The organism is Chlorobaculum tepidum TLS (assembly GCF_000006985.1).
Taxonomy (GTDB): Bacteria; Bacteroidota; Chlorobiia; order Chlorobiales; family Chlorobiaceae; genus Chlorobaculum; species Chlorobaculum tepidum.
Genome location: NC_002932.3, coordinates 1,641,840 through 1,697,506 on the forward strand (window position 1 = coordinate 1,641,840; position 55,667 = coordinate 1,697,506).

The window sequence follows — 55,667 nt, forward strand, 5'->3', positions numbered from 1 at the left end:
TTCCAAGCGACGGCGGAGATTTCGTCCGCCAGTGCTGCAAGATGGCCACCGGCTCGGGCAAGACCATCGTGATGGCGATGACGATCGCCTGGCACATCCTCAACAAGGTCGCCAACCCGCAGGACGCACGCTTTTCCAAGAACGTGCTGGTGATTGCGCCCGGGCTGACGGTGAAGAGCCGGCTGGCGGTGCTGGAGCCGGCGGGCGCTGGCAACTACTACGAAGCCTTCAACATTGTGCCATCGAGCATGCTCGACAAGCTGCGGCAGGGTAAGGTGCTGGTGCGCAATTGGCACGCGCTGGCCTGGGAGAGCGAAGAGCAGCTCAAGAAGCGCAAGAGCGTGGACAAACGCGGGGCAAAGAGCGACGAAGCCTATACGCGGGAGGTGCTCGGTGAGATGGCCAATGCCCGGAACATCCTGATTATCAACGACGAGGCGCACCATGCCTGGCGCGTCAACTGGGAGGCCGAGGGCAAGTACCTGCGCGCCCGCGACCTGAAAGACAGCGCCGAAGAGGCGACCGTCTGGATCGGTGGCCTCGACCGGCTCAACCGCTCGCGCGGCATCCTTACTTGCTACGACTTCTCCGCCACGCCCTTCACGCCGTCGGGCAAGAAGAGCAGCGAAGAGGCGCTCTTCGGCTGGATTGTGAGCGACTTCGGCCTGAACGACGCCATCGAATCGGGCCTGGTCAAGACCCCACGTGTGGTGGTGCGCGACGACGCCGTGCCCGACGCGAAAACCTACAAGTCGAGGCTGTACCACATCTACAACGATCCGGACGTGAAGGACGACCTCAACCGGCGGGCGCAGCCGGAAGAGCCGCTGCCCGACCTGGTGCTCAATGCCTTCTACCTGCTCGGCTACGACTGGCGCGAAACGTGGAAGACATGGCAGAAGGCGGGGCTTGCCACCCCGCCGGTGATGATCACGGTCTGCAACCGCACCGAGACCGCGGCGCGCGTGAAGCACGCCTTCGATACCAGGCGAATCCACATCGACGAGCTGTGCGATCCGGAGCGGGTACTGCACATCGACTCGAAGGTGCTCGACGACGCGGAGGCGCAGGAAGAGCCGGCCGCCGCCGTGGTGGCGCCCGAAGACGACGGCGACGCGGAGGAGGAAGCCGCTGCTCCAGTTGCCAGAAAACTGACCAAGGCCCAGCAAGCGGAACTGCTGCGGCGCACCGTGGACACGGTCGGCAAGGCTGGCCAGCCCGGCGAGAAGATTCAAAAGGTCATCTCGGTCGGCATGTTGAGCGAGGGCTGGGACGCGAAGACGGTGACCCACATCATGGGGCTGCGCGCCTTCACGTCGCAGCTTCTGTGCGAGCAGGTGGTGGGGCGGGGCCTGCGGCGCACCTCCTACGAGGTGAACCCGGAGACGGGGCTGTTCGAGCCGGAGTACGTCAACATCTTCGGCGTGCCGTTCACCTTCCTGCCACACGAGGGGGGCGAAGACGGCCCGCCGCCGCCCCCGACACCCAAGACGGCGGTCGAACCGGACCCGTCCAAGGCGCAGTTCGAGATCCGTTGGCCGAACGTGGTGCGCATCGAGCGCGTGTTCCAGCCCACGCTGACGCTGGACTGGTCGAAGGCACGGGTTTTGGAACTGGACGCGGCGCAGACCGCCCAGGTGGCCGAGCTGGCGCCGGTGCTCGAAGGCAAGCCGGATGTGACCAAGATCGAGCGCATCGAGCTGGAAAGCCTGGCGCGGCAGTTTCGCACCCAGCGCATCATCTTCGAGACGGCGCGCGACGTGTTCGACCAGATGAAGCACACCTGGCAGGGCAGCCGCGAGGTGCTGCTGGCGCAGTTGGTGCGGATCGTCGAGGAGTTCATCCGCTCCGACAAGATTGCGATCTCTCCCCCGCTTTTCTACCAGGACGAGCTCCGTCGCCGGCTGATCATCACGCTCAACATGTCGCGAGTAGTGCAGCACGTCTGGGAGGCGGTGCGGCAGGAGAACACCGAGCGTCTGACGCCAGTCTTCGACCGCGACCATCCGATCCGTTCCACTGACGAGATGCGCACCTGGTACACCGGCAAGCCGTGCGAACGAACGCGCAAGTCGCACATCAACGTCTGCGTCTACGACAGCACCTGGGAGGCGGCGGACGCCTTCGCGCTCGACAACAGCGATGCGGTGGCGACCTGGGTGAAGAACGACCACCTGGGCTTCGAGATCCTGTATGTCTATCGCGGCGTCGTGCGCAAGTACCGGCCCGACTTTCTGGTGCGGCTGGCCGACGGTGAGATGCTCGTGCTGGAAACGAAGGGGCAAGACACCGAGCAGGACCGCGTGAAACGCCGCTATCTGGACGAATGGACGCAGGCTGTCACCGCCCACGGCGGTTTCGGCCGTTGGCGGTGGGCGGTGGCGCAGCATCCCGGCGAGATACGGGACATCCTGATGCAAGGCGAGGGAGCGCGAGCGGGAGGCTAACAACCGTTTGCGGCGGACAACATTCCGCTGCGCGGCCCGCCGCTGATGCTGGGCGTTAGGCGCCATCCATGAATCAATGAGAAGTTTTTTCATGGATGGCGCCTAACGATTGGGTTCAGGGGCGTAGCGGAGCGCGTCGGCTGCAAGCTGTTGTTAGGCAACCCATATCCTGATGCACGTTTGCATGACGGCACGTCACTTGCCTGAAACTGCATTCGCCAACATAGCAATGGCGGCTACGATCGTAAGAACACCGGAAATGATTTTCAGACTTTTCGGCTTTGTTTTTAGCGCGATTTTGCTACCAATCAGCCCTCCTACTACTGCCGCTGCCCCACATGGAATCGCCAGTTCCGGGTCAAAACCTCCGTGCAATGCGTTGCCGGCAAATCCCGTCAATGCTGTTGCCGCCAGCATGGCTGTGGCGGTACCGACAGCCGTGCGCACCGGTACGCCACATCCAACAACCATTAATGGGATCAGAAATGATCCCCCTGAAATTCCCACCATTCCAGAGAAAAAACCGGTAGCCATGGTCAATGGCACTGCCACCCACAAATTGATGACATACAGGTTGTCGCCTTCTTGGATATTCCAATACCCGAAGCGAGAAATGGCCACCTTGCGGGCCTGTTTTTCGGGAAACAGCATTGCAACGCCAGCAACAAACAACAGTAAGGATAAAATAAACTTCAACAGCGTGCCCGTGAACGAGTGCGCCATGAATCCTCCGACGAAGGCCATCGTCGCATTCAGACTGCCAAAGAAAATGGCTAGCGGCCATGACATCACTCTTGCTTTACCGAAGACGATTGCCCCCACTAACGCACTAGCCAGCAAAATGAACTGGCTGGTTGTGGAAGCCGTATGCATCTGAACGCCCAAAAGAACAAGCGTCGCAACATAAAAGTTGCCGCCGCCACGTCCGCTCATGATCATGACTACCGTGAGAGCAAAAATGATGGCGACAATCAAGAAGGTGTTCATCGTGTTTTGTCTCCCGATTGATGAGAGTTCTGTGATTGCTGAATTGCCTTGTGCAATTTTCCCGGCATAAGCTGACTGGTAATTGCATCGTAATTGCTGGGGGCAATTCGCACATGTTCGTAACCGAGGGAGCGTAGATATACAGATATACGATGGTAGATCTTGTGCCAGCAGAGCAAAAAATGCCGATAGTCTTGTCACGGGGTATCTCAGCATAACGATCCGGAATCTCATTAATCGGAATCCACAGCACCCGAATGTGATGTTCCAACCTAATCTGAAGCGACTCCACTTCTTGGCGCGATCTCACATCCAGAAAGATTGCATCTTTCGTCGCGAGTAGCGCCTCCATTTCGATCTTGTGTTTTCCACTTCCAAAGAAATCAAATGTCATACTCTTTAGGCCACCTCTAAAAAGTCGGCAATAATATAAAGCGTTGAAATATATTGACGTAGCTGCGATATAAGTCTTGAAATATCCGTATGTTGACGTAGTACCTATCAACCCGACTGCGCTGCTATGAAAAACATCAACCCGCCTGGCTTTTTTGATGAGCATTTTCTGCTCGAACGCCTCACCAAACTCAAGGATCCGCTCGTCAAACTTGAAGCGCATATCGACTGGCAACTTTTTGCTCCCATTCTCGAAGTAGCTTTCAGCAAGCCAGCCAATCGCAAGAACATGGGTCGCCCACCGTTCGACCGGTTGATGATGTTCAAACTCCTCATTCTCCAGAGCCTGTACAACCTTTCCGACGACCAGATGGAGTACCAGATCACCGACCGTTTGAGCTTCAAGCGATTCCTTGGCCTGAAAGCGAGCGACAAGGTTCCGGACAGCAAAACCATCTGGAAATTCCGGGAAACCCTTATTCAGGAAGAACTTATCGAGGCGTTGTTTTTCCGCTTCAATCAGGCGCTCGATGAGCAGTGTATCTTTGCTCGAAACGGACAACTGGTCGATGCCAGCATTGTCGAGGTGCCGCGCCAGCGCAACAGCCGCGACCAAAACGCTCAGATCAAGCAGGGCCAGACGCCGGAAGCCTGGAAACAGAAGCCCAACAAGCTGCGCCAGAAAGATGTCGATGCCCGGTGGTTGAAGAAAACCATGTCAAGGTCGATAAAGGCACCAAACTCATCAACAACTGGATGGTAACGCCCGCCTGCAAGCACGATTCCCAAGAGCTGGAAGCGCTGCTCGAAAAACAAGATATGGGCCAGCCGCTGTACGGCGACAGCGCCTATGTCGGACAGCAAGCTATTATCGACGAGTGTGAAATGACCAATGAAGTCCACGAAAAAGGAACGAAAGGCCATCCGCTGACCGAAGAGCAAAAAGCCTCGAATCGGGTGAAATCAAAGAGCCGTGCGCGAGTCGAGCATGTGTTTGGATTCATGACCAACTCGATGAAAGCGATGTATGTCAGAACGATCGGCTCTGTGCGGGCCGTTGCGAAGATCGGTCTGACAAACCTGACCTACAACCTGATGCGCTGCACGCAGCTCAACAAAAAAGTGCACAACGTCTTTCTCTGGGGATAACTACGCCCTGTCGCGGCTGAAAAGCTGTTTACAGGGACAATACTGTCAATAAACAACTGCTTTGCAGGGCAGAATGGCCCTGTTTCGTTGAAATACAAAACCGGGAATATTTCAGATCACCCTTTTTAGAGGTGCCCTTATATTGTGACTACATCGATGTAGAAACCATTGCGGCACCACTTCACGCCGTGATCTTGAGCACCCTGGTACTTGGCCTTATCCCTGTAGACCAACTTACCCTCCACTATGATTTCTATGACTGGATCGCGGCTCATGCGGCGAAAGCACTTCGGAAACGATGCACGCTCAGCCAAATAGACCTTTCCATCATCGGCAACGATGGCGTTGAGGTGATAGCTGGCTATAGCTGGAACATTATCTTGCCAATTTCTTTCCTCGGGAAACGAGCTAATCGTCGCTAATATTGGTCTTCCGCCAGGCGGTAGCGCTAGATTCTTGGACAAGACTCTGAAGCCCTTGGCGTTTTTTCCGAATTCGCCCTCAACAATCGTGAAGCCCATTGCTTCCCAAAACGGAATAGAGGAAGAAGGTTTACACTCGACTTGCAAAACCATCTCATCCTGTTGCAAAGCAAGCTCGACACAATGTTCAACAACGAGCCGCCCAAGACCGTTGCCCCTCCAACCATTACGAACTTGGAGGATGCCCGAACTCAGCAACTGGCCCCACTGATAAGCGACCGGAATGCCTTTAATTTCATCAATCAGAACCAGCAGCCTGCCTTCTTCATGGCACTGTCGGGTTAGGTTCCAATTGCAGAGGAAATTACCGTGAACTTCCAACGCTTCCTCTTCTTGTAACCAATCGTGAATTTGTTGCACATCATGGCTGTTAGACCAACGGATCATGAATGGTCGCTCAATGTCATTGATGATATGAATTACCTTTTTGGTCAATGGAATATCCTTGAAGCCTAACATTGTTTATACTGACCCGCCTAAACCGCGGATTTTTGAATTTCAGCCCATAGAAGACGCAATTTGAGAAACCATTTTAAATACTGCTAATAACACAATGTTTAATCACTTAAGCCTCACATGACATTTTATTTCAGCGTTTTATACGGATCGGCATAAGAACACTGCTTGCAGCCCATCGACAAAGCCTTCCCCACCCCAAAACCGAGACCAAGAAAACACCCATAGCTCAGCGCAGTTTGGTCAGCCGTTACTCCGCTAAATCAACAGCTTGAGATATTAGCGCAAAATCCGTGACAAACCAAAGCAGCGCTGAACCGGCGTGGATTCAGCGCTGTCGATGAGCCGCAGGCTCGAATGGAGGTCGAAAAAGCAGATTACTTTGCGGGGCAGTCCGGGGGCTGGAACTTTGGGTCGTAGCTATCCCACAACCACTCCGAAACCGTCCGCAAGTCCCGCGCGTCGAGTTCGACGGCGGGCATCAGGCCGAAGCGCGAAATGGCGGGCGGCCTCAGCTTCGATTTTTCCACCGCCGGTTTTGCGACGAACTCCATGATGTGGCGAACGCCCTGTTCGCGATCCGCGAATGCTTTGTGATAAAAGTAGGACAGCCCGGCGACCGGCGGAGCAGATTTGGGCGGCGGCAGCATTGAGTGACACGCGCTGCAATGGCGCTCGTACAGCTCCTGGCCGCCGGTCACCTGCGCGAAGGCATTGGTGGAGTATGCCGTGGCAAGCGAAATAGCGGTGCAGCCAATAAGAATGGCAGGCGAGAATCTGAAAGTCATGCTTTTATCGTTATTATTTTTCAATACAACGCAATTCAAGAAAAATGACCACGCGCATTTGCACTGATGCATGGCCATCACAAAACATCGAGTCTGTTGGAGAATCGCACAATCCCCTGAGTATAATCAAAACAGGAAAAAACCTTATCTATTTAAGCAAAGTACACTAATCACCTTAATAAAAAAAACTTTCAGGCGCACTTGTGCATTGCCGGATCGGCGATGGCCGCTGACTCGCACTTTTTCAGGTATCGCTCGCACTGCTTGCGGATGTCATAACCAAGCATCGAGCCGAGCACGAAATCCTCCTCAGGGGTGAGAGCCTTGAGTTTCTTGCTGGCGCAGATCGACCGAACAACCGCCACGCACTCCGGCGCTCCGAAGAAAACGTTGATGTGCGACTTGCCGAAGTCGTAGATATGGTAGTCGATGCCGTAATGCCGGAGCTTTCTGGTCGCCTCCTCGCCGAACCGGGCAGGAAGCGTGTGCATGACCAGACTCCGTAACCCTTTGCGATATTCATAGATATGGTGAATCAGCACTTTCATGGTCGTGGTGTTTTTGGATTGTTTAAAAACTCAGCCTCTTTCAGCTCGCGTTCGGAACGTCACGCCTCTCGTCTGTTGGCGGCTTCGGCTCGCCTTTCTGCACCTCTTCGCCATTGACGAACAGCACTCTGGCGGTTTACTTGTCTGTTGTCGATGAGTGGATCAATGTGTGATCGACTCGTCGCTTCGACAACCAAAACAACTACCGCCATGTCACTGAAAATCACCGAAGAGTGCACCTTCTGCGCCGCCTGCGAACCCGAATGCCCGGTCAACGCCATCAGCGCGGGCAGCGACATCTACGTCATCGATGAATCGGCCTGCACCGAGTGCGAGGGCTATGCCGACTCACCGGCATGTGTTGCCGTGTGCCCCGCCGAGTGCATCGTCAAGGCCTGAGCGCCGCGCTCACTGAGCGGCGCTTTGCCGGGCTGGCGGCGCGAACGGTTCCGGGCCGCCGCCAGCCTCGTCGAAACGCTCGTCTGGCTCGGCCTGAACATCGATGATCGACGCGATCTCGAAGGCAATGGCAATGCGCTCCGAACCATCGGCGATGGTCAACGGTCCCTGAAACGGGGCCTTTTGCATAACCGTGCAACTCCTGCCGGGCAAGAGACCCAGCTGGGCGATATATTCGAGCACTTCTGGATCGGCGCTCCGCAACTGCGCGATGCGAACCGTCCGCCCCTCATCGACCGTCGAGAGCGGTTCAAGCAGCTCCGACCTGAGCGCGCCGTCATGCGCCGGAATCGGGTGGCCGTGGGGATCGTGCATCGGGTAGCCAAGCAGCCGGTCAAGCGCGTCCGAGAGCCGATCCGAAATGACATGCTCCAGACGGCACGCCTCCTCGTGCAGCTCGTGAATGCCGTAACCGGCCATTTTGAACAGAAAGGTTTCGACCAGCCGCCGCTTTCTCAGAGTCCGGCAGGCGGCTTGCCGCCCCTTCGGCGTCATCGACACCCCTTCGCGCCACTCGTGACGCAGCAATCCGGCCTCCGTCAGTCGCACGATTTTTTCGGAAACGGTCGAAAGCGAGTGCCCTATCGCTTTGGCGATGTCGCTCACCGACACCTCGCGCTCTCGTTCAGTCAACCGCCAGATGACCTGAAGGTACATCTCGCTCGACTCGCTCAGCTTTTCCGGTTTCCCGCCGACGGCCCCGCTGGTTCGCTCCGTCATCCCGCTCCTTTTGCGCGTCATGACAGATACGGTCTGATTGAGCACACCCAGCGCCGAATCCGCTCCCGCGTCAAATGCTCCTGATTGTCCGCATCGAGCGCGAGGCCGACGAACATCCCGTCGCGCAAGGCTTTCGAGGAGGAGAACTCGTAGGTGTCGCTGGGCCAAGCGCCAACCACCTTCGCGCCACGCGAAACGAAGCGGTCATGCAGAATCCCCATCGCATCGACATACCAATCGCCATAAACGAGCTGGTCGCCAAGCCCGAAAAAAGCGACAGTCTTGCCCGTCAGATCGAGCTGGTCAAGGGCGGAAACAGCTTCCCGCCACCCATGCGGAAGCTCGCCCGCGCCCCAGGTCGAGGTTCCGATGATCAGCATATCGTATTCGGTCAAACGAAGCAGCTCTTCGCGGCTCACCTCGAACAGATCGACATCGGGGCGCCCGATTTCAGTGGCGATCAGCTCGGCGGCCTCTTTGGTATTTCCGGTCTGCGACGCCCAGACCACGGCTGTTTTTTTCATGGCGAATCGATGATTTTCAGTTTTGCGTTCCATCCGCGAGTCCATTGTCGCCCGCCTCGGCTCCGGCAAAGAGCCTGCCGATACCGAGATCCTCGTTCACCGCGTCGCCAACCGCCTTGCTGAACGCGGCAAAATCCAGTGGCAAGATCGCAAGCGTTACCACGCCAAGCGAAAAAACCATCGCCTCCGGCCTCTGGCCTTCTCGCTTCGCGCACTCCTCTTCGTACCGGAAGCACTCCTCCATGATGAGATAGAGCGTCTCGCGGGGGATGGCGACATCAACGTAGCGATAGCGGAGATGATACGCCCCGCACCGGCAACGGCTCACGCCAATCGTCGAAATACAGGCGGGCGCTTTTTGTTCATTGTTTTTGTTCGACTGTTCCTGCATGTGCTTCTCCTGATTGATGTTATACTCGAACTTCGATACTCCGGCATCCGGAAAACGCCCCCGATCACTGTTGATCCGGGGGCGTCCGACAGGCTGACGTTTCAATGCCCGGACCAGTGTGACGAATGCTGATGAGCATGGAGGCCATCGTGGCCATCGTGGTGCTTTGGCGCGGGGCCCACCTGCAGGAACATCGGCTTCTGCTGGTGATGCTCATGGTGAAGCACCGACTTGCGTACCTCCTCGTCGAAGCGGAACAGCGCCCGCCCATCCATCGTGTTGATGATTCGCGCCTTGTGCAGCATCGAGCTGAACAGGTACTCCTCCTCGTGCTGCTCGGCCACGTACCACTGGAGGAACTGGAAGGTCGAGTAGTCCTTCTCCCGCAAGGCTGTATCGACCAGATCGTTGATGCTCTGGGTGATCGCCAGTTCGTGGTTATACGCCGCTTCGAGCAGCTCGATGTGCGACTTCCACTCCGGCGCTGGAGTGGCGACCTCGCCGATCAGCGCCAGCGAGCCGGTTTCGTTGATGTAATCGAACAGTTTCATCATGTGCGCCTTCTCCTCCTCGGCGTGAGCGCGGAAAAAAGCCGCTGTGCTGTCGAGCGACTGCGTCAGGAGCCACGCGCTCATTTGCAGATAGAGATGCGCCGAAGCCGCTTCGAAGTTAACCTGATGGTTGAGCTTATCGAGAATGGTTTTACTAAGCATGGAATGAATTGTTTGGTATTAACTGAATATGGAGTTACGAGAAAAAGAGAAGCTAGAGACAGCGATCACCTCCTCATCTTATTTAGAAATTGTATAGATAAGAAAACAGGCAAAAAAAATGAGTCTGCCGTTGCCCGGACTTACTCGACCCACTCGTAGACCCACTCGTAGTGGATATGCTCCTTCCCGCCGCACTTGCCGCAACAGGCCGCGCCGAACACATCGCGCTGCTTCACCACGACGCGCCCTTTGAGAATCCACTGATCGAGCATCGACTCGACCAGCGACGAATCGGCCTTGAAGTGGCTCGAAATCTGCTTCAGCGAAGCGCTCCGCTCCCGCTGGAGATACTCACGAACATCAGTTAAGCTCATGATTATAAATAGTTTATGGTTTTTTGAAAATGGTTGCGATACAGCTGCACGGAAGTCTCTGGATACTAATATTTGAGACCGCCTCCCACCAATCATCCCAATCACGACCCCGATTCCGATTCCGATGAAAAAATCAGCCCTCTTCTTTCATCAAAATCAAGCCTCTTCCAAAATCTTTCCTTTCCTCCCGAACGCACCGTTTCCTGCCAGATACATCAGCGTCACCGCGACGGCGAACACCAGCAGCATTGCCGCAACCCACGCCGCGGATGAGCCGGGGTGCGCCCCCCACGTACCGATCTGATAGCTCAGCACGGCAAACACGTACGCCAGACCGGTCGTCCACACTACGGAGAAGAGCGTCCAGGCAAGGTTGGTTTCGCGATAAATCACCCCAATGGACGCCACGCACGGGAAGTAGAGCAGGATGAACACCAGGTAGGCGAACGCACCCACCCTGCCATCGAAACGGTTGACCATCGAGCCATAGATCGACGCACTGACGCCCTGCTCCTTGGCCACCGCGCCCCGATCGCTCAGGTCACCAACATTGATGCCGAGCGGGTCGAACAGCGATCCGGCGATACCCGCCAGATTCTCGGGAATCGTGGCGACCGCTTCGCCGAGTTTCGCCAAGAGGCTAAAACGTTCTCCCCCACCGTCAACCGCGGCCTTTGCTTCCTTCGCTGCGTAGAAGTTGTTGAGCGTACCGACCACAGCCTCCTTGGCGAACACGCCAGCGAAAAGACCAACGGCAGCGGGCCAGTTCTTCTCCTGTATGCCGAACGGCTGTAACACCGGCACGATCGCCTTGCCTGTGGCGACAAGCACGGAGTTTTCGTTCTCTTCGTTGCCGAAGCTGCCGTCAGTACCGATGGAGCTCATGAAACCGAGCACCACGATCACCGGCACCAGCACCTTGCCCGCCTTCAGGAGAAACGAGCCAAGCCGGTCGCCAACCCTGAGAATCACACCCTTGAGGGTCGGCAAATGGTAAGGCGGCATCTCCATGATGAAAGGCGACGGTTCACCTTTGAGTAGCGTCTTTTTGAGGATGAAGCCGGTCATGATCGCCACGGCGATCCCCATCAGGTAGAGCAGGAAGATGAGGTTCTGCCCGCCAGTAGGGAAAAAGGCCGCCGCGAAAAGCGCATAGACCGGCAGTCTTGCGCCGCACGACATGAAGGGGGTCATCATCACCGTCATGATGCGGTCGCGCTCGTCGCTCATCGTGCGGGCGGACATGATCGCCGGCACGTTACAGCCGAAGCCGACCAGAAGCGGAATAAACGCCTTGCCAGGCAAGCCGATAGCCCGCATCCCGCGATCCATCACGTAGGCCGCGCGGGCCATGTAGCCGGAGTCTTCGAGCATCGACAGGAAGATGAACATAAAACCGATGGTCGGGATGAAAGTAGCCATCGTCTGCAACGCCCTGCCAACGCCGCTGGCGAGCAGCGCTGTAAGCCATCCGGGTGAGCCGACAGCGCCAAGCAGTCGCCCGAAACCATCGACAAACAGCGCTCCGGCAGCGATGTCGAAAAAGTCGATGAACGCGCCACCGAGCTTAATCGTAAAAAGGAACATCAGGTACATCACGCCAAGAAAGAGCGGAATACCGAGAAAACGGTTCAGCACGAGGGAATCGATTTTGTCGGAGAGCGTTTTTCTGGTGCTCTCCTTGCGGGTAATGGCCGCCGCTGAAAGCTCGGAGACGAAGCGGTAGTGCGCGTCGGCGATCACAATATCGGGATCATCGCCAAGCGCGTCGGCAACCCGTTTCCGCTCCTCGAAGAGCGACGTAAGGGCCGCACCATCAAGCCGTTTCTCCAGTTCTTGATCGTGTTCGAGCAGCTTCATGGCGAACCATACGGGATCGTAGCCAAGCTCACGGGCCTGGGTACCGGTCGATTCCGCAACCCGGCGGATCGCCGCATCGAGCTCTGCCGGAAAACGCACCTTCGCGCTGGGCACAGAAGCACCGCCAGTCGTAAATCCTTTTGCGATAGCCGCTTTCAGCTCTTCAATCCCCTCGCCACGCGACGCCACCATCGGAATGACGGGACAGCCAAGCAGCGACGACAACCGGGCTGGATCGACCGAAATGCCCTGTTCTTCAGCCGCATCAACCATATTAAGCGCCACCACCACCGGCACGCCCATTTCAAGGAGGCGGCTGGTAAGGTAGAGGTTTCGGTCGGGGTTGGAGGCATCGACGATGTTGACAACAAGACCCGCCTCTCCGGAGAGGATGTAGCTCCGCGCCACCTCTTCGTCCTGCGACAACGACGAGAGCGAGTAGATGCCGGGAAGATCGACCAGCTCATACTCTTGGCCATCGTGGCGAAAGCGTCCGCTCTTTTTATCGACCGTCACGCCCGGCCAGTTGCCAACCCGCTGGTTCAACCCGGTTAGGGCGTTAAAAATCGTCGTCTTGCCGCAGTTGGGATTACCCACCACGGCTACGATCCTCTTGAGCGGTGAGGTCGGAACCTTCGCGCTCACCCGTTGTTTCTGTGCAGCTGTCTCCATCATCGCACCTCCTCGACCGTGATGTTCTCGATATCGGACCTGCGCAGCGACAGCCGGTATCCGCGAACGGTCATCTCAACCGGATCGCCAAGCGGTGCAACGCCCTCGATCCGTACGATCTCGCCGACCAGCATCCCCATCTCGTTCAGCCGCTTCCGCAACCTACCCGAAGACGGCATGGCGACAATCCTCGCGGACTGGCCCTTTTTCAGTTCAGACAATTTCATGATGCAACCCTCCTGACCATGATACGCATGGCAACGCCCCGGCCAATAGCCACCCTGCCATCGTGCACCTGCACCAGAAGCGGCATCCCCGGACTATTTTCGATGACTTCAATGGTCTGGCCGACGGAAAACCCCATCTCGGCCAGACGTTTTCCATTTTCGCGGCCATGTGCGTAATGATGACCGCGCCCAAACCCTGCGCCAGCATCATGCTGGCCGAATCGGAGATTGATGATCTCGCCAACCTCCCCTTTGCCGAGCATTCCTAACGGAACCATAACCACACCTCCGCTCAGAAACGCATCGTGATGCCCGCCAGCCAGGTGGTGTCGGTCTCGGCGTCGTTCAGGCCGCCCTTGACACCGAAGTCGAGATCAACATCGTCGGAGACTCCGTAAATAAGTCCACCAAGAATGTAAGCCGGGTTGGTATCAGAATCTCTCTCCTCATTGGTCTCGACGCCAATGTCGGCGACCGCTTTCAACCTTTTGGCGACCTCGACCTCCCCGGCCAGCGAGGCGCGCCAAATGCTCTTCCGCGAGGATTCGCGCACCTCGGCGATGCTGTAATTGTTATACTCGTAGCCGAGGTTCAGGTGCAGCGCCCCACGGTCAACAGTGTGCGTGGCGATCAGCGTCACGTCGCCGCCGACCCGGCCATTGCCGAAACCCTTTTCATCATCGCCGGTCGGCAGTGAAATGCCTGGCTTCAACGCGAAACTCGTCCGCTTGTCATCGCTCTCAAAAAAGCGCCACTTGAGCTGAAGCGACAGGTCGCCGATGCCGTTCTCGTCACGAACAGTCTGGCCATTCACCCGCACCTTCGACCAACTCCACGGCACACCTGCCACAAGGTCGATGGTATCAGAAAGACCGTACGAAAACGTGGTGGCCAGCTCCCACTCTTTTTCGCGGACGGAATCGCCATTGACTGTTTCGTGATCGCGGGCGTACTCCATCCCGGCTTCGATCTGGAATTTCCCGGCTCCCTGCGTTCCGGTATCATCGGTTTCGAGCGGCATCGCCGCAAAGGTAGGCGCGGAGCACAACATGCCCGCGAGGACGAGTGAAGAAGCTTTGGAAAATGAGAGGTTCATCGATCTGTAATTTTATGGGTTACACAGAGCTTATGGGTTACACAGAGCAAGGCGCTCCAGAAACTCAAAGAACATAAAACTTATTTGGACAAATTAAAAATAAAAAATCCCGCGAACAACGGTGCTGAAAGGTTGCGACAAGGTGCCGGAAAACGGGATGACCAGAAAAGACCGAGAAAGGGCCTACAAGAAGCACGACTTTTCAGGAACTATCAAGGCCGTTTCGGGCTTAATGAGGTACTTCCAAAAAGGAGGTACTTCCAAAAAGCAAAATCAAACGCAACAGAACAAAAGTACAAGGAGCGCTAAACCATGTCACAACAAGTTGATGACGACCTCTATTATGACATCTCAATGCCGCTGCTCGGGGACGATTTTCCGGAACTGAAGGTTCAAACAACGCATGGCCCGATGAACATTCCGGGAGACCTGAAAGGCTCGTGGTTCGTGCTTTTCAGCCACCCGGCTGACTTTACGCCGGTCTGCACGACAGAGTTTGTCGCATTCCAGCAGCGGGTAGAGGCGTTTGAAAAGATCGGCTGCAAGCTCATCGGCATGAGCGTCGATCAGGTCTTCTCGCACATCAAGTGGGTCGAGTGGATCAAGGAGAATCTCGATGTTGACATCACCTTCCCGATCGTGGCGGCCAACGACCGTATCGCGAACAAACTTGGGATGTTGCATCCCGGCAAAGGCACGAACACCGTCCGCGCAGTTTTCGTAGGCGACCCGAACGGCAAGGTACGCCTCGTGCTTTACTATCCACAGGAGATCGGACGGAACATGGACGAGATTCTGCGCGCCGTCAAGGTCTTGCAGATTTCCGACAGCAACAAGGTTGCCATGCCTGCTGACTGGCCAAACAACTTGCTCATCAAGGATCACGTGATCATTCCGCCAGCAAACAACGTCGAAGACGCCAAAAAGCGCAAGGAGCAGCAATACGACTGCTACGACTGGTGGTTCTGCCACAAGCCGCTCGACAAGTAAGCCGGTAAGTCGAAGTGATCGAAAACGAAACAGCCCCGGAACTGTCACAAAACCAGTTCCAGGGCTGATCTGTTTTTGCTCCGGTTATAAAAAAGGTCAAAGTATTTAAACCCTGAAATTCTTTCTCCTTGTCATTCTGAGTCCGACTTGTCGGGACTATCGCATGAGTCCGCTTCGCTCCATTCAGAATGACAGCCCCTTTTTCGGCAACTCTGCGAAATTATTGCGGCCGAAGCAGTATAAGCAGACAAGGTCAGCGATCCGGCCTGACTACTTGCGGGCGACAAGCCTCCCCCGCCCTACCTTTCCGGCTGCCGAAGCGTCGCGCCAGAGCATAATGCCCTGCTCGACGGCGTCGTACATCTCCTGACCGTAGTTGTCCACGATGGCTTGCCGGTACTGGTTCTGCACCATATCGAGGTAGCCTTGCACATGCGCTGCGAAATCGGGCGTGAGGTCTTCTTTTTCGATGACCGTCAAGCCAGCCTGTTCGGCGAGCATGGCGTAGCCGTCGAGCGTCTCCATGTAGGGAAAGACCATGAAGGTGTTCAGCGCTGTCAACTCTTCGTCGGTCATCGGGCCAGCCTCCAGCCAGTCGGTGAAGGCGAGCACACCGCCCGGCTTGAGCACGCGGGCGCACTCCCCGATGAGGCGCTGCTTGTCGGTGATGTAGCACCAGGCGTCCTGCCCCCACACCACGTCGAAGCTGCTGGCGGGAAACGGCATGTCGAGCGCGTTGCCCAAAACGTAATCGATCTTGCCGGACAGGCCAGCCTCGATCGTGCGGCGGATCGCCTCCGCGTGCATCCGCTGCGTGGCGTCGAGGCCGGTGACGCGGCAGCCGTAATTTTTCGCCAGATACCGCGCCGGGCCGCCGAGTGCGCTGCACACGTCAAGCAGATGCGTCTCCGCCGTGACCCCGGCCTTCCGCGCCAGTACGTCAGTTTCCGCTTCCGCGCCGACGTGAATCTGCTCGCCCATCAGCATCTCCCAGAGGATTCCGCCCGCGCCGTCGTACACTTCGTTGACGTTGGCGATGTTGACATCGAGTTTATACTTCGCCATAAAAACCTCTCGTTCTTGATTGATAAAGCTATTACTCCTGCAATGAAAACTCTTCAACAATTGCCAACTCTTCAACAATTGCCCTGTCCCGAAAACTTTCGGGACAGGGTTTACGGATAAAACAAAATGAATCAGGGCTTTAGCCCAATTTCTTCATCTGTTGACTTTTGCAAATTATTGTTGACCGAGAAAGAGTCTGACGTTAGCGCAGTCCGGATCAGCCAGCACTTCGGGTCGAGGCCGTCCGCGTCGCCGCTGTAGTGATACGCGCTGGCCCGACAACCCCAGCAGTGAGCGTTGTTGACGCAGTCGTTACACGGATTGGGCAGGTTCTGCACGTCGTGCAGTGCGGCGTGAACGAGCGTGTCGAGATGCCGGGCGACAATGTCGCGGAACGGCGTCGTGCGGATGTTGGCCACGCCCTCGCGGATGACCGAGCACGGAGTGACGTCGCCGGTGAACGTTACCGTAGCCATCGTGCCGCAGTAATATTTGTCGGTGTCCATCGCCGCGATGGAGATGTTGTCGCCGCCGTAATCGATGCGATCGCGCTCGGTATAGACGCGCTGCACCTCGTCGAGTTGCGGCTCCAGCGAGCGCCACTCCGCGCCCATCCCGGCGGGATTGAACATCGTCAGGCAGGTGCGCAGGCCCTTCTCGCAGAACCACCAGCGCATGGTTTTGATAGCGTCCTCCGGCCCCTGCAACGACGTGTAGGTGATGCAGTTAATCATCATGTCGGCGGGCTTGCCGAGCGCGAGCAGGTTATCGACGCCTTCGACGATGGCCTCGATGAAGTGCGGATTCCCGCCGCGATGCAGCTTCGCATAGACCTCCGGCGTAATGGAATCGACGTGCACCGATACGAAGCCACCCTCGCTCACCTCGTGCACTCGGGCCGCGACCTCCTTGCTCTTCAGCGGCAAGCCGCTCGTCCAGACGTTGTTGACGAGGCCCAACGAGCGGGCATACTGCATCAACTCGTACCAATCCGGGCGGACGAGCGGATCGCCACCCAGCCAGTCAATGGCGCGAATTTCCAGCGCCGCCGCATCGCGGAGCAGGCCGCGGATTTCATCTGAGGTAAGACCATGGTGCTCGCGGGGAGTCGAACCGGCGTAACAGAAAATGCACCCCTGCTGGCAGGCATCGGTGGTTTCGATTTGCAGCGCGTAAAGCCGCTTCTCCGCAAAATACCGTTTCTGCTCATCCTCCCGACCAGCAGCCAGCCCGCCATACCGCTTCAGATGATCGTTAATGCAACCCGCCATACGGTTCATCTCCCTGTTGATTGATGCTGTTACAAACACAGTAAACTCTCTTCAAACAGGTCGTTAACGCTGAAAAAGTTTCCTTCAGACATGGTTTGCGGAGAGAGACCGTGCTGAAAATTCAAGCGGTTTTTTGAGGCGAGTGCGACAATTTCGCCGATATGACGTTGCCGCTTACGTCATAAATAACTACATTAACCTATGCGATACCCCAAATTTTCGCATATATACCCCTCCCGTTCGGGAACCCCTATACCCCTTCAATCCAAACGGAGAAAAAAATCATGAAAGCCAAAGCAACAGCTATCGGCATTTTGTTTACCGCCCTCGCCTGGACAGGCGCAAATGCTGCCGTCATCAGCCACAACGACATAACCGGTACTAACCCCGGTCTTCAAAATCCCTATACGACGGGGATAACAAGTGATTATTCTGATGACATCACAGCCTCAGGAATCGGGCGTGTTGGCCTCACGGGAAAAACCGCTGATGATCGCTATAATGCGAGTGGCTGGTCAACCGGAGCGCTGGACACCGGCAAATATTTCACTTTCACGCTGGACGCGAATGATGGTTACGCAATCAACTTCAGCAGTTTTGAATATCGCGCTCAGAGATCGAACACTGGGCCAACATCCTTCGCATTCAGGTCAAGCATTGATGGGTTCACGACAAACATTGGTTCGCCAACAGCAACAGGCGCGACAATCGACCTGACCGCTCCGCAGTTCCAACATCTGACAAACCCTATTGAGTTTCGCCTTTATGGTTATGATTCTGGAAGTGGAAATGGCACCTTCAGCGTCAACGACTACACCTTTAACGGCACCGTTGAAGCCGTTCCAGAACCCGGTACGCTGGCGCTTGTCGGAGTCGGCTCGCTGCTGATGCTCGGCCATGCACGGCACACTCGCAAAAGGATGGACATAATGGCGTAACGTCTGAATTTTTCAGCACCTCCGAGATCAGGTCTGACTTGTTTGCTCTGAGAGCGTCAACATTAAACAAGCCAGACCTGCTCCCTTTTTCCCCGCCTTTTCCTTCACCCAAAAATATCAGGCGATCAACGCGGTTTCCGCAGCTTTGAACAGTTTGAAGCGCTCCTGAAGACCGACCGTGCCGCCATTGATTATTTTGGTGATCGTGGTGAAATCTTCGAGATCGTTATCGCCCGTGCGATCATCGGCAAGCTCATTAAGGCCGTGTGACGCCCAGAACCACGCGGCGGACATCGCGGCAACCGCCGGTTCGGTCAGCTGATCGGGATGGTTCAGTAAATCTATGCCAAGCGCTTTCGAGGCAGACTCGTAATTCGAGCGCCCGGTAAGCTGAATCAGGCCGCGCCCCCGGAACCGGTAGCCATCGCCGGACGACTCCGGGCCATTGCCGATTCTGTTTGCATACACATAATTCGCGAGCTTTTCCGGATTTCGTTCATACTTCTCGGCTATGGCGAGGGTGGGAAATCGTTTCGGCCACACCTTCATCAAGCGAGCCGCAGAGTAGGAAAGCTTCTCTTCGAGCACGTTCAGGTGATTTGACTCATGCCCGGTATTGAGTCAGAAACGACGCCACGCGCGCTTCGCTGTTAATGGCATATTTTTCTAACGCAGGAATCAACGCCGCAACCCACTCCTCCGGCTTCTTGCAGTCAGGCAATGCCACTTTCAGCAGATCGACCGTAATCAATGACATAACGCTCTCCCGTTGTGAACTAGTTATGAGAGGAACTGCAAACACTATACAACACTAACCGTATAATTTACTGGAAAAACTCTCTCTTGTATTCAATTTCACTATCGGAAAGCCAAAGTTTTTCGCACCTCACAATCAGTCCACTCCTCCGGAAATCCTCACGAAAGAGTGAAAAATAAGCGCCCGTTTTACGGCGCGGCGTTGACTTTCGAGACCTCGATGCTTTCGACCATCTTCACGTGGCGCGGGCCGTTGGCCCGGTCGTTGTCGCAAAAGATGACGAACGGGCCGCCCGTTTCGACCGGCTTGCCATTCTCCTCGAATACCAGCCACGCGCCATCGCCTGCAACGCCGTAGCGAAGCTCGTTCATCGTGAAGATGACGTTGTAACCATCCAACGAGCGGACGAGCGCGTAGTACTCGCCGCGCTCGCGCGGATTTGGCATCACCACTTTGGTCGAATCGAGAATGTCGCGAAGCAGCACCCCCTTGAAGCTCCTCATTGTCTGCTTCGTCTGGCCGGAATCGCAAACAATCGCCGTCGCGCCTTTCTCGACAGGCTTCATCCTCCGAAGCGATTCGACGGTAAGCGTCAGCGGATGCTCCACCAGCCCAAAAACCTTCACCTCGCCGGGGCCAGATTGCGCAGGTTCTGCCTGCAAGCCACAGAAGGAGAAAAGCACAACCAGCATCAGAAGAGATGAACATGCCTTCCGGATGTTTTTCATTGTCGTCATCAATTACAGTTTGAAATTCAAACCACCATAGAAATAGGTACCCATTGCGCCCGCGCCTTCGTTGTTGCCATATCCGGTATTGGCGTCGTCGTTGAAGAGGTTATCGACTCCGGCGAACAACTCGGCGTGTTTCGAGACCGATTTGGAGAGGTAGCAGTTCACGAGCGTGTAGCCGGAAATCTTCTCATCCGCCGAGCTGTACTGCGTGCCGGTGGAGACAACTCTGACGTTGCCTTTCAGGCCGAACCGGCTATTGGCGTAATCGAGCCGGAGAACATTGGCGACATCGGGCGCGAAGAACAGCGCTTCGCCGGTATCGAGGTTCTCCGTATCGAGAAAGCTGACCCGGTCGGAGAGCGTGAAGCCGTGCGGCAGCGCGAGCGATGCGCTGATTTCGATGCCGCGCGTCATCGCTTTCGAGAGGTTCTGGTACTGGTAGGTGTCGGGCGTGGTGGTGTCATCGGCCAGCACCAGCGAAATCATGTTCCTGACCTCGTTGCGAAAAGCGGTCACACCTGCGTTGAAACCACCCCGTGAAAAGTCAGCGCCAACCTCCCAAGTCTTCGAGCGTTCAGCTTTGAGATCGGGATTCGACAGGACGATGCTTCTTCTGGTCGTCAGCGAACCGGTGTAGAGTTCGTAAATCGATGGCGCACGAAAGCCCTCGCCGTATGAAGCCCGCAGTTTGAGATGCGAATCGACGGGCAAAAGCACCGCAACCTTGGGGCTGTACTCCGAACCGAAATCGGAATGGTCGTCGTACCGCACACCGGCGATGATCGTCAGCGGCTTCAAGCCGGTGAACTCGTCCTGGAGGTAGAGGCCGAGATTATCGACATCGTGCGAAATATCCGTCTTGTCTGTCGCCACCATCGTTGTCGGCCCGCTGTTGACCAATCCGGTTTTGGTGACCACCTTTGTCGTGACGGTGCTGCCCGAATCCGTGCGCGTCTCGGTACGATATTCAACTCCGGTAGTCAGGCGATGGACTTCGGCGATGCGCCCCGTCCAGCGAGCATCGAACTGGTCGTAATCCTGCGACACCTTCGTGCGGCTGGCCATCGTCGTTTCAGTGGTCGTCGTGGTGCCGGATGCTGTTGCGCTGGTGACGGTCGGCACGCCGTCGTGATTGTCCATGTCTGACCGCCAGTCGTAGGTGCTGCGGGCAACCTTCAACGAAAGGTTCGACTCTTCGCCTGTTTTTATTTCCGCTCCGGCATGCACAAGCAGGCGGTCGCTATCCACCCAGCGGTCGAAATCACCCGAGTTTTGCGTACGGATGCCATCGAGCGAGTTGTCGGCATAGACGATACCGCCGGTCAGTTTCACACCCGGCGTCAGGTCGCAGGTCAGCGAGGCCGATCCGGAGGCGATGCGACGGTCGTCGCCATCGGTCATGAGGTCGGACTGGTCGCGGTCGTAACGGTCACGATCGTAATAGGTCCCAGCCACCGCGAAGCCGAGCTTGCCCGCCGAACCGCTCACCCAACCATCGGTCTCGACAGTGCCCGCCTCTCCGGCGCGGCTCTCGCCCCCGGAAATTGACAGGCCACCATGCAAATCCTTCGTCGGCTTGCGGGTGATGATGTTGATGACGCCGCCCACCGCATCGCTGCCGTAGAGCGCCGAGCCGGAACCCCTGACGATTTCGATGCGCTCGATCATACCGGCCGGAATTTCACGCAGGTCGGAGTAGCCCTGAAACCCGGACTGCAACCGGTAGCCATCGATGAGCACCAGCGTCAGGCTGCTACCAAGGCCGCGTAATTTTGCCACGCCAAGCCGTCCGTTCACCGGTTCGAGAGCATTGACATCCTCCGCCTCCGCAAGCACGTCGGCAAGATTCAGGGAGCCGCTCTCTTCAATCTCCTGCCGGGTGATCACCTCGACGGCCATTGGCAGTTTGGAGACAGGGTTTTCAGTTCGGGTAGCAGTAATGACAATTTCGTCAGCCGTCCAGCCTGGAACGGTATCAGCGGCCCAAGCCTGCGAGCTTGCGGAACCGATGATAGCCGCCACCATAAGTATCCGGCAGGATCGGGAATTCAGTACATTCATGAACGATATGTTTTTACAGTTATAACGATGGATAAAAAATGAGTCTGATCGGCATTCACGACAAATCATCGGTACACGAGGGATTACCCCGCGTCTTCGATCAGCTCGCCACTGCGGAGCCTTGTGCGAAGCGCGAGAAGGCGGTTGTCGAGGGCTTCGAGCTTTTCGAGGTTCTCTTTTTCCTTCGGTGTCGTCGTGATCACCTTGAGGATGCCGCCGTTTCTGATGACCAGACGACGCTCGGCCATCAGCGCCAGAATCGGGTCGTGGGTGGCCATGAGCACGATCTTCTCTTTCCGGACCAGGAGTGAGAGCGCTTTTTTGCGATCGATGCCTGCATTCTCGATTTCGTCGATCAAGACGACAGGCGAGGAGCTGAGGAAGGCGGTGTCGGCGATCATCAGCGCCCTCGACTGGCCACCGGAGAGTGAGGTAACGGGCGTCGTAGCCTCAAAAGGCTCGCCCGCCAGCAGGTTTGCCTGCGTGACGATCTCGCGCACCACCTCCTCGACACGCTCCACCATGCGGCTCTCGGCGTGCATGGCGACGAACTCGGCAACCGTAGTGTCCATGACGAAGTTCATGTTCTGCGAAAGCTGCGCCACCAGCTTGTATTCGAGCGAGAAGCGCAGATCGGTGTCGGGCAGCTCGCCGTTGACGAGAATCCGGCGACCTGTCGGCGTGTCGTTCTGCGCCATCCATTCGATGTCGGCAAGCAGGCGGCTCTTGCCCGAGCCGGTCGGGCCAACGATGCTCGTCACCGAGCCGCGCGTGAGCGTCAAGCGCACCTCTTCAGGCGTGCCGCTCTTGTCGTGGCCGCCGATGATGGTGATGTCGCCGACCGGCGGGAGCTTGCCGAGTTGCATCATCTCGAGCTGGCGAAGGTACTCTTCGAGATTCTCCACCAGCCCCTCGCGATCGATGCCGATGTCTTCGTATATCTCCTCGGGCAACGATTCGAGCCAGTGGCCGAGCGGAATGCCGCGTTCGAGCGGGTCGAGGCCGTAGTCGCCAAGAAACATCGACACCTCGGGAATCTCTTCGTAAATTTCCGCAATGGTTCGTTCAAGCAACTTCATCGGGCAGGCTCCTCGCTCATTTTGATTTTTTTGACGTTACCGAGCTGAAACTCCATGCCGATCCTCGTTTCGCCGAGGCAATAGGAGCAAAGCGCTGCTGGCATGGAGAAGCGCAGGCGCGATCCGTCGAGGCAGGTGGTTTCGGGGGCAAGCAGGAATTGCGATGCGAGTTCGCCCGCGCCCTGCCCGGTAATGCCGTTGACGTGCATGATTTTGGCGCGCGGATTGGCGCGGCGCACCTGAAAGGCGAACACCTCACGTTCGGCCTGCGAGACGATATCGCCTTTCGTAATGACCACGATGTCGGCATACTTGAGCATTGGCCCGATCTTTTTCGGCGTGGTCGCGCCCATGAGGTTGTCGATGACGCAGACGGCGAGCACTCCCTTAATATGCGGCGCACAGCGGTTGCAGAGGCCCGCGCTCTCGGAGAGCAGAAAATCGAAGCCTTCGCGAATGCCCCAGTCGAGACACTCCTCGATATTGCTCACGAAGTAGTGGTCGGGGCAGAGATTACCCGACAGCCCGGTCTGGACAGGCACGCCAATGGCGCGAAACACGTCGTCGTCATTGGTGGCGAGACAGTCATACTTGAGCGCCCCGACCTTAAGCCCGGAGGCCATCATGGCGCGAATGACTCCGGCAAGCACGGCGGTCTTGCCGGAAGACGGAGGGCCGGATATGGTAACAAGTTTCATGGTGTGATGGTGATTCTCTTGAAGCCGAAATGAAAAATGGTTTGAAGCAACTTCTTTCTCCTGAATGAGTTATATGACCTATAACGAGCTATCACGAGCTGGACACATCCTCCCGCAGCCCTTTCTTCAACTCGACATCGAGCGCGGCGCTCAGGGTTTCGTAGTCGTTTTGGAGCAGGAACTCCCATGACGGGAAGCTGAAGGGCTGCGTCCAGTCGAACTCGTCGGCAAGGTGAAAATCGCCACGGCGCAGCGCTTGCCGGATGACGTTGCTGTGCATGAAGTTCACGAGCGGCTGGCACTCCTCCTTCCGCGAGCGCTTGACGTACATGAGCATCGGGGCGAGCACCGGGCCGTCCTCGAATTCGAGGATCGCCGCCCGCTTCTTCGACGGCATCTGCACCGTGGCGGCGTTCGGCAGCAGGTTGAAAAGCGTGCGGCGCGGCTCCGCTGAATCGATGCGCTTGAGGATTTCGGCGAAGTGCCAGATGTTGCGGATGTTGCCCGCGAAGTCGGTCACGGCGCGGCTGCCGAGCTGCTCCCGGAGAAGCAGCAAAAGCGCGGCGATGCTCGCCTTGCCGTTGTAGCCATGCACCGTGATGAGGTCTTTGTAGAGCGGATCGACCAGATCCGTCCAGCGCCTCGGGTAGGGCACGATGGTTTCGAGCGACAGGTCGCACACCACGCTCCAGAAGCCGGTGCTGAACAGGCCGATGTTGTGCTCCGTCACCAGCTTGCGGTACGACTCCGGCATCCGCGCGAGCGCCGCCTGGCTCGTCACGCCCTCGTAAATCCCGCTCTCGATGAAGCGCTCGCGGAACCCCTTCGCCATCACCGTGTGCAGGCCGGAAGCTACGAGCACCTCGGGCAATTCATCCTCGCTCATCGCCGCTTTCAGTTCGCCCTCGATCCCTTTGGTGTCGCCATCGAGCAGCATCGGCGAGTAGATCGGCGTTTCGTGCGAGGCGTTGTAGAGCGCCGCGAATTCGCCGATGGCCATCTTGCAGGCCACCTTGAGCGGGCAGGGCATGTTCATGTAGAAGTTGATCGCCCCCTTTTTGATGAGCGGCACGCCGTTGCCCGTGGTTCGGCGGTGCAGCGGCGGCTGGCTGCACACCGCGAGGACGTTGCCGTCCTTGTCCATCTTATCGACTGGTTTCATCATGTCCCGGTTTTGATTTTGCGCTCTGTACCGGCGCGACATCCGTGAAGGCGAAAGGGTGCAACACCTCGCGCAGCTCGGCGTCGGTCAGGTCGCGGTGAAAGAAAATGGTGAAGTACTCTCTGGTAGCAGTTTCGAGATCGATGTGATAGACCTCGGGATAAACCAATTGGGCGAGCCAGAGCGCTCCGAGAATCCGGTTCGTGCCCGGCGGGCGGTCAAACCAGCCGAAGGGGAGAAACGGAATCTGGTGGATGCGCCCCTTGCGGACGGCGGGAACCCGCTGCCAGAGCGGATCGGCGGCGATGGCGCGATAGGTGGTCATCGACGGCCCCATGCCCGTCCAGACGATCACCTCGTCGGGATTCCATTGCAAGACCTGCTCCATCGACACGGCGCTCATCCCCTTGCCGGAGAGCCGGTTGACCTGGGCGACGTTGGTCGCGCCGACCAGATCGATGATCTGACTGTGGAACGATCCCGATGGATCGGTGTTCAGGCCACGATTGCCTTCGGCGTAATAGACTCGCTTCCGCTGGCTGACGGGAATCTGGGCAGCTTTGGCGAACACCGGCAGCAGCCACTTTTCGATGTATGCCGTCATCTTCGCCGCCTGCTCCTGCCTGCCGAGCAGCTCGCCCATCGCCGCGAACGCTTCGGGGTAGCGCTTCATCTCCATATCGACCATGAAGACCGGAATGCCGGTTCGCTGACTGAGCCGGTCGGCCTGGTCGATGCTTTGCGGATTGATCGCAAAGTAGGAGATGATGACGTCGGGATGAAGCTTGACGATCTCCTCGGCTGAACCATCCGAGAACGGCAGTTTGAGATACGCGGGACTCATGAAGCGTTCCGCGCCGTCGGTCATCCAGAGCGAGCGGTTCACCATCAGGTCGGGCGCGACGGCGTAGAGCGTCACGCTGCCGGGTCGCGTTGCGTAGGCCCGATCGATGGTGACGGGAACCGTCATGCGCCGCCCGGCCATATCGACCACCTCGCGCGTCGCCGCATCGGGCTTCTTGCCGCCGGACGGCTGGCAGGCTGCCAGCAACAGCAGGAAGAACGGCAGAAGCCAGAGGAGGGTGCGAGTCGATGCGGCTCTCATGCTTCCACCTCCGCAGGTTTGCGGAAAATGATCCAGGTTCCGGCCTCCTGATGCTCCACGACGCCATCGATGCCGAGCCGTTCGAGTATCGCTCTGAAGTGCTCGGGCGGATTCTGCGTCATACGCTCCCTGCGCTTGCGGTTCCACTCGGGATCGTCGGCTTTGGCTGCCTCGATTTCGCGCAGCAGCTCCGCCGTGCCGAAGCCACCGCCGATCCACGCCCAGCCGCCGGGCCGCAGGACGCGATACACCTCGGCAAGCCCTTTTTGCTGATCCTCCCAGAAAAAGATCGAACCCCGGCTCACTACCAGATCGATCGATGCGTCATCGAACGGCAACGCTTCGGCCACCCCCTGCACGACATCAACGCGCTCGGCGACGCCCGCTTCGGCACTGTTCTCGCGGGCCAGCTCGACGCACTCCGGCATGAGATCGACCACCGTCACAGTCAGCGAGGTGATTTTAGCCAGACAGACGCCGAGCATCCCCGGCCCGCCGCCGAGATCGACGCAGCGCCCGGAACGCACGCCCGTCCGCTCGACGATCTGCGCGGCGATGACCGGATAGATTTTGCGGAAATGGCCCTTCATGATCTTCTCGTTGAACTCCGCCGCATTCATAGTGTAACTCATTGTTTTATAGCGTTTTGTTATTGCTCTAACAACAACGACTCGCGAAGGTTGTCGAGCAAGATTTTGGGCTGAAGCCCATGATTTTTTTGTGCCTTGAACCCCGTCCCGAAAGCATTCGGGACAAGGCAATTTTGGAAAACTCACTTTTCCAAAGTCATCCGCCTCCTCCTGTTTTTTGCTCTGCCCTTTCAAACTCTTGACAATTGCCCCGGACTTCAGTCCGGGGTATGCAGATAACGCATAGTAAGTAAGGGCTTTAGCCCAATCCCTCCCCCCTACTCCACCACCGGAGCGCAGACCCTTCGGCTGGCGTGGCCGTTTTGCGGGGTGTCGAACACCTGCACCTCGACGCCGTAGATGCTCCGCAGCGTATCCGGGGTGAGCGTCGCTTCGGGCGGGCCGTCGTGGCTCAGCTTGCCGCCGGAAAGCACCGCCACGCGCGAGGCCGCCATGAAGGCGTGGTCGGGGTGGTGCGTCGCCATCAGAATGCCGATGCCGCGCCCGGCAAGCGCCCTGACTTTGCGGAGCAGCCGCACCTGGTTGCCGTAGTCGAGGTTCGAGGCCGGTTCGTCGAGAATCATGAACCGCGCCTCCTGCGCCAGCGCCCGCGCAATGACGACCATCTGCCGCTCGCCGCCGCTCAACTCGTTGAACGGGCGACTGGCGAGATGACCGATTTCGAGCAGTTCGAGGCACTCCGCCGCAATCCGGCGATCACGCGCTCCCGGCGAGGCGAAGAGGCCGAGATGCGCGCTCCGGCCGAAAAGCACCACATCACTTACCGGATAGGCGAACGGCATGGCGTAGGATTGCGGCACGTAGGAGACGATACGCGCAATCTCCGTCGGCGAAAGGCGAGAGACTTCGCGACCCGCAAGCGTCACCGAGCCATTAACCGGAGCGATGAAGCCGAGCATCGTCCTGAACAGCGTGGTTTTGCCCGCGCCGTTCTGGCCGAGCAGGCAGATGATTTCGCCCGGCTCAATCTCCAGATCGACATTGTTCAGAATCGCCCTGCCGTTGTAGCCAAGTCCGGCGTTCCGCAGGGCAATCGACTGTTCCTTGAGCTTCACCATGCGCGTAGCGATGAGCGTTTCATGATCCAGATGAAAAAGGGCGCACCAAGCACCGCCGTGATGATGCCGACCGGAATCTCCACCGACGCCGCCGAGCGGGCGACCGTATCGACCGCCACCATGAAGGCCGCGCCGACGAGGAACGAGACCGGCATGAGCCGCCGGTGGTTCGCTCCGCCGAGAAACCGCGAGATGTGCGGCACGACGAGGCCGACCCAGCCGATGATGCCGCAGATGGAAATCATGCTCGCCGTCACGAGCGTCGCCGAGAGGATCACGGCGACGCGCATCCGTTCGGTGTGCAGGCCGAGCGAGCGGGCCTCCTCCTCGCCGAACGAGAGCACGTTCAGCCGCCAGCTCACGAGCAGCAGCGGAATCGCGCCCGCGAACACCATCGCCACCGCTGCGCCAAGTTCGCCCGTGCGGATGTCGGCGAAGCTGCCCATGAGCCAGTAGGTGATGGCGGGCAGCTTGTCGAGCGGATCGGCGATGTACTTGAGCAGCGAGAGCAGGGCCCCGAAGAGCGACGAGATCACGATGCCCGACAGCACGAGTACCAGCACCGAATCGCCGTTTCGCCCGATGGCGCGGCTGACCAGCACTGCGGCGAACACGGCGGTGATGCCGCCCGCCAGCGACAGCGCCTGCACGGCGGCCACCGGCAGCGAAAAGAGAATCCCCAGCGCCGCGCCGAAACCGGAGCCGGACGAGACGCCGAGAATGTCGGGACTCACCATCGGATTGCGGAACAGCCCCTGATACGCCGCGCCGGAGAGCGACAGCGCTCCTCCGGCCGCGATGGCAGCAATCAGCCGCGGCAGGCGGATGTTGAGCAGCACCACCGGAAGGTTCGAGTCGGCGCTCCTGCCTGTCAGGAGCCACGAAAGAATCGCGAGCGGCGAGACAGGATAGCGCCCCACGCCGAGCGAGAGCAGGCTCGCGCCGCCAAGCGCGAAGAGGCAGACGAGAATCAGCGGTACTCCTTTCATCGAGCTGCTCAGAATGCGTAATTCATCGACGCGATATACTCGCGCCCGGCTTCCGGATACCCCTCCGCGACCTCGTAGTTGCGGTCGAAGAGATTGTTGACCGCCGCATGAAGCGAGAGCGCGTCGGTCAGCCCGGCGTTTATGTGCAGATTCAGGAGGCCATAAGGCGATGCCGTGTACTTCCCGTCGCTGGTGCTGTAACGCTTCGTGTTGTATTCGCTCTCGACAAGCACCCAGGTCTCCTTGTTCAACAGGAACTGCACGGAGCCATTGAGCTTGTGCTTCGGCACATCGGTAAAGACCAGATCGGGATTGCTGTCGTTCTGCCGGTCGATGTAACTGTAGGCCACATGCGCTTTCAGCCACGCTTCCGGCTGCCAGTCCATTGAATATTCGAAGCCGGTGAAGGTTGACTTGCCGGTATTCTGCATCTGCCAGAGCCAGGTGCTGGTCGCCGTATCATAGGCGACATTGTTGACCTGCTGGATGGTGTCGTCGAGCTTGCTCCGGTAAACCGACGCGTGAAGCGAAAATTTTCCGGAGGGTGTAAAAGCGTAATCGAGACCGTAGTTCAGGCTCTGTTCAGGATCGAGGCCGGGGTTGGCAATCGCCCTGCCCATCCGGTAGGAGTAGCGATCCTTCAGCGTGGGAAAGCGCGTCGTCCGCGCCACATAGCTGGTCAGCGTGTTGCAGGCGTCCAGATGCCCGACCATGGCGAGCTGCGCGTTGGCTGCCCGGTTGTCTTCGAGATCGAACGAATGGATGGCCGTATGAGTGTTGTCGGTGAACTCCTGCGCCTCGATGGTGGAGCGGAAATCCTGACGGACACCGGCGATGAGCGTGAGATTTTTCGAGGCATTCCAGGTGTTCTCGACGGCAATCGAGAAGGTGTTGTCCGCGAACTTCAGCGGCTCCTCGCCGGTGTTACCGATTTCGTTGTGCATGTCGTACTTGTCGTGCAGCGCGACTTTGAGGATGTCGCTCTGCGCGATGCTGGTGCCGAACTCCACCGAACCGCCGACCGTGTGGTCATCATAGCGGCTCGAAAAAGCTTTATTGCTATGCTGAGTGGTGTAGGTAGCGTCATCGTAGCTTTCGAGCGTGTTGTAATAATTATCGAAATAGGCCCGCGTTTTCAGGTAGCTCTTCTCGCCGAGGCTGGTGCGGCCGATGTAGTACAGGCTGGTTTTGTCCCAGTTGGTGAAGCGCCAGAAGCGGCTCTTGTTGTTCGGATTCGATCCGGTATAAAGCGGCACGCCCTTGACCGAGTGCTGGCTGTTGAGGGTGATGGAGTACTCGTCCGTGCTGTTGGGTGTGTAACCGATTTTGATCGTGGCGTTCCGGTCACGGGTATCGGAGTTGCCACGCTCGCCGCCGTCTTCGTTCGCGACAGGTTCAAACGAGGAGGAGAGTGGCATGAAGTCGCGACTCAGCACGGAAAGCCCGGCCTGCACGTACCACTTGCCCTGATTCGAGCCGATGTTGACGCTTTCAAATCCGGCGTCGATCTCGTCGTTGCCCATCGATCCGCCAGCGCTAACGTTGCCTTCAAGCTTTTTTTCCGGCTTGCGGCTGACCATGTTGATCGCGCCGCCAAGCGTGTTCGGGCCGTACAGCACCGAGGTGAAGCCTTTGGAAACGCTGACTTCCGACAGGTTCATCGTCAAAAAGCGGTTCGGATCGACATAGCCGTCGTACGGCACGTAGAGCGGAACGCCGTCGAGGTAGAGCGGCACCTGGCGCATGTCGAAGCCGCGCACGTAGATCATCCCTTCATTGCGCCCGCCGACATTACTGATCGTGACGCCCGGCAGAAGATCGGCGGCTTCGGAGAGATTCTGCTTGTCGAGCATTTCCATCTCGGCGGCGGGAACCGTTTCGGAGGAGTTGGCACTCTTGCCCGTGACGACGATCTCGCCCGCCGTGAAAACCGGCGTGGCGCTCTGGTCGCTCGATGCAATGGTTTCGGCTGCAATTGCCGGCCTGACCGCGGCCAGCAGCAACACCATCAATACTGCTTTCTTCATGGATATGGTTGATTTCGTTATAACTCTTAATATATAATGCTGTACAAAAAAAGGGGCTACCCGGCGTTTTCGGGGGCCTTGACAAAAAACTCTTGCGATCCCGCAGGAACGTTCCGAACTCTCACGTACCGCCCGATATGGTACACCACCGGCTCCGGCAGGGCGATCGAACAACCAGCCGCCGTTAGCTCGCCAAGAGTCGTCCGCGCAAACGCCTCATCCGGCCATCCGGCCTTGCTCACCGCCACGACCGGCATTGCATCAGGCACGCCCGCTTCACGAAAAGTCCGGAGGATACCCGGCAGATTCGCCGTCGCCATGTAGAGCACGACCGTCGCGCCATGGCCGAGCAAGTGTGCGGCATCGCGGATGAGCGCGAAGTCGTCGGTGATCGCGGCGGCGATGAGGTTGAGCACGGCGTCGCTCTCGAACTTGCGGCTGATCGGCAGGGCGTAGGCGCTCGCCGCCGCCGCTCCGGCACAGATGCCGGGAATAGCGGCCCACGGAATGCCGAGCCGCGTGAGCACGTCGCCCTCATCAACTTCGCCGCCGAACAGCGACGGATCGCCGGTTTTCAGCCGCACGACGCGCAAGCCACGATCACGATACTCCCGAATCACCACGATCATCGGCGTCTGTTCGCGACGCCCCTCGCCGGTTTCATATGGCGAACGATCCACGCGAACAATCGCGGCGCGTTCGGATGCCAGCGCGAGTACCGGCTCGACCGTCCCGCAGTCGTAGAGAATGACATCGGCCTCGCGGATGGCCGCCGCGCCGCGCACCGTCAGCAGCTCCGGATCGCCCGGCCCCGCGCCGACAATCAGAACCCTGTTTTCTCCATGCTCCGCCATCTGATGAATCACTTTACGGCTTTCATTATTTCCTAAAAAATATAACGCCTGACAAAAAAAGAGGTGAAGTACTTTTCTTGTCAGAATTTGCGACATCTTCACCATTATTCAAACAATTCCTACCTATTGGTATATAAATTTACAGAAAACAGCTTTTCTTATTAAAAAATTAAGGTTTCTTAATCTCATCCATTGCCGTAAAAGAAAAATTTCATTATTTTAAGCAGTGCGTTATAACAGAGCCAACAGATCGATTTGACCCCATGTATTCGCGCATCCAGACGCTTGACAAGAACCGGCCCGGAAACGAGAAAATTCGGTTCACCGCCGCAGGATACGCCATGCAGCTTTCAATGCATCATCTCAACAACGCTTAGCTCCACCAATCCCTATCAGGAGTAACACCATGAACATCAGTGCACGCAACATCTTCAAAGGCTCCATCTCGTCGATCGTCAAGGGCGCGGTCAACGCCGAAGTGACCATCACGCTCGCCAGCGGCACTCCGATTGTATCGATCGTCACCATCGGAGCTGTCGAAAGGCTCGGCTTGCAAGAGGGTATGGCGGCCAGCGCCATCATCAAGGCGAGCACGGTCATTCTCGGCACCAATCTGCACGACGCGAAAATGAGCGCCCGGAACATCCTTTGCGGCACCGTGACCCGCGTGATCGACGGGCCGGTGAGCTGCGAGGTCGATCTGGAGATCGGCGTCGGCGAGGTGCTGTCGGCGGTCATCACCCACGGCAGCGCCGAGAAGCTCGGCTTCGCCGAAGGCAGCCACGCCTGCGCCATCTTCAAGGCATCGAGCGTAATCATCGGCGTGGATTGAGCAATCGGGCTGCGCGCTCCCAATCCTTCTCCTCTATGCCCTACAAGTCCTATAGGATTTATAGGGCATATTTTTTATTACCTTGAAGAAAACGCCATCTCAACCAGCTTTTACCACCATGAGCGTTTCAGGAAAAAAGGTGTGCTTCATGACCGGAGCTTCTGGCAAGCTCGGAAGTGAAATCGCACTCGCTATCGCCGGGCAGGGCTATTCAATCTTTTTCACCTGGCAGCACTCGGAGAAGAAGGCAAAGGAAACGCTTGAAAAAATCCGCTGGGTCAGCCCAGAATCGCAGATGGTGCGGTGCGACGTTTCGAACATCGCCGAGATCGAAAAGGCATTCGCGATCTTCAGCGAGCACTTCAACCGCCTCGACCTGCTCATCACAAGCGCCTCAAACTTTTTCCGCACTCCCCTGCTCGACGTGACCGAACCGGAATGGGACAGCCTCGTCGATACCAATCTCAAAGGTGCATTCTTCACGATGCAACAGGCTTCGCGGATCATGCTGAAACAGCCGTTCGTCTCACGCATCATCACGATGACCGATATTTCAGCAAATCTCGTTTGGCGCAACTACGCGCCGTACACGGTCTCGAAGTCGGGCATCCAGCACCTCACGAGAATTTTCGCCAAGGAAATGGCTCCAAAAATTCTTGTCAACTCCATTGCGCCGGGCACCATCTCGGCCTACTCCGGGCGCGACGAGGAGCCGGAAGCCGACCTTGTCGGCAAAATCCCGCTGGAGCGCCTCGGCGACCCGATGGACATCGTCATGGCAATCCGGTTCCTGATGGAAACCGAATACATCACCGGCCAGGTGATCAACGTGGACGGCGGGCGGATGTTGTTCTGAGCGGCGGCCCGGCTTGCCTATCCGACCGATCGGCTGGATATGTCTGATCTTGTCCCCGGCTCCGCCTTCCTCTTCCGTTATTTTTTTATATTCAAGCAGTAATCAGCCCGCAAACCTATTATTCCATCCACTACCATGGAACATCAGATACCGGTCAACGATACTTCCCAGGAGCAGCCCAAAACTGGCCCTGCTGTTCATGATGAAATTCCTGAGCCGTTCAGGAAGATCAGCCAGAAAGTTTCGGAAGCTTTCAGCGAATTCAAGGAGAGCGAAACCTGGGAAAAAATGCTTGACGCTCGCGACAAGGCTCGCGATTATATCACGGAAAATCCGGTGAACTCGTTCTTCTACGCCCTCGGCGCCGGCATGTTTCTTGGCTTTCTGCTGAAAAGGAAATAACAGGAAACCTATGATCGCATGAGCCGGATGAAACAGGAGCCTACCAACGTTAACCGTAAAGAGGAGCGGGAGCGCCAAAGAAAAGGCATTCCCGGACTGATCGACAGCACGGTGAGTTCAACCATCGATGACCTGAAGGCGATCATCGACGCCAAACTTGAGCTATTCAAAATAGAACTGACCGAAAAGGTGGCGCTGGTCAGCGCTTTCGTGCTGCTGCTCGTCGTGCTCATGATTGGCGTGGCCTACCTGATCACCACCATCGCCCTGCTTTTTGGCGAACTCTTCGGCCACGTCTGGCTTGGTTATCTCCTTGTAAGCATGGTATTTATCCTGACTTTTGCATTCTTTACCAAAGTCAAGCCGAATGCGCTGAAGAACTTCATCCATAAAATTCTTCTCTCCGCCAATGACTAAAGCAAATGACCCGATCAAAAACATCCAGTCGAGAATCGACGAGCTGGAACAGACGATAAACGAACGCGGGGAACAGATCAGGAAACGAACCCGGCAGTTGAAAGAGGATTTGCAGGCGGAGCTGTCACCGATGGAGATGCTCAAGCGGCACCCGGTGGAGGCAGCCGGAGCCTCCTTCGTTACCGGCATTGTTGCGGGCCGCGTGATCCGGTCGCTCTTCGGCAGAAAACCTCGCGCCGCAGCCATTCAACCTTCGGCAGAGAGCGCGCCTCAGGCAGCTCATGCTCCCCAGCAAAAACAGCCCTCGCAAATCGGAGTCGCCGTGGGAGCCATCGGCGTGGAACTCCTGCACGCCGCCAAAGACCTTGCAGTCACTTGGCTCAAAAGCCAGGTCGAGGCAAAGAAAAAGTAAAGCCGGTTTTTCAGATTGGTCAGATCAGACGAATCGGACTGATCCGACCGATCTGGCAAAAACCCGCCACCCCCTCTTCAATTCATCATTCAGCATTCATAATTCATAATGCTCTTCTCACCAGTTCGAGATCATCTGATTGAACAGGTCGTCTAAGGCCATGTTGTAGGCGCTCTGGATAGCGGTTTGCTGAGCGGTGTAATTTCCGGTCTGGTAATCGGCGAAGCCGACGAAGGTTTGCGAGAAGAGCTTGCTGTTTTTGACTTGGTCGTCGAAATCAGCTTGCAGCACAATGGTGATCCGGTTGGTCACTGCTCGCTCCGTAGCGCTGCCGAGCTGGCTTGGTTCGTCGCTGTAGGAGACGATTGCGCCCTTCAGCACCGCATCGGCGCGTGATGGATCTGGCTCGATCGAAAGCGTACTCTGCGATTCGATCTTGTTGATGAGACTTCGGGTAATGCCCTCCCTGAACTCCGCAATACCGGCCTGTGTGGTGTCATCGAACAGCGGCACGGCGACCGTGTGCAAATGCGGGGGAAGCGCTCCGCCAGAAAAGCTGTAGCATCCCTGCAAAATGAGCGTCACAAGTGTAAGAAGCACGAAAAGAGTTCCGGTCGTCTTGCGCATGGCTGTCGTGATTAATAAGTTTGCCGGTCGATTCTGTTGAACAGTTTACGAAACGGATAGCTCAGAAGCATCATCTTCTTGCGTTTTCCGTCAAGCGCGGAGAGATAGAGTCCCGTCTTGCCGTCGCTCCACGAAGATGCCATTTTGACAGCATATCGCACGGCCAGATCGGGGCTTTGTGCGAAGATGTCGAGAATGATATTGAAGGTTTTGAGCTGCTTTTGCAGTTCGGGCGTCGTCCGCTCCGGATGATTGATCTCTGTCCTGACCAGGCCTGGATGGAGCAGCATGATCGAAAGACCGGCGTTGCGGTACTCTTCAGCCATGGCAAAGGTGAAGCGAGCAATGGCCGCCTTGGTCGAGCCGTAGGCCGAAATAAAAGGGGTGTTCGAACCTTTGTCGGTGCCCGATCCAGCCATATTGATAATTTTGCCGCGCCTGCCTACCGACAGGAAGTAGCGGGCGGCGGCCCGGCTGCCATTGTAGGTACCCTTGAGGTTGGTGTCGATCACGCGGCTCCACACCGCCGGATCGCTGTCGCAGACGCTGGTGAAAGGGTCGGAGATTCCGGCGTTGTTGATAAAGCAGTCAAGCGCGCCGAACCGCCGAACGGCGGCATCGACGAGCGACTCGACGCTGGCATATGACGACACGTCACTGACGTGGCCATGAACCAAATCTTTGGGATATTCGCGGAGGGCGGCTTCGACATTCTCCTGACGGCTGGAGGTAATAACCACCTTGGCTCCCTGCCGGACGAACTCGCGGGCAATTGCCCTGCCGATGCCTTTGGTCGAGCCGGTGATAACGGCGACCCTGTTCTCAAGCTGTTTCATGACGACACGTTTCAGCCCCCGGCAGCGCCGCGTTTCAGTCCTGCTTCTTCAGCAAGCTTTGATCGACCATGGCCTGGAGTTCGGGATGGGTCTCGGCCCAGGTTTCAATTGAAATACCCTGCTCGATAGCCTCCCAAGCCTGCCTGATGCTTTTGGCGCCAGCTTTCGGCCCCATCGGATGGCCGAACACGCCGCGCCCCGGTACAAAGCCAAAGTCCACGTTGCCGACCTTTTCATACACGGTCTGAAGCGTCAGCGCTGAATCGCTGCCGCCGGGCACCGGAAGGCACGGCTTGATGCGACCCATCGGTTTGGTGCACTCGATCACGTTTTCGAGCACCTCCTCCTCGGGAGTCATCATGCGATCGCCGAAGCCGGGCATGATCACCGCGTCGAGACCGGCAAGGCGCTGCAACTTGGTCATCACCTTGGAGTGAATGCCATATTTTTCCATGCGGCTGAACGAGGCAATGAACGGAAAATGACCGATCAGCGGCACCTGCGTGTAGTTGCTGAGCATCCGGACGGCACTCAGTCCCACCGGAAGCGCATTGATGAGCAAGGCATTGGCTCCGTTGCGTACGGCAACATCGTGCTTCTCCATCAGGCTGTCCACCTCGTCAGTGATGTTGGCCAGGTAAATCTTGGGTTCACCGGTCTCGGCTTCGGCCTTGCGCCGCGCCTTACCGAGATGAGCCGCACGCTCTTCGATGCTCGACCAGGTCACATCGGCCAGCATCTCATCATCCTTGGCGATATCGAGTCCGCCCAGCCAGCTCTGGTAGGCGATCTCGGCAAACTCCCCAGGACTGAGACCGATATTTGGTTTGACGACCCCAAAGAAGATCGGACGCCCGTGAGCGTTGAGAATGTCGCGCAACCCCTCGATGCCGAACTTCGGCCCCTCGAAATCGGCGAGGTAGGTGTCGGGAAAGTGAATGTCCATCAGCTTCACCACCGGTACGCCCGGCGTGAAGTAGGTGCCCTCGCCGCAAACGGCGGTCAGAAGATTGGGAATCTTCGGCCCGAAATTGCAGTGCGGATGAGCAATCGTCACGCGACAGGCATGAATCTTGCCGGTCTCGGAGTGCTTGACCGGATAGCTGAGCTGCTCAAGCTCCTCGATCACCTCGTAATCGATCACCTTGGCGGCGTGCACCAAACGGAAATCCTCATCGACGCCGACCCTCTTCCACTGAGCAGTTGACTGCTCGCTGCAGAAATGGGCAAGCGCCGTCTCTATATCCCCGACAGATTCGAGGTAGTAGTCGAGAACGAGGTATTGCTCCATGTCGAGCGATTCCCTGGAAGCAAAAAAACCTTTGACGTCTTCAGCATTCATAATTTGATCCGGTCAGCCACTGCACAGTTATAAAATTTGGGAGGTGGCTGGAGCCGCCTCCCGGTTGACAATCAAGGCGGAACAGCGCCGCCACAGAAATCACTTCGCGGCCACGAGCGTATTAAAGTACTCGTAAGCTTCGTTCGGGGTGAATCCCTCGTGAACGATCTTGTTGACTGCGAGCATCATCTCTTCGGGATTGTCGCTCTGGAAGATGTTGCGGCCCATATCGACACCTGCCGCACCCTCCTGAATAGCGTTGTACGACATGGTCAGCGCGTCGAGCTCGGGAATTTTCTTGCCGCCAGCCATTACGATCGGCACCGGGCAGGAGGCGATGACGGTCTCGAAATCTTCCGGCACATAGTAGGTCTTGACGATCTGAGCACCAAGTTCCGCGCAGATGCGGGTGGCGAGGCGGAAGTACTTCGCGTCGCGCACCATGTCCTTGCCGACAGCGGTCACGGCCATCGTCGGAATGCCATAGCGCAGGCCCATATCGACCAGTTTGGTCATGTTGTGGATCGAACGGGTCTCGTACTCGCCGCCAATGAAGACCTGAAGCGTGATGCAGGCCACGTTCATGCGGATGGCGTCCTCGATGTCAACGGCCAGCTCCTCGTCCGACAGCTCCTTGAGAATGCTCGGGCCGCCGCTGCACCGCATGACGACCGCTTTGGTGAGGCTCGGCGGCACGGTGGTGCGCAGCATGCCGCGGGTCAGCATGATGGCGTCGGCGTGCTTCATGAGCGGCACGATGTTCACGTCGGGGCGTTCGAGGCCGGTGGTCGGCCCCTGGAAGTAACCGTGGTCGATGGCGAACATCACCGTCTTGCCGGTATCGGGACGGAAAATCCTCGAAAGGCGGTTCTTCATGCCCCAGTCGAGCGAGTGAGCGCCTTTAAGAAAAAAGCCGTGGGTATTGACCGGAATGTCGGTGTAATACTCTTTCGCCTGTTTGTCCTTATCGTACTCCGCCATCGTGTGATCTCCTGGTTCGGTTATGGTTTTAAATGAAAAGCTACGCTATTGATTACCGCAGCGCGGCGGCGATGTTGCCTCCGTCCACCGTGGTGATCGAGCCGGTCGTCTTGGTTTCGAGCGCCAGATGGACGAACGCATCCGCCACATCCTCCGCCGACACTTCGAGGCCGAGCAGATTGCCGGCCATATAATCTCTTTCGGAAAGGCCGCGCGCCGCCGAACGGGCCTTGATCATCTCCGGCGTGAGCAGGCCGCTGCGAATGCGGTCGGCGTTGACGCCGTTGGCGCGGATACCGTCGCGCCCGTGATCGAGCGCGTACTGTCGGAGCAAAAAGAGCGTCGCGGCTTTGGGCAGACCGTACGGGCCAAAATCCGGACCGGGATTGACCGCCTGCTTGGAAACGTTGTAAAGCAGCACACCACCGATGCCCTGACGGCGCATGATCCTGACAGCGTTCTGCGAAACGGTCTGGTGCGAGAAGAAGTTCAATTCAAAGCTCCTGCGGAGCAGCTCGTCGGAGACATCACCAATTCTGCCCTGCCATGCGACGCCGACGTTCGAGACGACGATGTCGAGGCCGCCGAAGGTGCGGCAGACCGTGTCGAACGCCTCGCGAACCGCAGCGGCATTCGTGACGTCGCACGGAATCGTGAGCGTGCCGGAGCCGAGTTCAGCCGCAGCCTTTTCGAGCGCGGCCGGATCGATATCCATGATGACAATCTCCGCGCCTTTGGCCTTGAACGCCTTCGCCGTGGCAAGGCCGATGGCACCCGCGCCGCCGGTGACGAGCGCCACCTTGCCAGCGAACTCGCCGCCGTTATGGCTCTTGCGCACCTTGGCCTGCTCCATATCCCAGTACTCGATCTCAAAAGCCTCCTTCTCGGAGATCGACTCGAAGCAACCGATCGACTCGGCGTCGAGCATCGCCACCGCCGAGTGCTCGGCGATATCCGCCGTGAGCTTCGCGTCGGCTGCCGAAAGGCCCAGGCCAAACAGCCCCAGCCCCGGCACCAGCACCACGCGCGGCATCGGATCGATCATGGAAACATCCATGCCGGTCGCCTGCTGCTGGCGCTCGAAGTAGCTGCGATACTCCTCCGTGAAGCGTTTGGCGCGCGCCCTGAGTTCCTTGCCGAACCCTTCAAGATCGGCGGCATCCGGTGCCGGAGCCACAAGGGGGTGATTCTTGGTGCGAATGATGAAATCCGGCGTCATCGCCCCTTTTTTGCTGAACGCTTCGAGGTCGGCGATCTTGAGATAATCGAGCAGCGCGGGCGAGGTTCTGAATTCAAGCACGAAGCTCTGGTAATCCTTCTCACCGGGGGTTTTCTCAAACGAACACGCGCCGCGCACAATGGGGGCAACCTCTTCGACGCTGGCGATCGCTGTCGGCATCGGAGCCGAAGCGAACACCTTGCGGGCGGCGGAAGCGATGCGCTCCTCGATGCGGTTGACGCCGTCGATCATGCGATCATACGCCTCCTTGGCCGAATCACCGAAGGTCACCAGACCATGCTTGTGCAGCACGAGCCCCTCGATAGAGGGATTCTTCTCGTATGCGTCATGGGCGAGATTGGCCAGGCCGAGACCAGGCTGGATGTAGGGAACCTGTCCGTAGCCATCGCCAAGTGCCTCGCGGCAAAGACGCTCGCCATCGGTCTGGTTGCTCAGCGTGAGCAGGGCCAGCGAGTGGGTATGGAGAATGTAGCGGTGTGGCAGAAAGGCGTGGAGCAGCGTCTCGATCGACGGGCTTAGCGACCGGCTCACCATGTGATCGGTCAGGGTAAAGAGGTTGAGATAGAGGAAATTCTTGAACTCCCTGGTCGAGAAACGGCGGATATCCTCCTCGCTGTGCCGCTGCCCGGACTCGTACATCTTTTGGAGCTTGCGGAGAGGATCGATGCGCACCGGCGTGAAATCTCCGGCATCGACCGACGCCAGATTGACGCCGCTCGCCTTGATGAAGATGACGTTGACATGGTTGCCGATAAAATCGGTCAGTTCGCACTTCACGGAGGTATTGCCGCCGCCGTGCATGACCAGCCGGTCATCCTTGCCCAGCAGCCTCGACGCATAGACCAGCTCTACCAGTTCCGCGGGAGTATCGGCGGCGTCGATACGGCCAGCCTCCATCATGTTCAGATCGGACTCGTTCCAGAGATTCTTCATAAGGATTGAACTATTCCTGTAATCACGGTTAAAGTTGCGATGCGCTGCTCAGGAATGCTGACCCTGTATTTTTTTCGCATGACGCTTCTGGATCAGAAAACCTGACACATAGATCAGGATAAAGCCCGGAATGACCAGGCCAAGAAAAAGAGTATGATCTTCCGCTGTTTTGAGCTGTCCGGATGACCAGATCATCCAGACAAGCACGAACCAGACCGGCCCGACAGCGAGAAACATCGCATTCCAGAGCGTCTTGAAACTGTAATTCATAATCGGCGCAAGCTATGCTGACAAGCGGCAAAACAGGACGGAGATCAGATCGCCCCCTGCCCCTTCAGCTTTCGTTCGTTGTTTTTTTCGAGAATGATCCTCACCAGATACTGCAAGGCGTTGAGCACATAGGTCAGGTATGCGATGTACGCCTCGACGACCAGCACATGCTCTGGATACTCCATCCACGCCATCACGAAATAGAGCAGGTGGAAAAAGGCCGCTACGGTGCTGCCCACATCCTCCCAAAGAAACTCTTTGGAGTAGATCCAATGGTTGAAAATCTCCTTCTCGAAAAACATGCCCGTGATAAAGAGAATGGCGAAAAAGAGGGTCTTGAACAGAATGGCAATGCTGATCCAGTAAAAATCGATGCCGGCCAGATTGAAATAGTAAAGGGTATTGAGCGTTATGCCACCAAGAAAGATGAAAAACTGTATGGGCGCGAGAATGATCTGGATGTCGGTCCAGACCGATGCGTTGCGTTTGGCGAGCTGTTCAGGTGTATAGCGAGGCATGAAGTCTTTTGCTTGCAACTGGTTTGGACGATTGAAACAGCCTCCCGAGCTGTATGAAGCAGGGAATATAGTAAAATCCGGATAGCCTGAAAAACACATGAAAACCGAAATTGCACCGATGTAACCATCTTTATTACGGCATTGACGCAATTGTCATAACCGGAATATTTTGCTAAATTTGGCAGGTTTTGTAGGTTTCATCAGACAGGTTGAACGCCCTGAAACACGCTCATTTCAAACCGGGCAATCCTGCAATACAGAGTCATGGTTTTTTCGATCAATCCGGTTTTTTCACCTGATGCAATCTCCTGACCCAGCAGCCACCCGGCCCCTGAAAATCCTGCTCATATCCCCGCAGGGCAAAATGGATGACGACAGCAACCAGAAGCCCCTCTTCCACATGGCGCTCGGCGTGCTCACCAGCCTGACGCCGCCCCAGCATCACATCGAACTCGTGGACGAGCACTTCCACGACAAGATCAACTACGATGGCGACTACGACATGGTCGGCATCACCTCGCGAACCATCGAAGCAACCCGCGCCTACGAGATCGCCGACGAGTTCCGCAAGCGCGGCAAAACCGTGGTGCTCGGCGGCCTGCATATTTCGTTCAACCCCGAAGAGGCCGCGGCTCACGCAGACTGTATCGTGGTTGGCGAGGCCGACAATCTCTGGACGACCCTGCTCGACGATGTAGCCAATAACCGGCTTAAAGAACGTTACGACTCCAAGGATTTTCCGCCGGTCAAAGCGATCACGCCGCTCGATTACGCCAGAATTGCCAAAGCCTCGAAGCGCACCAAGGTCGATGGCACCAAATCGATTCCGATTTACGTCACTCGCGGCTGCCCGTTCAACTGCTCTTTTTGCGTCACGCCAAACTTCACCGGAAAGCAGTACCGCGTACAGGATCCCAAGTTGCTGAAGCATCAGATCGAGGAGGCCAAAAAGTACTTCTTCAAGGCAAACGGCAAGAACTCAAAGCCCTGGTTCATGCTGACCGACGAGAACCTCGGCATCAACAAGAAGAAGCTCTGGGAGTCGCTCGACCTGCTCAAGGAGTGCGACATCACCTTCAGCGTCTTCCTCAGCATCAACTTCCTTGAAGACCCGACCACGGTCAAAAAGCTGGTGGATGCCGGATGCAACTTCGTGCTGGCCGGTCTCGAATCGATCAAGCAGAGCACACTCGAAGCCTACAACAAAGGCCACGTCAACTCGGCTGAAAAGTACTCGAAGATCATCGAGGACTGCCGCAAAGCCGGTTTGAACATCCAGGGAAACTTCCTTTTCAACCCGGCCATCGACACCTTCGAGGACATCGACGAGCTGGTACAATTCGTGAAAAAGAACCACATCTTCATGCCCATCTTCCAGATCATCACCCCCTATCCGGGTACGCAGATGTACCATGAATACAGGGAAAGCGGGCTGATCACCATCGAGGACTGGGAAAAGTACAACGCCCTGCACCTGGTCATCAAGTCCGATCGCTACGAGCCGCTGCTCTTCCAGTACAAGGTTCTCAAGAGCTACGTCGAGGTCTATACGTGGAAAGAGATTCTGCTCAGAACCCTCTACAATCCGAGGAAACTGATCAACCTGGTCACCAGCATCGCCTTCAAAAAGCACCTGGCCGCCCAGTTAAAGGCCTTCGAGCGTAACCACAAGATGAACCCAGCCATGCTTTCAGGCGTGAAACCGGTCATGAATGGATGAGGGAAAAAAGAGTTCAGCGCTCGACCATGCCTTGCGGCTCCTGGCTGGAAGGGCCCACGGCAGGGCTGAACTCGAATCCAAGCTGAAGAAAAAAGGGTTCGATTCCGAATCGATCGCCAAAGCTCTTGCAAGACTCGACGAGCTCAACCTCACCGACGACCGCGCTTTCGCGCAAAGCTGCACAGCGAGCATGGCCCGCCGCAAGCCTGAAGGCCGCCTCAAGACCCGCGCCCGCCTCAAGCAGAAAGGGCTCCCCGATAACATCATCGACGAAGCGCTCAACGGCTGTGACCAGACCGAGTTGTGCCGGTCAGCCGCCGAAAAAAAGCTGCGAACCCTCCCGGCCTCCCCTGACCAGAAAAAGAAAAAACTCATCACCTTTCTCAAGAACCGCGGTTTCGACTGGGAAACCATTCGTGAAACGGTGAAGCTGGTGTTGGGCGAAGAATCGGCCAGATCCGACCAATTGGACTGATCTGGCAAACGCCCCCAAAACAAAAGGGCGAACCAACCAGCTCGCCCCCTTCAATGATCAACGATCCATTTTATCAGCTACTCTTCCCCCACGTGCACCAGCGTACCAATCGGTTCACCCTTGAGCAGACGAGTGAAGTTGCCCTTAATGTTCATGTTCATCACCACGATCGGCAGAGTGTTTTCTCGGCAGAGCGTAATAGCGGTCATATCCATCACCCTGAGGTTTTTGCGGATCACATCAACGTAGGAGATCTTGGGGAAGAACTCCGCATTGGGATTCTTTTCGGGATCGGAATCGTAAACCCCTTCGACTCTGGTGCCCTTGACGATGACGTCGGCCTCGATCTCGATGGCGCGAAGCGAGGCGGCTGTATCGGTGGTGAAATAGGGGTTGCCGGTACCGGCACCAAAAATCACGACACGCCCTTTTTCGAGGTGACGCACGGCGCGGCGGCGGATGAACGGCTCGGCGATCTGCTCCATCTTGATCGCGGTCACAAGGCGGGTGAAAATGCCTTTCCGCTCAAGCGCATCCTGGAGCGCCAGCGAGTTGATAACCGTGGCGAGCATTCCCATGTAATCGGCCTGCACGCGATCCATCGACGCAGCCGCCGCGGAAAGCCCCCGGAAAATATTGCCACCGCCAATCACCAGCGCAATTTCGGCACCGAGATCAGTGGCCTCCTTAATGTCGTCAGCAAAGCTTTCCAGAACACCGGCATCGATGCCATATCCGCTCTCTCCAGCAAGTGATTCGCCACTGATCTTGAGCAGGATTCTCCGGTATTTTCGCATGGCTGGTTCTCCTTGTTTCTATTTGACTCTTGCGACATAACTGATCGGGACTTTCAAATAAGCAAAAAAAAGCCTCGCGTCAACGAGGCTTTTTTCAGTTTCAGGCTCCTAACTGATACCTGACAAATGCTTTGACCTTGACTTGCGCCTGGTTCTTCTTCATGAAGTCGTCGAGCACGCCGGAGACCTTGGTGTTCTGATCCTTGATGAAGGTCTGCTCGGTCAGCACCACCTCCTGGTAGTATTTGTTGAGGCGACCCATGACGATCTTGTCAACGAACTCCTCTTTCTTGCCCTCGGCAAGCGCCTGCTGACGATAAATCTCTTTCTCTTTTTCGACAAGTTCCGTCGACACAGCATCACGACTGACTTCGATCGGTGCAGCAGCTGCCACCTGCATGGCGAGGTCTTTGGCGAGCGCTTTGGCCTCTGCCGGCTTGTCGGTATCGATAGCGATCAGCGCACCAAGCTGGGATCCGGGGTGGATATAGCTTTCAAGCACGCCTGCTTCAGCGGTGAGGCGAGCCATGCGTTTGAGTTCGAGTTTCTCACCAACCTTGCCGGTCATCGACTTGAGGGCCTCTTCAACGGTTTCGTTCCCGTAAGCCTCGCCAAGTTTAATACCAAGCAAATCTTCTCTCGACTCACAGTTGTTGGACAAGGCAAGAGTGGCAAGCTCGTTGGCAAAGCCGGTGAACACTTCACCACGAGCCACGAAATCGGTCTCGCAATTGAGTTCCAGAATCACACCGGTTTTCTGGTCGTCGCTCATCAGAATGCAAACCACGCCTTCGGAAGCTTCGCGATCAGCGCGCTTGGCTGCCATCGCGGCGCCTTTCTTGCGGAGATATTCGACGGCTTTCTGCATGTCTCCACCGGTCTCTTCGAGGGCTTTCTTGCACTCCATCATGCCGACGCCGGTGGTATCCCTGAGTTCCTTGACGTCTTTGGCAGAAATCTGGCTCATAATAAACTATGGGTATGTATCGTGATTGGTTGCGGAAAACGAGACTGGAGCGCGGAATTCCAGCCTCGTTCCAGTAACATTAAGATTAGTCGTTGGCCGTCTCTTCTTCGGCGGCTTCGTCCATTTCAGCGAGCACCTCCTGTTCGACCTGCAGGGTGCGGGCTTCGAGAATGGTGTCGGCAACCGCCTTGACCATCAGATCGATTGAACGGATAGCGTCGTCGTTGGCCGGAATGACGTAATCAACCTCGTCAGGATCGCAGTTGGTGTCAACCATGGCGAAGATCGGAATGCCGAGCGAGCGGGCCTCCTTGACAGCAATGTGCTCTTTCTTGATATCGACCACGAAGAGTGCGGCAGGCAAGCGATTCATATTGGCAATACCGCCGAGGATGCGCACCAGCTTGTCCTTTTCGCGGATCAGCATGAGGCGCTCTTTCTTGGTGATCATGTCGAAGGTGCCGTCGGTCTCCATGCGTTCGATGGCATTCATGCGGCGGATGCTCTGGCGGATGGTCGAAAAGTTGGTCAGCATACCGCCGAGCCAGCGCTCGCAAACGTACGGCATACCGGCACGCTCGGCCTGTTCGGCAATGATGACCTTGGCCTGTTTCTTGGTGCCGACCAGCATGATCTCGCGGCCGGTCGAAGCGATAGCCTCGATGGCTTTGAGCGCCTCTTCAGCCATGACGAGGGTTTTCTTGAGGTCGATGATGTGCACGCCGTTCTTCTCCATGAAGATGTACGGCTTCATTTTCGGGTTCCAGCGACGGGCGAGGTGGCCGAAGTGCACACCTGCGCGAAGCATCTCTTCAAGCTGGAATTTTGTTGGCATGAGTGTCTCCTTTGGTTAGTTGAACCTCTACCCTGCCGACGCCAGAGGGATTCCGACTCTGTCGGAACACTCCCCTCCAACTTTATCCGGCAAGCCTGAATGGGGCAGGGTATGTGAGTTGTTGTTGCTACGAAAAAATCAGCGTTTCGAGAACTGGAAGGATTTGCGGGCCTTTTTCTTGCCATATTTCTTCCTCTCGACCATGCGGGGATCGCGGGTGAGCAGGCGATCGGGCCTGAGCGCGGCACGGATCGACTCGTCGAACTCGACCAGCGCTCTGGCGATGGCGAGGCTGACCGCGCCGGACTGGCCGGTGAGGCCGCCGCCCTTGACATTGATCGTGATATCGAAATCGTTTTGCTTCTCTGCGACTGCCAGCGGCTTCAGCGCCTGGCTTCTCTTAAACTCATCCTTGAAATACTCTTCGACCGGCAGCTTATTGACCACGATCTTGCCTTTGCCCGGCGACATGAACACCCGTGCAACCGAAGTCTTGCGGCGGCCTACGGTATCGATAACCTCTTTCATCAGTATGCGTTATGTTTATTGATTGATTTTCATTTCCACCGGCATCTGGGCAGCGTGCGGATGCTCCGGGCCTGCATAGACCTTCAGCTTCTTGAAGAGCTGGCGGCCAAGGTTGTTGTGCGGCAGCATACCCCACACAGCGTGCTCGATCACCTTTTCCGGCTTTTTCTGGAGAAGGTCCTTTACACTGTCGATCCTGACGCCACCCGGATAGTGGGAGTGCGAGAAGTAGGTTTTGTCGTCGCGTTTCTTACCGCTCAGCGCAACTTTGGCGGCGTTGGTCACGACCACGAAATCACCGGTATCGATGTGGGGGGTGAACTGCGGCTTGTGCTTTCCCCTCAGAACATTGGCGATCTGGGCAGCCATTCTACCGAGCACCTGGTTCTCCGCATCAATGATGTGCCATGTCCTTTTCACCTCGCCCGGTTTGGCTGAGTATGTTTTAAAACTTAACGTTTTGCTCATGCTTCTCTTTGATTATCTGGTCTATTCCGAAAAATAAGGTCGAACAATGTAATTTATTCCAATTAATTCTACAAACTATTACCTTGTTCTCTTTGCAAGAAGTTATTCAAACCGAAAACGTCCGACAGACGTTCTCACGCCGCTTAGAGATGAAACCACTGATCGCCCTGGTAGGTCGGCCCAACGTCGGCAAATCGACCCTTTTTAACCGCATTCTCAGGCAGAAAAGCGCCATCGTCGATCCCACGCCGGGCGTGACCCGGGACCGCCACATCAGCCCCGGCGAGTGGCAGGGCAAGCAGTTTTTGCTCATGGACACCGGCGGCTACGCACCCGAAAACGACACGCTCAGCAAGGCGATGCTCGAACAGACCATGCGCGCCATCGAGGATGCCGATGCGGTGATCTTCATAGTGGACGCCCGCTCCGGGTTGACCTATCTCGACCTCGACATCGCAAAGATTCTCCAGAAGACCTTCAAGGACAAGAAAATCTTTTTTGTGGCCAACAAGGTGGATAATCCACAGGTCGCGCTCGAAGCTCAGTCGCTGGTCAAAAGCGGCTTTACCGAACCCTATCTCATCTCGGCGCGCGACGGCGCTGGCGTGGCCGACATGCTCGAAGACGTTCTCAACTCGCTGCCATGCCCGGAGGGTGAGGAGATCGAAGAGGACGACTCGATCAAGCTCGCCGTGCTCGGGCGGCCGAACGTCGGCAAGTCGAGCCTGGTCAACGCCCTGCTCGGCACTGAACGGCACATCGTCTCGGACGTGCCCGGCACCACGCGCGACGCCATCGACTCGGTGCTGAAACGCAACGGCGAGGAGTACGTGCTGATCGACACGGCTGGCCTGCGCAAGCGCACGAAAATCGACGCCGGCATCGAGTTCTACAGCTCGCTCCGCACGGCTCGCGCCATCGAACGCTGCGACGTGGCGCTGGTGCTGCTCGACGCCCGGCTCGGCCTCGAAAGCCAGGACATGAAGATCATCCACATGGCCATCGAGCGCAAAAAGGGCGTGCTGATTCTGGTCAACAAATGGGATCTGGTCGAGAAGGACTCCAAAACCAGCAAGGCATTCACCGACAACCTGCAAAACCAGCTCGGCAACATCGGGTACATTCCGGTGATCTTCACCTCGGCCTTGACAAAGAAGAACTGCTACCGTGCCATCGACACCGCTGCGGAGATCGCGCTGAACCGTCGACAGAAGATCAGCACCAGCAACCTGAACCGTTTTTTGCAGGAGACGCTCACCATGCGCCACCCGGCGACCAAATCGGGCAAGGAGCTGAAAATCAAGTACATGACGCAGATCGACTCGGACCATCCGGTTTTCGCCTTCTTCTGCAACGACCCGGAGCTGCTCGAAAACAACTTCCGTCGCTTCCTCGAAAAACGCCTGCGCGAGAGCTTCGACTTTGCAGGCATTCCGATCACCATGCGCTTTCTACGGAAATGAGCCCGGGAACCGCCTGGCGTAAAGCGCAGTTCTTGTAACGGCTTTAACCAAGGCGGTGCTGGCTGACCAAACTGATCACACAAATCCGATTAATCTAAAATCATAAACTAATACTCTATGTCTTCAATACAGAAATCGCAGATCGAGGCCGCGCTTGGCACGGTCATGGAACCCGACCTCGGTCGTGACCTCATGACGCTCGGCATGGTTGAAAACATCGCCGTCGATGAGGCTGGCAACGTTTCTTTCACTGTGGTGCTCACCACACCGGCCTGCCCAATGAAAGAGAAAATCAAGAACTCCTGCGTCGAGGCCATCAAGGCCGCCGTACCGGAGGTGGGTTCGATCGACGTCAACATGACCTCGAAGGTCACCTCTTCGTGCAGCCACGGTGGTCACGGCAATCACGACGGGCACGGCCATCATGGTGCTCAGGGCGGCCACGGCGCTCCGCAGAAAATCGACCTGCCGAACGTCAAGAACATCATTGCCGTGGCATCCGGCAAGGGCGGCGTCGGAAAATCGACCGTCTCGCTCAACCTCGCCGTCAGCCTTGCCGCGTCGGGCGCGAAGGTTGGCCTGATCGACGCCGATCTCTACGGCCCGAGCATTCCGACAATGGTCGGCCTCCAGAACGTCAAGCCCGAGGTGCAGAACCAGAAGCTCATGCCGATCGAGAAGTTCGGCGTCAAGATGATGTCCATCGGCTTCCTCGTTGATCCAGAGACAGCCTTGATCTGGCGCGGCCCGATGGCTTCGAGCGCCATGCGCCAGCTCATCACCGACGTTGACTGGCAGGAGCTCGACTACCTGATCTTCGACCTGCCTCCCGGCACCGGCGACATTCAGCTCACCCTCGTGCAGAACCTCGCCATCAGCGGCGCGGTCATCGTCACCACCCCTCAGGAGGTGGCACTCGCCGACGTCGCCAAGGCGGTCACGATGTTCCGAAAGGTTGGCGTGCCGATTCTCGGTCTCGTCGAGAACATGAGCTGGTACGAGCTGCCCGACGGCACACGCGACTACATCTTCGGACGCCAGGGCGGTGAAACATTCGCCAAAACCAACGCAATAACCTTCCTCGGTTCGATCCCGATCAGCAGTTCGGTGCGCGAAGGCGGCGACAACGGCATTCCGGCGATCATCGCCAACCCGGACGCGCCGACCTCGCAGGCGGCAAGCCGCGTCGCGGGAGAGATTGCCCGGCAGGTCTCGATCCTGAACGCAAACTGCTCGATGAACTGAGATCACCGTCGCGAAATGCAACCCTGAAAAATTTCGGATTTTTCAGGGTTGCCCCTCTGTTATTATATTGGACTCACTCCGGAAGGCTTCCGCCCCCGTTTCTTCAACAACACACCATCTGATTCAGTACCATGAAGGATTATCTGCCAAAAACCGACCCGTTGTACGACAAAGTCATCAGCGCCCTTGAAACCGTCCGTCCCTACCTTCAGGTTGATGGCGGCGACTGCCAGCTCGTCGGCATCACCAAGGATATGGTCGTCGATGTGAAGCTGCTCGGCGCCTGCGGCTCCTGCCCGATGAGCACCCTCACGCTCCGCGCCGGGGTCGAACAGGCCATTAAAAAGGCCAACCCCGAGATCGTCCGCGTCGAATCGGTCTGACCGGCTGAAGAGCACAGCAATGCGAAACGGCTGCCCGGAAGTTACCGAGGCAGCCGTTTTCGTTTCTGACCTATAAGGACAAAAAACACACCCGGATTTTCAATCCAGATTTCTCAGCAGCAGCTCAAGCGAGTCTTCGTTCTTGACAAGCACCTCTCTTGGCTTGCTGCCGTCGCCGGCGCTGACGATACCGCTCTGTTCGAGCTGATCCATCACCCGTCCCGCGCGGCTGAAACCCAGCCGCAAGCGGCGCTGCAGAAGGGAGACGCTGGCCTGCTGGTGCATGACGACGAGCCTGGCTGCCTCCTCGAACATGCTGTCGCGCCGGCCCCTGTCCTGATCAAATCCCGATGAGGAGCCATTGCCGCTGGACGATGGCGGCTCTGGCAGCATACACTCGGCTCGAAGCGGCGGCTGCTGGCCAATAAACTCTGTTATCGCATCGACTTCTGAGAGGGAAATATAGGGGCACTGTATCCGTTGCGGTTTGGACATCTTTGCCGACTGGAACAGCATGTCGCCACTGCCAAGCAACTGCTCTGCGCCAGACACGTCAAGAATGGTGCGGGAATCGACCTTGCTGGCCACCTGGAAAGCGATGCGCGAGGGGAAGTTGGCCTTGATGATACCGGTGATGATATCAACCGACGGGCGCTGCGTAGCCACGATCAGGTGAATGCCGACCGCCCTGGCCATCTGCGCGAGCCTCGTGATAGGCTCCTCGACCTCGCGACCTGCCGTGATCATCAGGTCGGCAAGCTCGTCAACAACGACGACCAGGTAGAACATCGCCTCGTCTTTCATCTTCCGGTTGTACTCGCCGATGTTGCGCACGCCGCACTGTTCGAGCAGCTCGTACCGGTGCTCCATCTCCCTGACCACCGACCTGAGCGCGGACACCGCTTTCTGTGGATCGGTGACGATGATCTGCTCCTCCATGCCGGGAATTTTCGGCAGGAAATGGTCTTTCAGAAGCTTGTACGGCTTGAGCTCGACCCGCTTCGGATCGATCAGCACGAATTTGACCTCGTCCGGTTTCTTCGAATAAAGCAGACTCGTGAGCAGTACATTGATCGCCACCGACTTGCCCGCACCGGTCGCGCCCGCAATGAGGAGGTGCGGCATGGCGGCCAGGTCATCGACGATCACTTCGTTCGAGATGCTCTTGCCGAGGACGATTGGCAGAGCCATCGAATTGTTCTTGAACTTTTCGACCTGAAGCACCGAGCGCATCACCACCGGCCGCGGCTTGCTGATCGGTATTTCGACGCCAATGGCGTTCTTGCCGGGAATGGGAGCAATGATCCTGATGCCGCCGGACGAGGAGGCCATCGCCATGGCGAGATCGTTTTCGAGCGACTTGATCCGGCTGATCTTCACCTCCGGCGCAAGTTCGAGCTCGAAAAGCGCCACTCGCGGGCCAACGGTGGTGGCGATACGAATGACGTCGATTTTGTAAATCCTGAGCTTTTCAAGCAGGCGATCCTTGGTTTCGGCCAGGTGGCGCTCGTCGTAGCTTTCGTCCTCGTCCTTGGGACGCCGCAACAGGTCAATCGACGGAAAGCGATACTTGACATGGTCATGCGTCCTGACCTTGAGCGCCCGTTCGTCCAGATCGGCCTCCGCCTCCTGCACCCCCGGCTTGATGATCATCTCCGGCCCCTCTTCCGGCCTGACGGGAGCCGGTTCCGGCGTGCGAATCTCCTCGACCTCCGCAGGAATAACGACAGGTTCGGACACGGCCGGATTGAGCAGTGGCGGCGCGGGCTCCACATCCATCACAGGAGCTGGAGTCTCTGGCGAATTTTCGAATGGAGCCGCCTTTTGCTTTGAAGCGTCGCCAGCTTTCCTTGCGCGTTGTGCTTTCTTGTCCCTCTTTCTCTGCTCCTTTTCAAGGACGGCTGCCATCCGCTCCGCCTTTTTCCGTACCCGCATCTCCTCCTTTTCCCGGCGCTTTCTGTGGCGTTCGGCCCTGATCGCCTGCACGGTTGCCAACAGTTTTCCGAAAAAGCCACTCACGCCGGCAATCGTATCCACAATAAAATCCCGACCCATATAGAAGGTCAGCACCGCAGCGATAATGGCGGTCAGCGCCCACGCCCCGGGATAGCCGATGACGGTAGAGAGGAACGAAGCCATCATCCGGCCAGTCGCTCCGGACATGAGATCGGCCAGAGGCAACATCGAAAGACCGAACATGGCTGACAAATCGAGCGCCATCAGGAGGGTGTACACAAGGAAAAACAGCCCGGGTCCGAGAGGTTTCGCCCGGAACAGATGCCATCCGAGCACAAGGAAACCAAAAAGAGGCATCACCGATGGATAGCCAAGTAAAACACGAATAAAAAAGACCGACACCCTCGCGCCAAACAGGCCGAAGGGGTTGTGAATCGTTCCGGCAACCGCCTTGGCCGCGCTGGAGAAAAGCTCATACCAGGGCAACGTCACAATGTACGGTTCGTCCTCGGCATGAAAACCGAACACCGCGGCAATGCTGAAGAGCGCGGCGAGCATCAAGGCGATACCAGCAACTTCAGTGACGAGACTATCCGTGCAGAAAGCCTTTATGTTGATCTTGTTTTTCAAGGGGGAGACCGGCTTGTGATCAGTTCATGGACGGTCAGCGTGCACGAACGGCAGGCGCCTGACCGCACCGGGTTGCATGGTTCCGCGAATTTCAACGAAGATCGGCGTACCGGGCTGCGCGTAGTCGAGCAGAAGGCTCGCCGTGCCAATCGGCTCCTGAAGGGTCGGCGACACCGTGCCGCTGCACACCTCACCAATCTCCTGCTTGTCGGAGTTATAGACCTTGAAGTGCTGGCGCGGAATAGCGCGGCCTTCGAGGCTGAAGCCAACCACGCTCTTGCGTGGATTGATCTCAACCTGCTCGCACGCCTGCTTGCCGATGAAGTTTGGTTTGTTCAGCTTCACCACCCATTTGAGCCGTGCTTCGAGCGGATTGACATCCCTCTCGATCTCGTGGCCGTAGAGCGAATAGCCCATCTCCAGCCGCAACGTATCGCGCGCGCCGAGACCGATCGGCTGGATGCCGTCACTCTTTCCTGCCTCCATCAGCGCCGACCAGAGCGCAACCGCCCTTTCGTTCGGAAGGCAGATTTCGACGCCCGCCTCGCCGGTGTAGCCGGTGCGGGCCACCATGATCTCCGCTCCCTCGAACGGCAGCTTTATGAAGTGGAACGAACCGAGCTTGTCGATGCCCGCGCCAGGGAAAACCCGCGCCAGAATATCGAACGACTTCGGCCCCTGCAGGGCGATGAGCGAAAGCTCGCTGGTGTGGTTTTCGAGCGCCACCCCCTCGAACTGGCCGATATGGCTCGAAAGCCAGTCGAAATCCTTTTCGCAGTTGCTCGCGTTGACGATGAGGAAAAAGGTGTCGGCGCTCACCCGGTAGATGATAAGGTCATCGACGATGCCGCCATCGGGATAGAGCATCAGCGTGTACTGCGCTTGCCCGTCCACGATTTTTGCGAGATCGTTGGTGGTCATGTACTGAAGGAACTCCAGCGCCCGCGCTCCCCTGACGTAGAAATTACCCATGTGAGACACATCGAAAAGCCCCGCCGCTTCGCGGACGGCCTTGTGCTCGGCGATAATCCCGGTGTACTGCACCGGCATCAGAAATCCGCCGAAATCGATCATTTTCGCACCGGCAGCTTCATGCCAGGCTGAGAGCGCAGTCTTTTTCATTGATCTCCTTTATTTGGATAGCTATGTTGGAATGCCTTGTAAAAAAACAATTTGCGGAAAAGTTCAAAGCCTTTTTCAACTCTTTGCGACACCTGGTTTTCAGCCTCCGGAACTACCAGTTGTCCGACGCTCCGCCGCCGCCAAAATCACCGCCGCCGCCACTGAAGCCGCCGTCGTCGGACGAGCCGCCTCCCCCGCCGAAACCGCCGCCGGGGAAAAAGCCGCCGCCCGGCCCGCCAAAGCCGAAAGGTCCGCCGCCACCACCGAAAAAGCGCATGAAACGGGACGCGACAAACAGCACGAAAAGGATGATGAAAATCAGAAATGGAGAGGGCGCACCATCATCGTTTTTCCTTTTCGGCGCTTTGTACTCCCCCTTGACCGAGGCAACAATGGCATCGACGCCATCGATGAACCCCTTGTCGTAATCGCCGCTTTTGAAGGCCGGCTTGATGACATCGCGGGTAATCCGGCCCGCCTGAAGATCGGTCAGGCGCCCTTCGAGGCCGTAGCCAACCTCGATTCTCATCGCCCGGTCATTTTTCGAGACGATGAAAAGAATGCCGTTATCCCTCCCTTTTTGCCCGATCTTCCACGCCTCGGCCACCTTGATCGAAAACTCTTCGATGGGCTGGCCATCGAGCGAAGGCACAGTCAGCACCGCAACCTGCGTGCCGTCCTCGGCTTCGAGCGCCTTGAGCTTCTGGTCGATGATCGAGCGAGCCTGCGGCGAAATCATCCCGGCGTAATCGTTGACCCTGCCGACAAGCGCCGGAACACCGGCGGCCTTTGCCATCAGCGGAAAAACGCAGATCGCCAGCAGCGCGAGAAACGCCAGCCATCCGGGCAGGAAACGCCGGTCGAGCGGCATCGGGAAATAACGCCCAACCGGCGAACAGTGATTTTTGGAATGACCGTCCATCTCAGAAACTGACCTTCGGCACGGCTCGGGCAGCTTCGTCAGCCTTGAAGTAGGCCTTGGGTTTGAGCTTGAGCACCAAGCTGTTGGTCAGGGAGTTCGGGAAAACGCGGATGGAGGAGTTGAAGACCTGCACCGCCTCGTTGTAGCGCTGGCGGGCGACACTGATGCGGTTCTCCGTGCCTTCGAGCTGCACCTGCAAATCCCGGAAATTCTGCGTAGCCTTCAGCTCGGGGTAGCGCTCGACGGCAACCAGAAGCCGCGACAGCGAGGAAGAGAGCTCGCCCTGGGCGGACTGGAACTTCGACATGGCATCCGGATCGCTGAGCATCTCCGGAGTGAGCTGGATGGAGGTCGCCTTTGCGCGGGCTTCGATGACCGCCTGAAGCGTCTCCTTTTCGAAATTCGCCGCACCCTTTACCGTGGCAACAAGGTTCGGCACCAGATCGGCGCGCCGCTGAAGCTGCGACTCCAGATCGCCCCATGCGCGATTGACAGCTTCTTCGTTCTGCTGCATCGTATTGTAACCACATCCGCTGAGCATGACGAGCGCAAGAAGAAAGGGAAATACTCTTGAAATATATCGTATCATTGCATTGTGCTTTCGGTTTGAAAAGTCTGGTAACACCGCTCAAAATAGAACATTCCCCCGCCCGATGCAAAACAGAGACGTCAAAGGCAACAATGGCTCAAAAGGCAAAGAAAGAATATCGAGTGCCGTTCTTTGCCCACCATGTCCACGCCGTCCACCCTCAGCAAATCCGCGGCA

General features: G+C 57.2%; 59 protein-coding genes and 1 pseudogene (2 of these 60 cut by a window edge). 15 read left to right on the forward strand and 45 right to left on the reverse strand.

The features are described from left to right. A protein-coding gene (locus AYT24_RS07805) for a BPTD_3080 family restriction endonuclease (RefSeq protein WP_010933392.1) crosses the window boundary here: on the forward strand, positions 1 to 2,447 show its 3' portion. The gene continues 391 nt to the left of window position 1, outside the view; the window shows 2,447 of its 2,838 coding nt (coding positions 392–2,838); its start codon lies off the left edge, out of view; its stop codon occupies positions 2,445 to 2,447. Between the two features lie 195 nt (positions 2,448 to 2,642). On the opposite strand, the gene AYT24_RS07810 is transcribed toward AYT24_RS07805, so the two are convergent. Next, a complete protein-coding gene (locus tag AYT24_RS07810) occupies positions 2,643 to 3,434 on the reverse strand; it encodes a sulfite exporter TauE/SafE family protein (protein WP_010933393.1) in 792 nt (263 codons plus the stop codon). Positions 3,435 to 3,954: 520 nt separating this feature from the next. Between AYT24_RS07810 and AYT24_RS07815 the strand changes: the two are divergent. Beyond that, positions 3,955 to 4,976 (forward strand): annotated as a pseudogene (locus tag AYT24_RS07815) (IS5 family transposase). Positions 4,977 to 5,113: 137 nt separating this feature from the next. On the opposite strand, the gene AYT24_RS07820 reads toward AYT24_RS07815, so the two are convergent. The 3 genes from AYT24_RS07820 to AYT24_RS07830 form a co-directional block, all read right to left on the reverse strand. Then, complete coding sequence (locus AYT24_RS07820; protein ID WP_010933394.1) at positions 5,114 to 5,917, reverse strand: GNAT family N-acetyltransferase; 804 nt, start codon at positions 5,915 to 5,917, stop codon at positions 5,114 to 5,116. 374 nt (positions 5,918 to 6,291) lie between these two features. Further along, positions 6,292 to 6,702, reverse strand: coding sequence for a c-type cytochrome (locus AYT24_RS07825; protein ID WP_010933395.1), 411 nt, complete (start codon positions 6,700 to 6,702; stop codon positions 6,292 to 6,294). Between the two features lie 191 nt (positions 6,703 to 6,893). Further along, a complete protein-coding gene (locus AYT24_RS07830; RefSeq protein WP_010933396.1) occupies positions 6,894 to 7,250 on the reverse strand; it encodes a DUF2023 family protein in 357 nt (118 codons plus the stop codon). 210 nt (positions 7,251 to 7,460) lie between these two features. Here AYT24_RS07830 and AYT24_RS07835 point away from each other — a divergent pair, with 210 nt between their 5' ends. Then, complete coding sequence (locus AYT24_RS07835; protein WP_010933397.1) at positions 7,461 to 7,649, forward strand: 4Fe-4S binding protein; 189 nt, start codon at positions 7,461 to 7,463, stop codon at positions 7,647 to 7,649. A gap of 9 nt (positions 7,650 to 7,658) precedes the next feature. Here the strand turns inward: AYT24_RS07835 and AYT24_RS07840 are convergent, their stop codons facing one another. The 9 genes from AYT24_RS07840 to AYT24_RS07880 form a co-directional block, all read right to left on the reverse strand. Continuing rightward, positions 7,659 to 8,450 (reverse strand): metal-dependent transcriptional regulator, encoded by a 792-nt coding sequence (locus AYT24_RS07840; RefSeq protein WP_226986794.1) that lies wholly within the window; start codon positions 8,448 to 8,450, stop codon positions 7,659 to 7,661. Then, positions 8,447 to 8,953: a flavodoxin gene (locus AYT24_RS07845; RefSeq protein WP_010933399.1), complete on the reverse strand. Its 507-nt coding sequence runs from the start codon at positions 8,951 to 8,953 to the stop codon at positions 8,447 to 8,449. The genes AYT24_RS07840 and AYT24_RS07845 overlap by 4 nt, the downstream gene beginning before the upstream one ends. Positions 8,954 to 8,969: 16 nt before the next feature. After that, positions 8,970 to 9,449, reverse strand: coding sequence for a hypothetical protein (locus tag AYT24_RS07850; RefSeq protein WP_010933400.1), 480 nt, complete (start codon positions 9,447 to 9,449; stop codon positions 8,970 to 8,972). Continuing rightward, positions 9,446 to 10,057, reverse strand: coding sequence for a ferritin (locus AYT24_RS07855; RefSeq protein WP_010933401.1), 612 nt, complete (start codon positions 10,055 to 10,057; stop codon positions 9,446 to 9,448). Before AYT24_RS07855 ends, AYT24_RS07850 begins: the two co-directional genes overlap by 4 nt. A 140-nt stretch (positions 10,058 to 10,197) precedes the next feature. Beyond that, positions 10,198 to 10,431, reverse strand: coding sequence for a FeoC-like transcriptional regulator (locus tag AYT24_RS07860; RefSeq protein ID WP_164927079.1), 234 nt, complete (start codon positions 10,429 to 10,431; stop codon positions 10,198 to 10,200). A 156-nt stretch (positions 10,432 to 10,587) separates the two neighbouring features. Then, the gene (gene feoB / locus AYT24_RS07865; protein ID WP_010933403.1) at positions 10,588 to 12,963 is read right to left on the reverse strand and encodes a Fe(2+) transporter permease subunit FeoB; all 2,376 of its coding nucleotides are present in this window, start codon (positions 12,961 to 12,963) and stop codon (positions 10,588 to 10,590) included. Further along, a complete protein-coding gene (locus AYT24_RS07870; protein WP_010933404.1) occupies positions 12,963 to 13,190 on the reverse strand; it encodes a FeoA family protein in 228 nt (75 codons plus the stop codon). Before AYT24_RS07870 ends, feoB begins: the two co-directional genes overlap by 1 nt. Then, complete coding sequence (locus AYT24_RS07875; RefSeq protein ID WP_010933405.1) at positions 13,187 to 13,468, reverse strand: FeoA family protein; 282 nt, start codon at positions 13,466 to 13,468, stop codon at positions 13,187 to 13,189. Before AYT24_RS07875 ends, AYT24_RS07870 begins: the two co-directional genes overlap by 4 nt. A 14-nt stretch (positions 13,469 to 13,482) precedes the next feature. Next, a complete protein-coding gene (locus AYT24_RS07880) occupies positions 13,483 to 14,286 on the reverse strand; it encodes a transporter (protein ID WP_010933406.1) in 804 nt (267 codons plus the stop codon). Between the two features lie 312 nt (positions 14,287 to 14,598). On the opposite strand from AYT24_RS07880, the gene AYT24_RS07885 reads away from it, so the two are divergent. Next, positions 14,599 to 15,276, forward strand: coding sequence for a peroxiredoxin (locus AYT24_RS07885; protein WP_010933408.1), 678 nt, complete (start codon positions 14,599 to 14,601; stop codon positions 15,274 to 15,276). Positions 15,277 to 15,546: 270 nt separating this feature from the next. Here the strand turns inward: AYT24_RS07885 and AYT24_RS07890 are convergent, their stop codons facing one another. After that, positions 15,547 to 16,341 (reverse strand): methyltransferase domain-containing protein, encoded by a 795-nt coding sequence (locus AYT24_RS07890; RefSeq protein ID WP_164927080.1) that lies wholly within the window; start codon positions 16,339 to 16,341, stop codon positions 15,547 to 15,549. Positions 16,342 to 16,472: 131 nt separating this feature from the next. Continuing rightward, positions 16,473 to 17,612, reverse strand: a complete 1,140-nt coding sequence (locus AYT24_RS07895) for a radical SAM protein (protein WP_226986796.1) — start codon at positions 17,610 to 17,612, stop codon at positions 16,473 to 16,475. Between the two features lie 284 nt (positions 17,613 to 17,896). On the opposite strand from AYT24_RS07895, the gene AYT24_RS07900 reads away from it, so the two are divergent. Beyond that, on the forward strand, positions 17,897 to 18,550 hold the full coding sequence (locus tag AYT24_RS07900; protein WP_010933411.1) for a PEP-CTERM sorting domain-containing protein: 654 nt from the start codon (positions 17,897 to 17,899) through the stop codon (positions 18,548 to 18,550). A gap of 117 nt (positions 18,551 to 18,667) precedes the next feature. Here the strand turns inward: AYT24_RS07900 and AYT24_RS07905 are convergent, their stop codons facing one another. The 13 genes from AYT24_RS07905 to AYT24_RS07960 form a co-directional block, all read right to left on the reverse strand. After that, on the reverse strand, positions 18,668 to 19,138 hold the full coding sequence (locus AYT24_RS07905; RefSeq protein WP_226986797.1) for a glycoside hydrolase family 19 protein: 471 nt from the start codon (positions 19,136 to 19,138) through the stop codon (positions 18,668 to 18,670). A 16-nt stretch (positions 19,139 to 19,154) separates the two neighbouring features. Next, complete coding sequence (locus AYT24_RS10555; protein WP_226986798.1) at positions 19,155 to 19,307, reverse strand: hypothetical protein; 153 nt, start codon at positions 19,305 to 19,307, stop codon at positions 19,155 to 19,157. Between the two features lie 188 nt (positions 19,308 to 19,495). Continuing rightward, complete coding sequence (locus tag AYT24_RS07910) at positions 19,496 to 20,044, reverse strand: molybdopterin-dependent oxidoreductase (protein WP_010933413.1); 549 nt, start codon at positions 20,042 to 20,044, stop codon at positions 19,496 to 19,498. A 3-nt stretch (positions 20,045 to 20,047) separates the two neighbouring features. After that, positions 20,048 to 22,102 (reverse strand): TonB-dependent receptor plug domain-containing protein, encoded by a 2,055-nt coding sequence (locus AYT24_RS07915; RefSeq protein WP_164927081.1) that lies wholly within the window; start codon positions 22,100 to 22,102, stop codon positions 20,048 to 20,050. A gap of 83 nt (positions 22,103 to 22,185) precedes the next feature. Next, complete coding sequence (locus tag AYT24_RS07920) at positions 22,186 to 23,181, reverse strand: ATP-binding cassette domain-containing protein (RefSeq protein WP_010933415.1); 996 nt, start codon at positions 23,179 to 23,181, stop codon at positions 22,186 to 22,188. Next, entirely contained in the window at positions 23,178 to 23,879 is a 702-nt protein-coding gene (locus AYT24_RS07925; RefSeq protein WP_010933416.1) for a GTP-binding protein, read from the reverse strand. The genes AYT24_RS07920 and AYT24_RS07925 overlap by 4 nt, the downstream gene beginning before the upstream one ends. 91 nt (positions 23,880 to 23,970) lie before the next feature. Next, a complete protein-coding gene (locus AYT24_RS07930; RefSeq protein WP_226986799.1) occupies positions 23,971 to 25,044 on the reverse strand; it encodes an ABC transporter substrate-binding protein in 1,074 nt (357 codons plus the stop codon). Further along, positions 25,025 to 26,146: an ABC transporter substrate-binding protein gene (locus AYT24_RS07935; protein ID WP_010933418.1), complete on the reverse strand. Its 1,122-nt coding sequence runs from the start codon at positions 26,144 to 26,146 to the stop codon at positions 25,025 to 25,027. The genes AYT24_RS07930 and AYT24_RS07935 overlap by 20 nt, the downstream gene beginning before the upstream one ends. Continuing rightward, the gene (locus AYT24_RS07940) at positions 26,143 to 26,778 is read right to left on the reverse strand and encodes a class I SAM-dependent methyltransferase (RefSeq protein WP_164927082.1); all 636 of its coding nucleotides are present in this window, start codon (positions 26,776 to 26,778) and stop codon (positions 26,143 to 26,145) included. Before AYT24_RS07940 ends, AYT24_RS07935 begins: the two co-directional genes overlap by 4 nt. A gap of 275 nt (positions 26,779 to 27,053) precedes the next feature. Beyond that, entirely contained in the window at positions 27,054 to 27,854 is an 801-nt protein-coding gene (locus tag AYT24_RS07945; protein ID WP_010933420.1) for an ABC transporter ATP-binding protein, read from the reverse strand. After that, on the reverse strand, positions 27,848 to 28,843 hold the full coding sequence (locus AYT24_RS07950; protein ID WP_010933421.1) for a FecCD family ABC transporter permease: 996 nt from the start codon (positions 28,841 to 28,843) through the stop codon (positions 27,848 to 27,850). Before AYT24_RS07950 ends, AYT24_RS07945 begins: the two co-directional genes overlap by 7 nt. Before the next feature lie 8 nt (positions 28,844 to 28,851). Further along, a complete protein-coding gene (locus AYT24_RS07955; RefSeq protein WP_010933422.1) occupies positions 28,852 to 30,870 on the reverse strand; it encodes a TonB-dependent receptor plug domain-containing protein in 2,019 nt (672 codons plus the stop codon). Positions 30,871 to 30,926: 56 nt separating this feature from the next. After that, complete coding sequence (locus AYT24_RS07960) at positions 30,927 to 31,724, reverse strand: uroporphyrinogen-III C-methyltransferase (RefSeq protein WP_164927083.1); 798 nt, start codon at positions 31,722 to 31,724, stop codon at positions 30,927 to 30,929. Between the two features lie 406 nt (positions 31,725 to 32,130). On the opposite strand from AYT24_RS07960, the gene AYT24_RS07965 reads away from it, so the two are divergent. From AYT24_RS07965 to AYT24_RS07985, 5 genes are all read left to right on the forward strand, one after another. Next, positions 32,131 to 32,556, forward strand: coding sequence for a TOBE domain-containing protein (locus AYT24_RS07965; protein WP_010933425.1), 426 nt, complete (start codon positions 32,131 to 32,133; stop codon positions 32,554 to 32,556). 118 nt (positions 32,557 to 32,674) lie between these two features. Next, on the forward strand, positions 32,675 to 33,412 hold the full coding sequence (locus AYT24_RS07970) for an SDR family NAD(P)-dependent oxidoreductase (protein ID WP_010933426.1): 738 nt from the start codon (positions 32,675 to 32,677) through the stop codon (positions 33,410 to 33,412). A gap of 135 nt (positions 33,413 to 33,547) precedes the next feature. After that, positions 33,548 to 33,814 carry a DUF883 family protein gene (locus AYT24_RS07975; RefSeq protein WP_010933427.1) on the forward strand — a complete coding sequence of 89 codons (267 nt, stop codon included), beginning with the start codon at positions 33,548 to 33,550 and terminating at the stop codon, positions 33,812 to 33,814. A gap of 18 nt (positions 33,815 to 33,832) precedes the next feature. Beyond that, positions 33,833 to 34,231, forward strand: a complete 399-nt coding sequence (locus AYT24_RS07980; protein WP_010933428.1) for a phage holin family protein — start codon at positions 33,833 to 33,835, stop codon at positions 34,229 to 34,231. Beyond that, a complete protein-coding gene (locus AYT24_RS07985; protein WP_010933429.1) occupies positions 34,224 to 34,643 on the forward strand; it encodes a hypothetical protein in 420 nt (139 codons plus the stop codon). Before AYT24_RS07980 ends, AYT24_RS07985 begins: the two co-directional genes overlap by 8 nt. A gap of 117 nt (positions 34,644 to 34,760) precedes the next feature. Here the strand turns inward: AYT24_RS07985 and AYT24_RS07990 are convergent, their stop codons facing one another. From AYT24_RS07990 to bchF, 7 genes are all read right to left on the reverse strand, one after another. Beyond that, complete coding sequence (locus AYT24_RS07990; RefSeq protein ID WP_010933430.1) at positions 34,761 to 35,270, reverse strand: LptE family protein; 510 nt, start codon at positions 35,268 to 35,270, stop codon at positions 34,761 to 34,763. Positions 35,271 to 35,281: 11 nt separating this feature from the next. Continuing rightward, positions 35,282 to 36,106, reverse strand: coding sequence for an SDR family NAD(P)-dependent oxidoreductase (locus tag AYT24_RS07995; protein ID WP_010933431.1), 825 nt, complete (start codon positions 36,104 to 36,106; stop codon positions 35,282 to 35,284). 34 nt (positions 36,107 to 36,140) lie between these two features. Continuing rightward, entirely contained in the window at positions 36,141 to 37,448 is a 1,308-nt protein-coding gene (locus AYT24_RS08000) for a RuBisCO large subunit C-terminal-like domain-containing protein (protein ID WP_010933432.1), read from the reverse strand. Positions 37,449 to 37,547: 99 nt separating this feature from the next. Continuing rightward, positions 37,548 to 38,429, reverse strand: a complete 882-nt coding sequence (gene lsrF, locus AYT24_RS08005; protein ID WP_010933433.1) for a 3-hydroxy-5-phosphonooxypentane-2,4-dione thiolase — start codon at positions 38,427 to 38,429, stop codon at positions 37,548 to 37,550. Positions 38,430 to 38,481: 52 nt separating this feature from the next. Continuing rightward, positions 38,482 to 40,602, reverse strand: a complete 2,121-nt coding sequence (locus AYT24_RS08010; protein ID WP_164927084.1) for a bifunctional aldolase/short-chain dehydrogenase — start codon at positions 40,600 to 40,602, stop codon at positions 38,482 to 38,484. Positions 40,603 to 40,650: 48 nt separating this feature from the next. Then, a complete protein-coding gene (locus tag AYT24_RS08015) occupies positions 40,651 to 40,872 on the reverse strand; it encodes a hypothetical protein (RefSeq protein ID WP_010933435.1) in 222 nt (73 codons plus the stop codon). A 44-nt stretch (positions 40,873 to 40,916) separates the two neighbouring features. After that, positions 40,917 to 41,390, reverse strand: coding sequence for a 2-vinyl bacteriochlorophyllide hydratase (gene bchF / locus AYT24_RS08020; RefSeq protein ID WP_164927085.1), 474 nt, complete (start codon positions 41,388 to 41,390; stop codon positions 40,917 to 40,919). Positions 41,391 to 41,688: 298 nt separating this feature from the next. On the opposite strand from bchF, the gene AYT24_RS08025 reads away from it, so the two are divergent. Both AYT24_RS08025 and recX read left to right on the forward strand, forming a co-directional pair. After that, a complete protein-coding gene (locus tag AYT24_RS08025) occupies positions 41,689 to 43,110 on the forward strand; it encodes a B12-binding domain-containing radical SAM protein (RefSeq protein ID WP_164927086.1) in 1,422 nt (473 codons plus the stop codon). Next, positions 43,103 to 43,585: a recombination regulator RecX gene (gene recX / locus AYT24_RS08030; protein ID WP_010933438.1), complete on the forward strand. Its 483-nt coding sequence runs from the start codon at positions 43,103 to 43,105 to the stop codon at positions 43,583 to 43,585. Before AYT24_RS08025 ends, recX begins: the two co-directional genes overlap by 8 nt. A gap of 77 nt (positions 43,586 to 43,662) precedes the next feature. Here the strand turns inward: recX and pyrH are convergent, their stop codons facing one another. The 5 genes from pyrH to rplM all read right to left on the reverse strand — a co-directional run bounded on the left by pyrH (position 43,663) and on the right by rplM (position 47,180). After that, positions 43,663 to 44,382, reverse strand: a complete 720-nt coding sequence (gene pyrH / locus AYT24_RS08035; protein WP_010933439.1) for a UMP kinase — start codon at positions 44,380 to 44,382, stop codon at positions 43,663 to 43,665. 100 nt (positions 44,383 to 44,482) lie between these two features. Continuing rightward, positions 44,483 to 45,349: a translation elongation factor Ts gene (tsf, locus tag AYT24_RS08040; protein WP_010933440.1), complete on the reverse strand. Its 867-nt coding sequence runs from the start codon at positions 45,347 to 45,349 to the stop codon at positions 44,483 to 44,485. A gap of 85 nt (positions 45,350 to 45,434) precedes the next feature. Then, entirely contained in the window at positions 45,435 to 46,184 is a 750-nt protein-coding gene (gene rpsB, locus AYT24_RS08045) for a 30S ribosomal protein S2 (RefSeq protein WP_010933441.1), read from the reverse strand. A 138-nt stretch (positions 46,185 to 46,322) separates the two neighbouring features. Then, entirely contained in the window at positions 46,323 to 46,712 is a 390-nt protein-coding gene (rpsI, locus tag AYT24_RS08050) for a 30S ribosomal protein S9 (protein ID WP_010933442.1), read from the reverse strand. Positions 46,713 to 46,727: 15 nt separating this feature from the next. Beyond that, positions 46,728 to 47,180 carry a 50S ribosomal protein L13 gene (gene rplM, locus AYT24_RS08055; RefSeq protein WP_010933443.1) on the reverse strand — a complete coding sequence of 151 codons (453 nt, stop codon included), beginning with the start codon at positions 47,178 to 47,180 and terminating at the stop codon, positions 46,728 to 46,730. 149 nt (positions 47,181 to 47,329) lie between these two features. On the opposite strand from rplM, the gene der reads away from it, so the two are divergent. From der to AYT24_RS08070, 3 genes are all read left to right on the forward strand, one after another. After that, the gene (gene der, locus AYT24_RS08060; RefSeq protein WP_010933444.1) at positions 47,330 to 48,643 is read left to right on the forward strand and encodes a ribosome biogenesis GTPase Der; all 1,314 of its coding nucleotides are present in this window, start codon (positions 47,330 to 47,332) and stop codon (positions 48,641 to 48,643) included. A gap of 117 nt (positions 48,644 to 48,760) precedes the next feature. Beyond that, positions 48,761 to 49,888, forward strand: a complete 1,128-nt coding sequence (locus tag AYT24_RS08065) for an Mrp/NBP35 family ATP-binding protein (protein ID WP_010933445.1) — start codon at positions 48,761 to 48,763, stop codon at positions 49,886 to 49,888. Between the two features lie 131 nt (positions 49,889 to 50,019). Continuing rightward, the gene (locus AYT24_RS08070; protein WP_010933446.1) at positions 50,020 to 50,271 is read left to right on the forward strand and encodes a NifU family protein; all 252 of its coding nucleotides are present in this window, start codon (positions 50,020 to 50,022) and stop codon (positions 50,269 to 50,271) included. A 99-nt stretch (positions 50,272 to 50,370) separates the two neighbouring features. Here the strand turns inward: AYT24_RS08070 and AYT24_RS08075 are convergent, their stop codons facing one another. The 5 genes from AYT24_RS08075 to hypE form a co-directional block, all read right to left on the reverse strand. Beyond that, a complete protein-coding gene (locus tag AYT24_RS08075) occupies positions 50,371 to 52,839 on the reverse strand; it encodes a DNA translocase FtsK (protein ID WP_264357673.1) in 2,469 nt (822 codons plus the stop codon). Between the two features lie 42 nt (positions 52,840 to 52,881). Beyond that, positions 52,882 to 53,979, reverse strand: a complete 1,098-nt coding sequence (gene gcvT / locus AYT24_RS08080; RefSeq protein ID WP_010933448.1) for a glycine cleavage system aminomethyltransferase GcvT — start codon at positions 53,977 to 53,979, stop codon at positions 52,882 to 52,884. Positions 53,980 to 54,091: 112 nt separating this feature from the next. Beyond that, positions 54,092 to 54,901, reverse strand: a complete 810-nt coding sequence (locus tag AYT24_RS08085) for a TPM domain-containing protein (RefSeq protein ID WP_010933450.1) — start codon at positions 54,899 to 54,901, stop codon at positions 54,092 to 54,094. A gap of 1 nt (position 54,902) precedes the next feature. After that, positions 54,903 to 55,490, reverse strand: coding sequence for a LemA family protein (locus AYT24_RS08090; protein WP_164927088.1), 588 nt, complete (start codon positions 55,488 to 55,490; stop codon positions 54,903 to 54,905). A gap of 160 nt (positions 55,491 to 55,650) precedes the next feature. Beyond that, positions 55,651 to 55,667: the final stretch of a hydrogenase expression/formation protein HypE gene (gene hypE / locus AYT24_RS08095; protein WP_010933452.1), read on the reverse strand. 1,027 nt of this gene lie beyond the right edge of the window; 17 of the gene's 1,044 nt are visible here — the last part of the coding sequence; its start codon lies off the right edge, out of view — the gene reads right to left on this strand; its stop codon occupies positions 55,651 to 55,653.

Excerpts from the sequence above, each read along its gene's own strand:
- AYT24_RS08000 (WP_010933432.1), bottom strand. The coding sequence starts at position 37,448 with ATGAATGCTGAAGACGTCAAAGGTTTTTTTGCTTCCAGGGAATCGCTC.
- AYT24_RS07870 (WP_010933404.1), bottom strand. The coding sequence starts at position 13,190 with ATGAAATTGTCTGAACTGAAAAAGGGCCAGTCCGCGAGGATTGTCGCC.
- AYT24_RS08065 (WP_010933445.1), top strand. The coding sequence starts at position 48,761 with ATGTCTTCAATACAGAAATCGCAGATCGAGGCCGCGCTTGGCACGGTC.
- AYT24_RS07965 (WP_010933425.1), top strand. The coding sequence starts at position 32,131 with ATGAACATCAGTGCACGCAACATCTTCAAAGGCTCCATCTCGTCGATC.
- feoB (WP_010933403.1), bottom strand. The coding sequence starts at position 12,963 with ATGGAGACAGCTGCACAGAAACAACGGGTGAGCGCGAAGGTTCCGACC.
- lsrF (WP_010933433.1), bottom strand. The coding sequence starts at position 38,429 with ATGGCGGAGTACGATAAGGACAAACAGGCGAAAGAGTATTACACCGAC.
- AYT24_RS08015 (WP_010933435.1), bottom strand. The coding sequence starts at position 40,872 with ATGAATTACAGTTTCAAGACGCTCTGGAATGCGATGTTTCTCGCTGTC.
- AYT24_RS08090 (WP_164927088.1), bottom strand. The coding sequence starts at position 55,490 with ATGATACGATATATTTCAAGAGTATTTCCCTTTCTTCTTGCGCTCGTC.
- AYT24_RS07930 (WP_226986799.1), bottom strand. The coding sequence starts at position 25,044 with ATGATGAAACCAGTCGATAAGATGGACAAGGACGGCAACGTCCTCGCG.
- AYT24_RS07960 (WP_164927083.1), bottom strand. The coding sequence starts at position 31,724 with ATGGCGGAGCATGGAGAAAACAGGGTTCTGATTGTCGGCGCGGGGCCG.
- AYT24_RS07875 (WP_010933405.1), bottom strand. The coding sequence starts at position 13,468 with ATGGTTCCGTTAGGAATGCTCGGCAAAGGGGAGGTTGGCGAGATCATC.
- AYT24_RS07940 (WP_164927082.1), bottom strand. The coding sequence starts at position 26,778 with ATGAGTTACACTATGAATGCGGCGGAGTTCAACGAGAAGATCATGAAG.
- gcvT (WP_010933448.1), bottom strand. The coding sequence starts at position 53,979 with ATGAAAAAGACTGCGCTCTCAGCCTGGCATGAAGCTGCCGGTGCGAAA.
- AYT24_RS07980 (WP_010933428.1), top strand. The coding sequence starts at position 33,833 with ATGAGCCGGATGAAACAGGAGCCTACCAACGTTAACCGTAAAGAGGAG.
- AYT24_RS07895 (WP_226986796.1), bottom strand. The coding sequence starts at position 17,612 with ATGGCGGGTTGCATTAACGATCATCTGAAGCGGTATGGCGGGCTGGCT.
- bchF (WP_164927085.1), bottom strand. The coding sequence starts at position 41,390 with ATGCCTCGCTATACACCTGAACAGCTCGCCAAACGCAACGCATCGGTC.
- AYT24_RS07990 (WP_010933430.1), bottom strand. The coding sequence starts at position 35,270 with ATGCGCAAGACGACCGGAACTCTTTTCGTGCTTCTTACACTTGTGACG.
- AYT24_RS07845 (WP_010933399.1), bottom strand. The coding sequence starts at position 8,953 with ATGAAAAAAACAGCCGTGGTCTGGGCGTCGCAGACCGGAAATACCAAA.
- pyrH (WP_010933439.1), bottom strand. The coding sequence starts at position 44,382 with ATGCGAAAATACCGGAGAATCCTGCTCAAGATCAGTGGCGAATCACTT.
- tsf (WP_010933440.1), bottom strand. The coding sequence starts at position 45,349 with ATGAGCCAGATTTCTGCCAAAGACGTCAAGGAACTCAGGGATACCACC.
- AYT24_RS07835 (WP_010933397.1), top strand. The coding sequence starts at position 7,461 with ATGTCACTGAAAATCACCGAAGAGTGCACCTTCTGCGCCGCCTGCGAA.
- AYT24_RS07890 (WP_164927080.1), bottom strand. The coding sequence starts at position 16,341 with ATGGCGAAGTATAAACTCGATGTCAACATCGCCAACGTCAACGAAGTG.
- recX (WP_010933438.1), top strand. The coding sequence starts at position 43,103 with ATGGATGAGGGAAAAAAGAGTTCAGCGCTCGACCATGCCTTGCGGCTC.
- AYT24_RS07925 (WP_010933416.1), bottom strand. The coding sequence starts at position 23,879 with ATGAAACTTGTTACCATATCCGGCCCTCCGTCTTCCGGCAAGACCGCC.
- AYT24_RS07955 (WP_010933422.1), bottom strand. The coding sequence starts at position 30,870 with ATGAAGAAAGCAGTATTGATGGTGTTGCTGCTGGCCGCGGTCAGGCCG.
- AYT24_RS07950 (WP_010933421.1), bottom strand. The coding sequence starts at position 28,843 with ATGAAAGGAGTACCGCTGATTCTCGTCTGCCTCTTCGCGCTTGGCGGC.
- AYT24_RS07920 (WP_010933415.1), bottom strand. The coding sequence starts at position 23,181 with ATGAAGTTGCTTGAACGAACCATTGCGGAAATTTACGAAGAGATTCCC.
- AYT24_RS07860 (WP_164927079.1), bottom strand. The coding sequence starts at position 10,431 with ATGAGCTTAACTGATGTTCGTGAGTATCTCCAGCGGGAGCGGAGCGCT.
- AYT24_RS07840 (WP_226986794.1), bottom strand. The coding sequence starts at position 8,450 with ATGACGCGCAAAAGGAGCGGGATGACGGAGCGAACCAGCGGGGCCGTC.
- rplM (WP_010933443.1), bottom strand. The coding sequence starts at position 47,180 with ATGAGCAAAACGTTAAGTTTTAAAACATACTCAGCCAAACCGGGCGAG.
- AYT24_RS07830 (WP_010933396.1), bottom strand. The coding sequence starts at position 7,250 with ATGAAAGTGCTGATTCACCATATCTATGAATATCGCAAAGGGTTACGG.
- AYT24_RS07825 (WP_010933395.1), bottom strand. The coding sequence starts at position 6,702 with ATGACTTTCAGATTCTCGCCTGCCATTCTTATTGGCTGCACCGCTATT.
- der (WP_010933444.1), top strand. The coding sequence starts at position 47,330 with ATGAAACCACTGATCGCCCTGGTAGGTCGGCCCAACGTCGGCAAATCG.
- AYT24_RS07810 (WP_010933393.1), bottom strand. The coding sequence starts at position 3,434 with ATGAACACCTTCTTGATTGTCGCCATCATTTTTGCTCTCACGGTAGTC.
- AYT24_RS07880 (WP_010933406.1), bottom strand. The coding sequence starts at position 14,286 with ATGAACCTCTCATTTTCCAAAGCTTCTTCACTCGTCCTCGCGGGCATG.
- AYT24_RS07915 (WP_164927081.1), bottom strand. The coding sequence starts at position 22,102 with ATGAATGTACTGAATTCCCGATCCTGCCGGATACTTATGGTGGCGGCT.
- AYT24_RS08025 (WP_164927086.1), top strand. The coding sequence starts at position 41,689 with ATGCAATCTCCTGACCCAGCAGCCACCCGGCCCCTGAAAATCCTGCTC.
- AYT24_RS07935 (WP_010933418.1), bottom strand. The coding sequence starts at position 26,146 with ATGAGAGCCGCATCGACTCGCACCCTCCTCTGGCTTCTGCCGTTCTTC.
- AYT24_RS10555 (WP_226986798.1), bottom strand. The coding sequence starts at position 19,307 with ATGTCATTGATTACGGTCGATCTGCTGAAAGTGGCATTGCCTGACTGC.
- rpsI (WP_010933442.1), bottom strand. The coding sequence starts at position 46,712 with ATGAAAGAGGTTATCGATACCGTAGGCCGCCGCAAGACTTCGGTTGCA.
- AYT24_RS07970 (WP_010933426.1), top strand. The coding sequence starts at position 32,675 with ATGAGCGTTTCAGGAAAAAAGGTGTGCTTCATGACCGGAGCTTCTGGC.
- AYT24_RS07910 (WP_010933413.1), bottom strand. The coding sequence starts at position 20,044 with ATGACGACAATGAAAAACATCCGGAAGGCATGTTCATCTCTTCTGATG.
- rpsB (WP_010933441.1), bottom strand. The coding sequence starts at position 46,184 with ATGCCAACAAAATTCCAGCTTGAAGAGATGCTTCGCGCAGGTGTGCAC.
- AYT24_RS07975 (WP_010933427.1), top strand. The coding sequence starts at position 33,548 with ATGGAACATCAGATACCGGTCAACGATACTTCCCAGGAGCAGCCCAAA.
- AYT24_RS07820 (WP_010933394.1), bottom strand. The coding sequence starts at position 5,917 with ATGTTAGGCTTCAAGGATATTCCATTGACCAAAAAGGTAATTCATATC.
- AYT24_RS07855 (WP_010933401.1), bottom strand. The coding sequence starts at position 10,057 with ATGCTTAGTAAAACCATTCTCGATAAGCTCAACCATCAGGTTAACTTC.
- AYT24_RS07885 (WP_010933408.1), top strand. The coding sequence starts at position 14,599 with ATGTCACAACAAGTTGATGACGACCTCTATTATGACATCTCAATGCCG.
- AYT24_RS07900 (WP_010933411.1), top strand. The coding sequence starts at position 17,897 with ATGAAAGCCAAAGCAACAGCTATCGGCATTTTGTTTACCGCCCTCGCC.
- AYT24_RS08085 (WP_010933450.1), bottom strand. The coding sequence starts at position 54,901 with ATGGACGGTCATTCCAAAAATCACTGTTCGCCGGTTGGGCGTTATTTC.
- AYT24_RS08070 (WP_010933446.1), top strand. The coding sequence starts at position 50,020 with ATGAAGGATTATCTGCCAAAAACCGACCCGTTGTACGACAAAGTCATC.
- AYT24_RS07945 (WP_010933420.1), bottom strand. The coding sequence starts at position 27,854 with ATGGTGAAGCTCAAGGAACAGTCGATTGCCCTGCGGAACGCCGGACTT.
- AYT24_RS07985 (WP_010933429.1), top strand. The coding sequence starts at position 34,224 with ATGACTAAAGCAAATGACCCGATCAAAAACATCCAGTCGAGAATCGAC.
- AYT24_RS08010 (WP_164927084.1), bottom strand. The coding sequence starts at position 40,602 with ATGAAGAATCTCTGGAACGAGTCCGATCTGAACATGATGGAGGCTGGC.
- AYT24_RS07995 (WP_010933431.1), bottom strand. The coding sequence starts at position 36,106 with ATGAAACAGCTTGAGAACAGGGTCGCCGTTATCACCGGCTCGACCAAA.